The following is a 57,076-nucleotide window of genomic DNA, read 5'->3' on the forward strand; positions in this document are numbered from 1 at the left end:
TCGCTACTCAAAGGAAGTGAGGTATGTTCTTAAACTTGACGTCTAAGGTACTTCACTTCTAGTGAGCACTTGATTTCTTGTGCTTGCGATCCAGGCCGAAACCCAAACCGCTGCACTCGCATCAAGCGCCCACACTTATCGGTTGTTTAATTGTTAAAGAGCGGTACTGCTAAATTCTGTACTACTGGTTTCTGCCTTCAACTTCGGCCAACTTCGCTTTCGCGTCGTCGCTGTCGTTGCAGCAGAGAAACGAGATTATGAAGAAGTTTTTATCGCTTGTCAAGTCAGCTGCGCATTTTGCTTTGCTTTCTTGCGGCGACCTCTTCAGGTCTCGCCAGGACTTTCGCCCTGCCCTAGCAACTATCGAAACGTCAGGGTAAACCCTAATTTTTCAGCAACTGCCAAGCCCAAGACTATAGCACAATTTTTGCAGATCTTGCAACTGGCTTCTGCCTAATTTGCGTCGATCTTTGCAATAACCGCGGAGCGCTCATTTCTGGTTGCCGTTGCGGCAGGTGATGCCGGGATGCCCCCGCCTCGCCTGTTGCACTTGCTTGGCTTCGCGTCTCAAAAACTGTGTGAGCTGCGAAGGAGCGAGACTATAGCACAGAATTTTGAGCTGTCATGGCGGCGTCGCAAAATTGTTGTTGGCCTCTAAGGTTTCCAGCCGATCTGCCCTGTTCGGTCGACAGCGGCATGGCTTGCGAACGGTCTTCCCTATATATATAGAGGGCGGCAGCCGCTGATGGCGGGGCTAGCATGTACGTTTACTATTCGCCTGTACGCCGCATCTCATTGGAGACAGACCCGTTATGCCCCCTGCGATCGCCATGAGCGAAGACATCCTGATCAACGTCACCCCGTTCGAAACCCGCGTTGCGCTGGTGGAACAAGGTTCGGTTCAGGAACTGCACGTCGAACGAAGCATTCAACGGGGCCACGTCGGCAACATTTATCTGGGGCGGGTCGTCCGGGTGCTTCCAGGAATGCAGAGCGCCTTTATCGACATTGGGCTGGAGCGTGCGGCGTTCATCCATATTGCGGATCTTCGTGAGAATCGCGCCGAACGCAGCCAAGGGCTGACGCCCACGCCGATTGAAAAGCTGATTTTTGAGGGACAGACCCTGATGGTGCAGGTAGTCAAGGATCCGCTTGGCACCAAGGGCGCGCGGCTTTCCACGCAGATCAGCATGGCGGGGCGGATGCTGGTGTACCTGCCGCACGATCCGCATATCGGGATTTCGCAAAAGATCGATTCGGAGTCGGAACGCATCCAACTCCGGGAACGTTTGCAAGCGTTGATGCCGTCTGATGAAAAAGGCGGGTTCATCGTGCGCACGCAGGCCGAGGGCGCCAATGACGTTGAGCTGACGGCGGACGTGGAGTATCTCCGCAAGCTATGGACGAGTGTGCAGGCGTCGGCCCGCACACAGCCCGCCCCCGCGCTGTTGCACCAGGACCTGACGCTGGCGCAGCGCGTGCTGCGTGACATGGTCGGGCCCGATACCGGGTCGATTCTGGTCGATTCGCGGACGACGACTGCTGCGATGCTGGAATGGGCGCGTGTCTACACGCCGTCGGTGGTGGACCGCATCCAGCATTACAGCGGCGAGCGGCCCTTGTTCGATACGGCGAATGTGGACGATGAGATTGCGCGCGCGCTGTCGCGCCGGGTCGACTTGAAGTCGGGCGGCTATCTGATCATCGACCAGACGGAAGCGTTGACGACGGTGGACGTCAACACGGGTGGCTTTGTGGGCGGCCGCAATTTCGATGACACGATCTTCAAGACCAACCTCGAGGCGGCGCAGGCGATCGCGCGCCAACTGCGTTTGCGGAATCTGGGTGGCATCGTGATCCTGGACTTCATTGACATGGAGGAACAGGAACACCGTGACACGGTGCTGGCGGAACTGAAGAAGGCGCTGTCACGCGATCGAACCCGCATGACCGTCAATGGCTTTACGCAACTGGGCCTGGTTGAAATGACGCGCAAGCGCACGCGCGATTCGCTGGCGCATCAGCTTTGTGAGCCCTGCCCCATGTGCGAGTCGCGCGGCAATGTGCGCACGCCGCGCACGGTCTGCTACGAAATCCTGCGGGAGATTCTGCGAGAAGCGCGGCAGTTCAACCCGAAGGAGTTTCGCATTCTGGCTTCGCAGGAAGTGGTCGACCTTTTTCTGGAAGAGGAAAGCCAGCACCTGGCGATGCTGGGTGACTTCGTGGGCAAGCGGGTGTCGCTGGAAGTGGAAGCGACGTACTCGCAGGAGAAGTACGACATCATCCTGGTATGACGGCATCAGAAGAATGCCTAGTCATCGGACCGAATGAAGAGCCGCGCACGTTTGCGCGGCTTTTTTACTTCATGCATCACCAGATCCACGGGATCACGCGGCGGAAATGTGACGCAGCAGGAGACCACATTCTGGCCGGCGAGCCGGGCTGTGAACCGCACGGCGAGCCGTTCTTCACCGCGCTGCCCATGCAATGCGATGGCGATTGCGACGAGGCCTACCTGATTCGCCCATACGCTTCAACTCGACATGTATGGATTTTGTGACTTAAAGCTTCGTTTGCAATGAATTCTGAAACCCATGGCGGCGACTTAGGGTTATCGATAAGCTGCGGGCGCTTTGCCGGGTGGGTAACCGCCTCGGCGCTTTTCCCTAGTCAATCGGAGGTCATTGCAATGAAGTCCCTATTCCGTCCTTTCCTGGTGCTGATCGCGGCCCTGCCGCTGGTGCTGGCCGCCTGCGGCGACAAGGAGCCCGAACAGCGCGCCGCATTCACGCAGTTCCTGCAAACGCGCATCGTGGACAAGCCGGGCGTGCGCGTGCCGAAACTGACGGATGAAGAAAAGAAGTCGTTTGGCGATTACGCGGCCCAATACGCGGTGATCACCGACTTCAACGCGGGCATGGACGCCTCGGTCAAGCCGTTGTCGGGGATCCTGCAGAAGGGTCAGGTGCGCTCGGTGAACGATATCGTGTCGCGTCGCGAGGACCTGAAGACGGTTCGTGCCGGTCTGAACGACATGAATGCGGCGCTGAAAGAACACCGTGCCAAGGCCGACGCGGCGCGCGCCCAGCTCAAGCAACCTGAAGACCTGAAGGTCGTGTACGACAAGGCTTACGAGAAGACCATCACCCTGCCGGCTGATACGTTTGCCGATGTGCTGCCGCAGATCAACGCCACCTACGACGTTGCCCTGAAGGTTGCCGATTACGTGGAAGCGAACAAGTCGAAGATCGAGATCTCCGGCAACAGCGTGTCCGTGACGGACCCTGCCGTGCAGGCCGAGCTGAACAAGCTGCTGCAAGAGATGAATGCACAGGCCAAGAATGTGCAGCAGGCCCAGACCCGTTTGCAGGCCGTGGTGATGGGCCGCTAAGGGGCCGCTTCAATACCCGACACTGCGCATCGCCCCGCCGCCACCTGAAGGTGCGGCGGGGCTTTTTCATGCCGGCGCGGTTATCACGCCGGACGCCGCAGCCACGCAGTTGCGGCCGGATTCCTTCGCCTGGTACACCGCGGCGTCGGCGGCTTCCACAAGCGCCGCCGAACCATCGTCTCCCTGTGGCAAGGCCGTGGCCACGCCGATGCTGACGGTGACGATACCGCCTTCGTTGTCCTCATGCGCAACGGCCAGCTCCGCAACAGCGCGCCGGATGCCTTCGGCAATGTCCTGTGCTTGTTCGAGGCCGGTCTCGGGCAGCAGCACCACGAACTCCTCGCCCCCGTAACGGGCCGCCAGGTCGCGCGGGCGGCGGGCCTTTTTCTGAAATGTGAGGGCCAGCGTCCGGAGCAGCACGTCGCCTTCCTGGTGACCATACCGATCGTTGTAGCGCTTGAAGTGGTCGGCATCCAGAAACAGCAGCGACAACGGCGTGCGATCGCGCCGCGCGGCCGCCCATTCCACTTGCAGTATGTCGTCGAAGGTGCGCCGGTTGGCGATGCCGGTCAGCCCGTCTGTCTGCGCCTGCCGCGCCAACTGTGCTTCGAATGCCTGCCGCCAGCGCATCTCGCGCCTGAAGAGGACGATCTGCGCCATGACCGAGGCAAAGAGCGCCAACGTAATGGGCACGATCAGCGCGGCGCGCCGGACCCACGGTTCAAGCAGGTCATCGACGGCCAGCGCAACGTCGATCACGAGCGGCGTGCGCTCGATGGCGTCGAACGCATAGAGCCGATTGACGCCGTCGTGCGAAAGCACGCCGACAAATGCGCCCTCGCGGCCGATCAGGTATTGCTGGAAGTCGAGCGGCACGTCGATGCCGCTGCCGGCGTCGGCGCTGGAGTACGGATTGCGCAAGAGAACGGCGCCGTCGTTGCGAAAGACCGTGATGGCGTCGTGCGGACCGATGGACACTTCGGCAAAGCGGTCGCGGAAATATGCCGTACGCAGGGACCCGGCCACCACGCCGCCGAAACTGCCATCGGGGTTGGTGATGCGCCGGCTGATGGCGATGCTTTCATCGCCGCCGCGCAAGCGGCTGGTGTACGGCCGGCTGACGAAGAGTCCCATGTCGTCGGCGTCCCGGTGGACCTGGAAGTAATCGCGGTCAGCGAAATTGAGCTTGGGCGGCGTCAAGGCCAGCGAGTCGTAGCGTATGTTGCCTTGGGCGTCGAGCACGACGATGGCGCCCAGATACGCGGCCGTGGCTGAACGGTCGAAGAGGAACCGGTGCAGCGATTGCGGGTCGAGGTCGGCAATGCCGGGGTCTTGCAGGCGCTCGACCACGCCTTGCAGCGAAAGGTCGTAGACGTGCAACGTGCGGCCGATGTCCGCGGCGAGCACGCTGGCCAGGTTGCGGGCCGATACGTAGGCGGCTTCCCACGTGACGCGGCGATCCATCCATAACAGGGAAATGGCCGCTGCACAGATACCGATGGCGACGAGGCCGGCCAGCGCGTACAGCGTGCGGTGCACGATCCCGCGGGATTTCAATACGGCGCTCCTTCGCGATGGCGTTCGGGGTGGCGTAGTTCATCTGCAAGTTCTGCATGATGATGCCGGTGTCCGATGCCGGGCGCAAGGCATCGCCGCCCGGGGCACGGAACCGTGGGCGGCGATCAGCGCGGGTGGCGGTATTGATGGCGGGATGGGGCCGCAGGTGACGCGGCGCAAAGCTGGCGACGGGCGCGGCGCGAACCTGGAGACGGGCGCGGCGCGAAGCTGGTGACGGGCGCGGCGCGCCCGAGCCGGATTTCAGGAGACTGCGGCGGCGATGCGGAAGGGAAAGGCCTTGGCGCCGCGCGCCTTGTCGGTTTCGCGGTGGGCGTTGATGGCCCATGCGGGCCCCACCGCGCCGGCCTGCGCCATCAACTGGCGCGTCAGCACGCCCGAGAACCCGCAGCGAAGCGTCATGGCCTGACGCCGGGCAAGCTCGATTCCGATGACGTGCGACGTGGTCGAATTACGGTCCGTTTGCAGCATGGCAGCCCCCTGGCAAAAAGCGCTTCCTGAGTGAAGCGTCATGCGGATTAATCTACCCTAGCCGTTTGATTTTGCGCGTGAAATGATGCGTAAAGTAATGCAAAGAAGCCGAAATGCGCGCCGAAAAACAACCGTCAGGCGGATGGACTTGCGGCGGCGTCGCCAGTTTCGCGGTCCGGCCGGTCGTTTATGCCATCCGGTTGACCAGTCATATTTCCGTAGAGCAATGAGCGGCCGGCGAACAGCCCGCCCGCCACCTCGAGGTCGAAGCGTTCGGTGTCGCGTTGCCGGACGTCCTGGATGACCTCCTCGGCCTCGTCCGGGGGCACGCCGATGGCGCGCAACGCCGCTTCGCCGAACACCAGCGCCGATTCCAGCGTTTCGCGGACCTGGAAATCCACGCCCTCGCGGGCAAGCGCCAGCGAATGAATGCGGTCGTAGGCCCGCACCACCAGGCGCACGAGCGGAAATTCGGACTTGATGAGTTGCACCATATGCGTGGCGGCTCGCGGGTCGTTGATGCACACGAGGATGGCGCAGGCATTCTCGGCGCCCGCCGAACGCAGCATGTCGGCACGCGTACCGTCCCCGTAATACACCTTGACGCCCCATTTCGCGGCAGCGCGAATCGCGTCGGTATCGGTGTCGAGGATGGATACCTTGACCCCGCGGGCCAGCATCGCCTGGGTCACGATCTGGCCGAAACGGCCAAAACCCACGATCAGCGCGCAACCGTCCAAGTCCCGGGCCACGTCCACGCCGTCCATGGAGGGCACGGGCTTGGGCAACAGCCAGCGCAACGCCAGGACGCAGAGCGGCGTGAGCGCCATGGAAATGATGACGACCGCGGTCAGCACCGCGCCGGTATGCGCATCGAAGATGCCTTTTTCCGCCGCCGCGCTGTAGAGCACGAAGGCGAATTCGCCGCCTTGCGCAAGCAACGCGCAGCGGGTGATCGCTTCGGCATGCGTTGCGCGAAGCAGCCGCGCCACGACATACACGCCCACGGACTTGACGGCCATGAAGACGACGACGCCCGCCAGGATGAGCGGCCATTCGCGCGCCACGGCCAACAGGTCCAGCGACATGCCCACGCCCAGGAAGAAAAGGCCAAGGAGGATGCCGCGAAAGGGTTCGATCTCTGCCTCGAGCTGATGGCGGAACGTGGACTCGGACAGCAGGACGCCCGCCAGGAATGCGCCCATGGCCATGGAAAGTCCGCCCAGTTCCATCAGCAGCGCCGCGCCCAGCACGACAAGCAACGCCGCCGCGGTCATGACTTCGCGCGCGTGCGCCGCGGCCAGCAGGCGGAACAGCGGATTGAGCAGCCACCGGCCGGCGGCCAGCAGCGCCAGAATGCAGCCGACCGCGATGGCCGCCTGCAACCAGGGATCGCCATCGCTGCCGCTGCCCGCGGGCGCCAGCAAGGCAGCCAGCGCCAGTAGCGGGACGATCGCCAGATCTTCGAGCAGCAGGATGGAGACGATGCGCTGGCCCTGCGCGCTGGTGGTCTCGTCGCGCTCGGCCAGGATCTGCATCACGATGGCCGTGGACGACAGCACAAAGCCCATTGCCGCCATGAACGCGGCGGCGCCCGGCAGGCCGGCCAGCAAGCCCACGCCCGTGAGCAGCGCGCCGCAGACCAGCACCTGCGCGACGCCCAGCCCGAAGATCTCGCCGCGCAACTTCCATAGGCGCGACGGCTGCATTTCCAGGCCAATGATGAACAGAAACATCACCACGCCAAGTTCCGCGACGTGCAGGATGGATTTGGGATCGGAGAAAAATCCGATGCCGAAGGGGCCGATCGCCAGACCGGCGGCCAGATAGCCCAGGACCGAACCCAGCCCGAGGCGCTTGAACAAAGGGACGGCAATCACCGCTGCGCCGAGCAGAACGACGACGTTGAGGACTTGATTGCCTTCGGAAGGCAGGGCCATGGAGCGCTCCTGGTTGCATGGCGGGCCGAAGCGCCTGGGACGCCGCCCAGCCCGCTACGCACGGGCTGGGGCCATTTTCCGGCAAACCACGGGATTGGCAAACAGGAACTTCGGCAATGAAAAACCGCCCCGAAGGGCGGCGGCTGGGGAACGACGCGCGACGGCTCAGTCTTCCCGGAACTGCATCTTGTACAGCGAGGCGTACAGGCCGTCGGCTGCCAGGAGTTCGGCGTGCGGCCCCTGTTCGACGATCCGTCCGGCGTCCAGCACGATGATGCGGTCGGCGTTCTGCACGGTGGACAGGCGGTGCGCGATGACCAGCGTGGTGCGGCCCTTCATCAGGCGCTCCAGCGAGGCCTGCACCTGGCGTTCGGATTCGTTGTCTAGCGCGGACGTGGCTTCGTCCAGGATCAGGATGGGTGCGTTCTTGATGAGCGCGCGCGCAATCGCCAGGCGCTGGCGCTGGCCGCCGGACAGGCGCGCGGCGTTTTCGCCCACCGGCGTGTTGATGCCCTGCGGCAGGCCTTCAACGAACTCGAGCAGGTTGGCGGCGGCGAGCGCGTCGCGCACCTTTTGCTCGCTGGACTTGCCCAGCGCGCCGTAGCCGACGTTAGCCGCGATGGTGTCGTCGAACAGCACGACGTCCTGGCTGACCAGCGACAGGTGCGAGCGCAGGCTGCGCAGCGTCAGGTCGTCGACAGGCACGTCGTCCACGAGGATCTGGCCACTATCGGCCAGCACGAAGCGAGGCAGCATGTTGACCAGCGTGGTCTTGCCGCTGCCGGACCGGCCCACGAGGGCGACGGTCTGGCCGGGTTCGACCACGAAGGAAATGTCGTTGACCGTGTCGCGGTCGGCATCGGGGAAACGATGCGACACGTTGCGGAATTCGACCTTGCCGCGGACGGGTTCGGGCAGTTCCTTGGTGCCGGTGTCGTTTTCCGGCACCTGGTCGATCAGCGTGAACACGCTTTCGGCCGACACCAGCATCTTCTGCATGCGGGCGGCCACGTTGGTGAGGCGCTTGATGGGGTCGAAGATCTGGGCCAGCGCGGCCATGAACGAGGCGAAGCTGCCCACGGTGAGCGAGCCGCTGTTGGCCTGGCTGAGCGCCACGGCGATGACCGCGCCCACGGAGATCGAGATGCAGACCTGGGTCAGCGGAGTCAGCGCCGCATCGGCAGTGGCCGTGCGCATGGCAAAGCGGCGCAGGCGGCGGCTGACGAAATCAAAACGGCCGCGTTCGACTTCGTAGCCGTCGAACAGCTTGATGACGCGCTGGCCGTCGATGCCCTCGCCGACCACGCGGGTCAATTCGGCGTTCATGTTGACGGTTTCGCGGTTGATGCGGCGCAGGCGCTTGATGAAGAAGCGCGAGATCATGACCGAGACCGGCAACATCACCAGGATGATCAGGGTCAGCACCCACGACATGTACAGCAGCACGCAGATCAGGGCGATGACCACCAGGGTTTCGCGCACCAGCACCGTGATGACGTCGGTGGCGTAACCGGTAACGTTGCCGGCGTCGATGGTGAAGCGGTTCAGGAGGCGGCCGGTGTCGCCGCGCTTGAAGTCCGCGTCGGGCAGGCCCAGAAGGCGTTCGAACATGTCGCGCCGCATGCCCAGCAGCACGTTGTTGGCCACCCAGGCCAGCAGGTAGTCGCTGAAGAAGTTGCAGATGCCGCGCACCAGGATCAGTCCGACGACCGCCAGCGGCAGCGCCCAGACGTAATACGGTTTGGCGCCGGAGAAGCCGCCATCGAGCAGGGGCTTCATGATGACCGCCAGCACAGGCTGCGTGGCTGCGGCGCCCGCCATCAGCAGGACAGCCGCCAACAAACCCTTCCAATAGGAACCCACGCGGCTGTAGATCCGGGACCAGAGTTCGGATTTGACGGGTTGGGAGCCCGCTGGCGCATTCCGTGCGGCAGAATTCAAAGGGATCACTCGCTTTTATACAATTGTGCCCAGGATTGTACCGGCTGCGCGCGTGCGCGCCGTCCCCGCCCCCTTAGCCCTATCCGCGCCCGTGCGCCCTTCCATGTCCGATATCAGTTGCCTGTATGTCCGCCTGCCCAACTGGGTGGGCGATGTCTGCATGAGCCTGCCCAGCCTGCGTGCCCTGGCCGCAAGCGGTCTGCCCCTGGTCCTCTGCGCCCGTCCCTGGGCCCGCGATCTGCTCGATGGCGTGGACAAGCTGGATTTCATTCCCATGCGAGGCAAGGTGGGCCCGGACCGGGCGGCCGTCAGCGCGCACCGCCGGGGGCTGGGTGCGCAAGGCCGCCGCGCCCGCGGCCTGCTGCTGCCGGATTCCCTGTCCAGCGCGCTGGTTTTCCGCCTGGCCGGCGTGCCGTCGGCGGGCTATCGCGACGATGGCCGCAGCTTCCTGCTGCGCTGGCCGTTCGCCAAGCCCGGCCAGCCGATGCACGCCGTCGAGTCCTGGCATCACCTCACCTGCGAAGCGCTGACCCGGTGGAATCTGCCGAGCGGTCCGGCCAAGCCGGGGCCGACGCTGGACCTGCCGCTGACGCCGGCGCACGAACGCGCGGCGGGCGAGGCGTTGGTCCAGGCCGGGCTGGACGGCCGGCCCTACGTCCTGATCGCGCCCACCGCCACCGGCCTGCACAAGGGCCGGATCAAGGTCTGGCCCGGATTCGATACACTGACGCGCGCCCTGCAGGCCCGCGGCCATACCGTGGTAATGTGCCCCCCTCCGGCCGAAACCGACGAAGCCCGGCGCAATGCGCCCACGGCGCAGTTGCTGCCCCCGCTGGGACTGGGCGCCTTTGCGGCCTTGACCGCGCGGGCCACGCTGGTGATCTGTAACGATTCCGGCGTGTCGCACGTGGCGGCGGCGGCATCGGCCCGGCAGCTCACGCTGTTCGGCGTGACGCAACCGCAGCGCACCGGCCCCTGGTCCCCGCGCGCGGTGTGCGTCGGCTCCGACCAGGCGTGGCCGTCGCAGGAAGAAGTGACACGGCAGGCCGAGCGCCTGCTGGATGGTACGTAGTAATCAGGACAGTCTCGAAATGACCTTTTCCAGCTATCTCACGAATCTGATCATTCCCTTCAACTTGTGCATCACTCTGGTGGTCCTTGGCCTGGTGCTGGGACTGTTCCGGCTTCGCAAGATCGGCTTGACCCTCGTTGCCGCGGGTCTGCTCTGGGCCTTGGCCTGGTCCTTGCCCGCCACGTCACTGTGGGCTGGCGGCGCGCTGGAGAACCGGTATCCGCACAAACCGCCCACCGAAATGCCAACGGCAGACGCGATCGTGGTGCTGGGCGGCAACACCGCAAACGGCCGCGCCAACTGGTTCCTGCCCTATGACAAGGACACGGCCATCGTGCGCGTGGACGCGGCCGCCCAGCTGTATCTGGCGGGCCGCGCGCCCAAGGTGCTGCTGTCGGGCGGCGCCCTGGAAGGCGACGTCAGCGAAGCCCGCGGGATGGCGCACGCGATCCGCCAGCAAGGGGTGCCGGAGTCGGCGCTGATCCTGGAGAACGCCAGCCGCACCACGTACGAAAACGCCACGCTGACCGAGGACCAGCTCAAGTCCCGCGGCATCGGCAAGGTGCTCCTGGTCACGTCCGCGTTGCACATGCCCCGCGCGATGGCGGCCTTTTCCAAGCAGGGCGTGGAAGTGATTGCCGCCCCCGCGCCGCCGCAGATCGTGGCGCCGGCTGACGGCTCGCTGCCGTTGTGGCTGCCCGACGAACGTACGTTCGACGCCAGCCGCTCGATCGTGAAGGAATACGCCGGGCTTTTTGTCTATTGGTTGCGCGGATGGGTATGAGCCTGGCCGCCACCGCGCTGGAATGCCGCGCGGGATGCGGCGCCTGCTGCATCGCGCCGTCGATCACGCGCCCCATTCCGGGCATGCCGCACGGCAAGCCCGCGGGCGTGCCCTGTATTCAGTTGCTGCCGGACATGCGGTGCGCCATCTTTGGCGACCCTTCCCGCCCGGATTTCTGCGGCGGACTGCAGCCGGAGCACGAGATGTGCGGATCGGACCGCGCACACGCCATCCACTGGCTGGCCGACCTGGAACGGGCGACAGCGCCGCACCACTGAAAACGGGCTCGCAGCCCCGTTTTTTTAGTTGCGCTCGAGCAGCACCTGTTCGTACAGCGCCTCGAAGCGCGACGCTACGGTCTCCCAGCTTTGGTCCCGGGCGATTTCCAGGCCCCGCGTCGTGAGCGCTGCGCGCAGCTCGGGGTTCGCCCCCAGGCTTTCCAGCGCCTGCGCCAGCTGGGCGCCATCACGCGGGTCCGACAGGATGAGCGCGTCAGTGCCCGCCGACAGATACTGCGCGAATCCGCAATAGACCGGAGAGCTGACAATGACCGGCAGGCCATGCGACATGGCTTCCAGCGGCGCCATGCCGTAGCTGTCGTTCAGCGTCGGATGGGCGTAGATGTCGGCTGCGTTGAAATACTGGCCGACGTCCGACGTAGGATCGATCAAGGTGACACGGGAGGCGACCTCGCCCGCGGCGTGGACTCGATCGTGCGTGGGTCCGTCGGCGCCTACGACCAGCAGCCTGTATTGGGGTGGCAGCAGCGCCAGCGCATCCAGCAGCGCCGGCAGGCCTTTGCGCAGCGGATTGCGCGCCACCAGCAGACAGCCGATCGTGTCGGCATCCCAGCCCAGCCGCGCCCGCAGGGCGGCGCGGGCGCCGTTGCCATCCGGGGCCGGCAGTTTGACGCCCGGAGCGATGATATCCACAGGAAGCTGCTCGCCGTAGCTGCGGTGGAGCTGGTCCATGATGAGGCCGGACACCGCGACCACGCGGCGCCGGGGGGTCTTGCGCACGCGCAGCCATTCCAGCGTCAGATAGGTGGCAAGGCGCGGACTGAGCCAGGCGGTCAGGCGCTGCAGCGGCTTGACCCGGGTGACGTGGTTGTAGCGGACCGGCGTTACGTGCATGACCTGGATCTCGCCCGCCCAGCCGTTCATGTGCGAATGCACGATGTCGAAGCGGCCGCGAGTGAGACGGTCAGCGCGCCAGGCAAAATACAGCACCCGGGTCCAGCTTGGGAGCCAGCCGGGAAACCGCACGGGCAAGAAATCGAAAGGCAGATCGCTGTCGAAATCCCGGGCGACCACCGTGACGTCGTGCCGCTTGCCGAGCACACGCATCAGCTCGACGCCATACGCCTCTGCGCCTCCGAAACGCTTGCCGAAGCGGTCCACCAACAGCGCAATGCGAAGCCGCCGATTATGCGCGCCGGCGGCTGTCTTCATACCGGGTGAGGCACTTCTGGAGAAAACGGATGATGTTGGTGGAGCGCGCCACCGTCACCCGCGGCAGACCGAAGGGATCGTCGGACGCCGCCGCCAGGCCGCGCTTGGTGAGCGTGGCATTGTCGTATCCAGCCTCGCGCGCCATGGCCTGGTGCTCCGGGCCATGGTCGCCGTACGGATAACAGAACGCGGTGACCGGCGCTCCGAGCGCCTGTTCGAGCTCATCCTTGGACTCGACGATCTGGCGCCGCGCCTCTTCGGGCGCGAGCTCGGGAAGATGGACGTGGTCAAGCGTATGCGAACCGACTTCGTTGCCCGCCTGCGCCCACTCCCGCATTTCCTGCACGGTCATCAGCGGTGAAAACGGGATGCCCTTCTGGAGGTCCCACACGTTGCCGCCGTCGAACTGCCGAGCCACGAAATAGTTGGTGGCGGTGAATCCCAATTCGCTCAATACCGGCATCGCGTTGTGATGCACGTTGCGAAAGCCGTCGTCGAATGTGATGCCGAATACCTTGCCCTGGCGCTCGCCACGGACATACGGCATGACGTCGCGCATGGACAGCCCGCGGTAACCGAGCCGGCGCATCCAGCGCATCTGCCGAGCAAAGCTATCAGGATGTACCGTCAATCCGCGAAACGGCGTGCCCTTGGGGTTGGGCTCGCCGATCTGGTGATACATAAGGATTGGAATAGACATAGCTCGACATTATATGGGTCAGTGTCCGCCAAGCGTACGCTGATACACATCCACCGTAGCCTGCGCGAAACGCTCCAGGTTGAAGTCGCGCAAACTTGTTTCACGCGCCTTGCTGCCCATCTGTCGGACGACTTCCGGATTGTCCAGCATGAAGCGCAGCTTGGCGGTCATGGCGGGCACGTCGCGCGCCCGCACGATCCAGCCGTCCACGCCGTCCGTTACGTTCTCCGGCAGGCCGCCGGCATCGCTGACGAGCGCGGGCAGGCCCAGTCCCATGATCTCGCGGCAGGCAAACGACAGGGCCTCGCGGTAAGAAAGGACGAAGCCCGCATGGCACGACGCCAGCGCCGCGCGCACGTCGTCGAGCAGCCCGGGAAACTTGACCTGATCGATCATGCCGAGTTCGCGCACCCGCGCAAGCTTGGCCTCGGTGGGCGGATCGCCCGCCACCATCAGCAAGATGCGTGCCTTGTCCGCCGGCGGCAGCGCGGCCGCGGCGGCCACCAAGTCCAGCCAGCCTTTGTCGTAGTCGGTGCCCCCGGCACTGCCCAGCAGCAGCTTGCCTTGCCAATCCGGACCAAAGAAGAGTTCGCGCAGCTTGTCCAGGCTTTCGGGCGGCGGCGGCGCGAAGAAATTGGTATCGATGCCGTGCCGGATGGTGGTGATGGGGCGCTTGCGGTACGGCGAGTGCTCCATCATGCCGCGGATGTAATCGCTGACGGCGATGCCATGATCCGTCGCCAGCGCCACCCGCAGCTTGTGTCCAAAACTGGAAAGCGGGTGATCGTTGTGCTTGGTGAACACGATGCGCGGACGGCGCCGCATGCCCAGCGTGGCCAGCATCACCTGCTTGTGGTCGGCCGAGCCGTTGGCGTGGATGATGTCGAAGCGGCCCTCGGCGATCAGGCGCTGCAGCCGGGCGCGGTCCTTGAACCAGGACGACGGGCGGGTCGTGTAGCGCATGTCCACCGCCGTCACCCCGGGGATGGCCTTGGCGTAGCGGTACAGCCGGCTGGTGCCGGGCACCGCCACGGTGATGTCGTGATCGCGGGCCAGCGCCTTGGCCAGGTTGATGATGTAGGTGACGTGCCCCCCGCCGTTGCCGGCGTGGAAGTTCGTGTAGAGGATCTTCACTTTTTGTTTTCTGCCAGGAACATCAGCTTCGAGTAGCGGAAGAAGCTGCCCGCCGCCGCGGTGACGGCCAGCACGAGTCCGTGGCGGCCATCCAGGAAACCGCGCCGGATCAGGTAGATGCGCACGAAGGTCCAGAAGCCGTGGCCCAGCGCCCCGAAGACCGAGGTGCGCTTGCCCTTGGCATACATCATGGCCGCGGCGTCGGACGAGTAACGGTTGACCTTGTTGATCAGCGCGTCCAGGTTGTCGTACGGATAGTGGTTGAAGTAGCCGCGCATCTGCAGGGGCCGGCCGTTGGCCGGCACCACCCGCTCGTGGACGGCGGCGTCGGTGAAGCGCGCCGTGCCGCGCTTGAAGAGGCGCAGCACGTAGTCGGGCCACCAGCCGCTATGGCGGATGTCGCGGCCGCAGAAATTGGATAGGCGCGCGATCTCGTAGGCGTCGGCGCGGGGCGCGCGCAGCACGTCCTGGATTTCCTGCGCCAACTCGGGGGTGACGCGCTCGTCCGCGTCGATCGACAGCACCCAATCGCCCGTCGCCAGATCCAGCGCGCGGTTCTTTTGCGGACCGAAACCGGGCCAGTCGGCGGTGACTTCAACGCGGGCCCCGAGCGCTTGCGCCAGCTCCACGGTGCCGTCGGTGCTGCCCGAATCCACGACGATGAACTCGTCGGCGAACGACACGGACTTCAGGCAGGCGGCAATATTTGCCGCTTCGTTCTTGGTGATGATGATGACTGATAGCTTCATCCGCGATTCCTAAGACGCTTTTTCCAGGCCTTCCAGGCGTGATAGCGCGGTCCCCAGAACGGGTCGCGCGACAGCCAGATCCGGCGGTTCAGCCAGGACCCGCCCAGATTGCGCACCGCGAAGCGATAGATATGGCCGGGATCCGTGCCGGGCAGGTTCTGGCCGAAAGGGTCGGTAGTGTACAAGTGCCGGAAACCGGCCTGCCGCGCGGCGGCCACGTAGTCTGCGTCGAAATAACCCTGCGGCCAGCACAGGTGATCGCTCACGCCGCCAAGCCGGCGGATCAGGGTGTCGCGCGAATCGTGCAGATCCTGCGCGATGCGTTCGCGCTTGGCGGCCACATCCGCGCCACAGACCTTGTCCCAGCGGGTGTGCGTGTTGGTATGGGAATGGAACTCGAAGGTGCCGGCGGCCTGCATGGCTTCGATTTCGCTCCAGCGCAGCATCGCCTCGTCGGCGCGGCCCGACGCCACGAGTTCCTTGCAGGCGTGGTGATCGGGGGTCGGGGGCAGCGCGCCGCCCTGCCCCGCATGCGGCCGCACGGGGCCGTCGCCGATCCACCCGGTGATAGTGAACAGCACCGCGCGCATGCCGTGGCGGGCCAGGACTGGATGCGCGTGCACCCAATTGTTCAGGTAGCCATCGTCAAAAGTGATGAGCACGGAACGTTCGGGCACGCTGCCGCCGGCCAGGTAGGCCGCGAACTGCGCGGTGGTGAGCGACTGGTAGCCGGCGCGCGCCAGGCGCGCGATCTGCGTTTCGAAGACGTCGGGCGTCGCGGCGATCATGCCACCCGCCGGCGTGATGTGGTGGTACATCAGCACCGGAACGTTGGGCGCGTTCATTTGCGGCGCTCCGCCAGCCAGCGCGTATAGATCGCCTCCGTGGTTTCCGCAAGGCGCGCGGGAGAAAACACGCCCTCTTTCCAGACCATCTTGCGGCCGGCCTCGCCCATGGTGCGGCGTAGGGCCGGGTCGTCGATCAGGCGCTCGAGTGCGGTGGTCAAGGCGAGCGAGTTCTTGGGCGGGACCAGAAAGCCCGTCACGCCGTCCCGGAACATCTCGGATACGCCGCCGACGTTCGTGCCGACGACCGGCAGGCCGCTCGCCTGCGCCTCGACATAGACCGTACCGGAGGCTTCCTGTTGTGTGGCCAGGGCGAAGAGGTCGAATCCCGCCAGCAGATTGGGGACGTCGCGCCGTGTGCCCATCAGGTGGATCCGGTCTTGCAGGCCGCGCTGAGCAATGTACGCCTGCGTCTGCTCGAAGACCGGCGAACCGGCGCCCACGAACACCAGATGCAGCTTCGGACGCACGGCCATCAGCGGCGCCATGGCGTCGATCAGGTCCTTGTGGCCCTTGGTGGCGCGCATGACGGCCACACAGCCCACGACGATGTCGTCGTCGGCCAGGCCGAGTTCGTCACGCAAGGTGGAGTGCTCGACGGGCGCGGGCAGCACGATGGGCGAATACACGGTCGCGATCTTCTCGGCCGGGACGCCGCGGCTGATCAGGTATTCGCGCACATGGTCGCTGACGGCGGTGACGCGGTGCGGCAGGATGGTGTAAGACCACATCGAGCCGACCACGTTGGACAGGTGGCGGGTGCGCACGATGAGGGGCGTACCTGCCATGCGTCCGGCCAGGGCGGCGATGACCGTGTCGCGCCGGCTGTGGGTATTGAGCACGTCAAAGCGCCCCGCCTTCAGGATCTGGCGGACGGCGGGGACGCCCTTCAAATAGGCCACCGTCCCCTTCATATCGACGGCATGCACGGTGAAACCGGCATCCCGCAGACGCTCGGTCAGTTGCGCGCGCGGCTGGCAGATCGCTTCGACATGATGCCCGCGCGCCCGCATGGCATGCATTTCCTTGAAAATTCGTCCTTCCTGTCCACCAAAGGCGGTGGCGGCTTCCGAATGCACGATACGTAGACTGGAAGACATCAGTACGTAACCTCCACGCCGTCCGGTTTGGTCCAGGCGTTCAGGTTGGCGAGCAGCGTGTCGGCCATGCGCACGCGCCATTCCTCGCCTAGCCTGATCGTGCACAGGAAATTGTTCTTGGTGTAGACGATGTCGACCGGCACGCCTGGAATGCCGTTCTCGGGTTCGGCGCGGAACGGGTTGAGCATCTGGCGCAGACGGGCCGCATCGGCGCTGCCGTTGAGCTTGACGCGCAGCGACTTGGCGCGGGCTTCGCGCGCAAGCTGCAGGTCATAAAGCTGCTCGGCGACGATGCGCATGCCGCCGGAATAGTCGTCGTTGCTGACCTTGCCCTGCACGATGACGAGCTGGTCTTCGCGCAGCCGGTTGCGGTGCTTTTCAAAGAGTTCGTTGAAGACCGAGATTTCCACCTGCGCCGTGCCGTCGTCCAGCACGGCAAAGACCATCTTGCCGCGGCGGGTCATCATCACGCGCACGCTGGCCAGCACGCCGCACATCCATTGCAGGTCGCGCTGCGGCTCCACGCGGGCCAGCTGCATCGGCACGATGCGGCGCACTTCGTCGCGCCACGCATCGAACAGGTGGCCGCTGTAGTAATAGCCCAGCGCGGATTTTTCTTCGGTCAGTTTCTTGTGCAGATCCCACGGCGCGACCTTGGCCAGTTCGCCCGCGACCACGTCGCCGCTGTCGTCGCCAAAAAGCGAGGCCTGGTTGGCGCTGCGGGCGGCCTGCTCGGCCGCTTCCATGGCGGTGGGCACGGAGGCCAGCATCGCGGCGCGGTTCGGCTCGATGGTGTCGAACGCGCCGGCCTTGATCAGGGCCTCGATGGTGCGGCGGTTGACGGCCTGCTTGCTGACGCGGCGGCAGAAGTCGAACAGGTTCAGGAACGGGCCGCCTTCCTTGCGCGCACGCAGGATGTCCTCGACGGCGCCCTGCCCGGTGCCCTTGACGGCGCCCAGCCCGTAACGCATGGTGCGCGGCGGCTTGCCTTTTTCGGTGTGCTTGTCGGCGACGGGTTCGAACCGGTAGCCCGAATGGTTGACGTCGGGCGGCAACACCTCGACGCCGTTGTCCTGGGCGTCGCGGCAGAAGATCTGGACCTTGTCGGTGTCGTCCATGTCCGAAGACATGGTGGCGGCCAGGAACTCGGTCGGGTGGTAGGCCTTCAGCCAGGCGGTCTGGTACGAGATCAGCGCGTACGCGGCCGAGTGCGACTTGTTGAAGCCGTAGCCCGCGAACTTCTCCATCAGGTCGAAGAGCTTGACCGCCAGATCCGGATCGTGGCCCTTTTCCTTGGCGCCCTGTTCGAACAGTTCGCGGTGCTTGGCCATTTCCTCGGGCTTTTTCTTGCCCATGGCCCGGCGCAGCAGGTCGGCGCCGCCCAGCGAATAGCCCCCGATGATCTGGGAGATCAGCATCACCTGTTCCTGGTAGACGATGACCCCGTAGGTGCTCTTGAGGGTGGCTTCCAGGTCCGGGTGGAAATAATCGACCGCCGCGCGCCCGTGCTTGCGGTTCACGAAGTCGTCCACCATGCCCGATTCCAGCGGCCCCGGACGATACAGGGCCAGCATGGCGATGATGTCTTCGAACGTATTGGGCCGCAGCTTCTTGAGCAGCTCTTTCATGCCGCGCGATTCAAGCTGGAACACCGCGGTGGTGTTCGCGTCGCACAGGATCTTGTAGGCCGCCGGATCGTCCAGGGACAGCGCCATGACGTCGAAGTCGCGCTTTTCGGCGTTGAACTGGCGCACGTAGCGCACGGCCCAGTCCAGGATGGTCAGGTTGCGCAGGCCCAGGAAGTCGAACTTCACCAGGCCGGCCGCCTCGACGTCGTCCTTGTCGAACTGCGAGACCGCGCTGTTTTCCTGGCCCGGCTGGCAATACAGCGGGCAGAAGTCGGTGAGCTTGCCGGGCGCGATCAGCACCCCGCCCGCGTGCATGCCGATGTTGCGGGTCAGGCCTTCGAGCGGCTTGGCCAGGTCGACCAGCGCGCGGACTTCTTCTTCCTGCTCGTAGCGGTCCTTGAAGGCGGGCTCGTCCTTGAGCGTGCGTTCCAGCGTCCACGGATCCATCGGATTGAACGGGATCAGCTTGGACAGGCCGTCGCAGAACATGTAGGGCATGTCCAGCACACGGCCGGCGTCGCGCACCACGGCCTTGGCGCCCAGCGTACCGAACGTGGCGATCTGGCTGACGGCGGCGCGGCCGTATTTTTCCTTGACGTAGTCGATGACCCGTTCGCGGTTGTCCTGGCAGAAGTCGATATCGAAGTCGGGCATGGAGACCCGCTCGGGATTCAGGAAGCGCTCGAACAGCAGGTCATAGCGGATGGGGTCGAGGTCGGTGATGCCCAGCGCGTAGGCCACCAGCGAACCGGCGCCCGAGCCCCGGCCCGGGCCGACCGGCACGCCGTTGTTCTTGCCCCAGTTGATGAAGTCCTGAACGATCAGGAAGTAGCCGGGAAAGCCCATCTGGATGATGGTCTTGCACTCCCAGCGCAGCCGCTCGTAGTACTGCTCGCGCTTGGACTCGCGTTCGGCGACGTCCGGGAACAGGAACTCCATGCGCTTTTCGAGGCCCTCTTCGGAGAGCTGGACCAGATAATCGTCCAGCGTCACGCCGTCGGGGGTCGGGAAATTGGGCAGGCGCGGCTTGCCCAGCACCAGGCTCAGGTTGCAACGCTTGGCGATTTCGACCGTGTTGGCCAGCGCCGACGGCACGTCGGCGAAGCGGCGCGCCATTTCCTCGGAGCTGAGCAGATACTGCTCTTTCGAGAACCGGCGCACGCGGCGCGGGTTGGCCAGGATTTCACCTTCGGCGATGCAGACGCGCGCCTCGTGCGCCTGGAATTCGAATTCGTCGAGGAACTGCACGGGATGGGTGGCGACCACCGGCAGCCCGGCTTCCGAGGCCAGCCGCATGGCGGCCTGGCAGTAGCCTTCGTCGCCGTCCATGCCGGCGCGCTGCAATTCGACGTAGTAGCTGCCCGGGAACATCAGCGCCCACTGGCGCGCCAGGGCCAGCGCCGACACGGCGTTGCCGGCCTCGAGCGCCTGCCCGACGTCGCCGGCGCGCCCGCCGGACAGGGCGATGAGACCAGCCTGTCCTTGGAGCCATTCGCGGCGGATTTCGGCCCGGCCCTTGCCCTGGTTCGTCAGGAACGCCTTGGACAGCAGTTCGCACAGATTCAGGTAACCCTGGTGGTTGCGCACGAGCAACAGCAGGCGGAAGGGCTTCGCCGGATCTTCGTCGTTGGAAATCCAGACGTCGCAGCCTGCGATGGGCTTGACCCCCGCGCCGCGTGCACCCTTATAGAATTTGATCAGTCCGAACAGATTGGACAGATCGGTCAGGGCGACGGCGGGCTGGCCCAGCTTGGCCACGCGCTTGATGAGGTCGGGGATACGCACCGTACCGTCCACGACCGAGAACTCGGAGTGGACGCGCAGGTGAACAAATGGGGTCGGGGTCGTTACGGCTTCGGACATGGCGGAATTGTACCCAGCGGCCGACCGCCCTAGAACAATCCTTGCATCAGAATCCGCCAGTTGCATCCCGCCCTGACGGGATCCGCCCGGGAGGCTTGTGGGACAATACCGCCCATACCGCACTACCCTGTCGCACGACGAGACATACCTATGAAATGGTTAATACCTGGGATCTGGCTGGCCGCCATCCTGTTCGCGCACTTCCGAGGCCGCGTCAAACTGCCCTTGGGACGGCAATTCCTGGACCATTCGGTGCTGCTGGCGCCGATCAACGCGTTCATGGTGCTGACGTCCCGCGTGCCCACGACGCCGTACCTGACGACCAGCGAAATCGCCGAACTGAAAGTGCTGGACGACAACTGGGAGACGATCCGCGAAGAGGCCATGCAGATGGCCGAGCTTCGCCGGATCAAGGCGGCCGACACCCACAACGACATCGGTTTCAACTCGTTCTTCAAGTATGGCTGGAAGCGGTTCTACCTGAAGTGGTACGACGCCCGTCACCCGTCGGCCGAGGAACTCTGCCCCAAGACGGTCGCCATCCTGAAGGGCCTGCCCAAGGTCAAGGCCGCCATGTTTGCCGAGCTGCCGCCGGGCGGCCAGCTCAATCCGCACCGTGACCCGTTTGCCGGGTCGCTGCGCTATCACCTGGGACTGGTCACGCCCAACGACGACGGCTGCCACATCATCGTTGATGGCGAGCACTACAGCTGGCGCGATGGCGAAAGCGTGGTGTTCGACGAGACCTACGTCCACGAGGCCTACAACAAGACGGGCGAGAACCGGATCATTCTGTTCTGCGACGTCGAGCGTCCGCTGAAGTGGCGCTGGGCCGAGGCCTTCAACCGCTGGTTCGGCCGCAAAGTCATGTCGGCGGCCAGCTCGCCCAACGACGGCGGCGACCAGACGGGGGCCATCAACAAGCTGACGCACGCGCACTGGGTGATCGACCAGAAGCGCAAGGCGTTCAAGAAGTGGAACCGCACGGCGTACAAGGCCACGAAGTACGGGCTGATCGCGTTGGTGATCGTCGGGTTCCTGGCGCTGTAAAGACGCCGCAAAAAAAATCGGGCCGCAAAGCGATTTGCGGCCCGTTTTGCATGTGGCGCCAGCTAGCGCTTAGCGCTGCAAGGATTCCCAGCTTTTCATCAGCCGCTTGACCGACACCGGCATCGGCGTACGCAGCTCCTGGGCGAAGAGCGCGACCCGCAACTCCTCGAGCAGCCAGCGGAACTCGTCCAGGCGGGGATCGGCCGCGCCTTTCAGCGCCGCGCGGGCGCGCTGGTATTGCGTGACCAGCGGCGCCATTTCCGACACCAGCTTTGCGTCCCGCGCCGGGTCGGCGCGCAGCTTGTCGATGCGCGCGACCGCCGCCTTCAGGTAGCGCGGAAAGTGCGACAACTGCGCGTGCGGCGTGTCTCGGATGAACCATTTGGGCATCAGCGCACCCAGTTGCTGCTGCAGATCCGCGTACGCGGCCGCGTGGGGCTTGGCCTGCGGCAGCTTGCGTTGAAGCGCCGCATATTCCGTCAGCACCGCGCCCGCCAGCCGCGCGACCTCCTGGGCCAGCAGACCCAACCGGCCCTTGCCCTCGGCGCGGCGGGCTTCGAACTGCTGCTCGTTCACCGGCCAGGGCTCAGCAAGACACGCCTGCCCCAGCGCGCAGTCGATGATCTGGTCGCGCAGCTCTTCCTGCGTGCCCAGCGTCATGTACAGCATGCTGATCTTGGTGAGGTCGGTAAGGTTCTTTTCGAGGAACTTCACCTGCTCGCGCAGGCCCAGCCGGAAGAGCTTCAACAGGCCCGCGCGATGGTGCTTGCGTGCCTCGTCGGGATCGTCGAACACGTCCAGGTCGCAATGCGCCCCTCGGTCCACCAGGGCCGGATAGCCGATGACGGACTGGCCGCGCCGCTTGATCTCCATGATCTCGGGCAAGGGCCCGAACGACCAGGAGGTCAGGTTTTCGTGCGCCAGCGCCTGCGCGACCTGCGTGTCGCTGGCCGCCAGTTGCTGGAAGGTGGCCTGGGCCTGCTTGCCGAATTCGGCCCGCAGTTGCGCCAGATTGCGGCCGGCGGCCAGCATGCGGCCGTGCTCGTCCACGACGCGGAAGTTCATGAACAGATGCGCCGGCAGGGTTTCCAGCTTGAAGTCCCCCACCGCCGGGCGGACCTGCACCTGGTCCCACATGTCGGCGATGATGGCATCCACCAACCCCGTCTGCGGGTCTGCCAGGCGCTCGAACCAGCGGTCGTAGAAGCCCGCGGCGTAGTCGGGCAGCGGCACGCAGTGGCGGCGCAGCTTCTGCGGCAGCGACTTGAGCAGCAGATGCACCTTTTCCTTCAGCATGCCGGGCACCAGCCACTCGCAGCGCGCAGGATCGATCTGGTTCAGCGCGAACAGCGGCACCGACAGCGTGACGCCGTCGCGCGGCGAGCCGGGCTCGAAGTGGTAGTCCAGCGCCATCGACACGCCCTGCCATTCCACCTTCTTGGGAAAGACATCGGTCGTGACGCCGGCCGCCTCGTGCCGCATCAGCTCGTCGCGCGTCAGCATCAGCTTGGCGGCGGCCGCCTTGTCCAGGCCGCTCACCCACTTTTCCAGCGATGCGGTCTGCGAGATGTCGGCGGGAAGCTGCCGGTCGTAGAACGCGTAGATCAGCTCGTCATCGACCAGGATGTCCGGCCGCCGCGTCTGGTGTTCAAGCTTTTCGATGCCGGCGATGAGCTTGCGGTTGTGCGCGACGAACGGCAGGCGCGTGTCGATCTCGCCGGGCACCAGCGCCTGGCGGATGAAGAGTTCGCGCGCATGGGTGGGATTCACGCGGCCGTAGTGAATGCGACGGCCGGTGTAGATGGCCAGGCCGTAAAGCGTGGCCCGCTCGTTGGCCACGACCTGCCCGGCCTTCTTTTCCCAGCGCGGGTCCGACCAGTTCTTGCGGATCAGGTGCGCGCCGACCTTTTCCAGCCACACCGGGTCGATGCGCGCCACGCAGCGCGCGTACAGGCGCGTGGTCTCGACCAGTTCGGCCGCCATGATCCAGCGGCCGGCCTTCTTCACCAGGCGTGAGCCCGGATGGATGTGGAAGCGGATTTCACGCGCGCCCTGGTAGCTGCCGCCTTCGTCGCTCTTGAAACCGATGTTGCCCAAAAGGCCCGACAACAGCGCCATGTGCAGCTGTTCGTACGTGGCTTCGGACTGATTGACGCGCCAGCCCTGCTCGCCCACCAGCGCCGACAGCTGCGTGTGCACGTCGTGCCACTCGCGCAGGCGGATGGGCGACAGGAAGTTCTGCCGCAACAGGCCCACCAGCTTGCGCTGCGATGCCTTGTGCTGCACCTGTTCGCCATACCAGCGCCACAGTTTCAGGAAAGAAATGAACTCGGACTTGTCGTCGCCGAACTTGGCGTGCGCGGCCTCGGCGGCCTCGCGCTCCTGCATGGGACGATCTCGCGGATCCTGCACGGACAGCGCCGAGGCGATGATCAGCATTTCGGCCAGGCACTGGTGTTCTCGCGCGGCCAGGATCATCCGGCCGATGCGCGGGTCCACGGGCAGCTTGGCCAGTTCATCGCCGGTGCGGGTCAGGACAAAAGACGCGCCTGTTCGCCCGTCGTCCGTGTCGTCGTCGGACGCCGACGCCAGTTCAATGGCGCCCAGTTCCTGCAGCAGGTGGTAGCCGTCGGCCACCGCCCGTCCCGGCGGCGCCTCCACGAAGGGGAATTGTTCGATGTCGTCGAGCTTGAGCGACTTCATCCGCAGGATGACCGACGCCAGCGACGAGCGCAGCACTTCGGGATCGGTGAAGGCCGCGCGGTTGTTGAAATCCAGCTCGTCGTAGAGCCGGATGCAGACGCCCGGCCCCACCCGGCCGCAACGGCCGGCGCGCTGGTTGGCCGAGGCGCGGCTGATGGGCTCGATGCGCAGCTGCTCGACCTTGTTGCGCCACGAATAGCGCTTGATGCGGGCCAGGCCGCTGTCGACCACGAAGCGGATGCCGGGCACCGTCAGCGAGGTTTCCGCCACGTTGGTGGCCAGCACGATGCGGCGCGCGTTGCCGCGCGGGCGGAAGATCTGTTCCTGCTCGGCCTGCGACAGGCGCGCAAACAGCGGCAGGACTTCGGTGCCGGCCGGGTGCCGCTTGCGCAGCGCTTCGGCCGATTCGCGGATTTCGCGTTCGCCAGGCAGGAACACCAGCACGTCGCCCGGACCATGCCGTGCGCATTCGTCGACGGCGTCGACGATGGCGTCGATCAGGTCGCGCTCTTCGTCGCCCGACATGCGCTCGCGGTCGCGCCCGGCCTTGTTGGGCGCCGGCGCGTTGTCGTCGGCGGCCGGCTCTTCGCGCACGGGCCGGTAGCGCACTTCCACGGGATACAGGCGACCCGAGACTTCGATGACCGGCGCGGGCTTGTCTTCCGACGCGGCAAAGTGCCTGGCGAAGCGCTCGGCGTCGATGGTGGCCGACGTGATGATGAGCTTGAGGTCCGGACGCCGCGGCAAGAGCTGCTTGAGGTAGCCCAGCAGGAAGTCGATGTTTAGACTGCGTTCGTGCGCTTCGTCGATGATGATCGTGTCGTAGCGGCGCAGCAGCGGATCGCGCTGCGACTCGGCAAGCAGGATGCCGTCCGTCATCAGCTTGATGGACGCGTTGGGCCCGGTGCGGTCGTTGAACCGCACCTGATAGCCGACGACCTCGCCCATGGGCGTGTTCAGTTCCTCGGCGATGCGCTTGGCCACCGAGGTCGCCGCCAGGCGGCGCGGCTGCGTGTGGCCGATCATCTTCTGGCGGCCACGGCCCAGTTCCAGGCAGATCTTCGGAAGCTGCGTGGTCTTGCCCGAGCCGGTTTCGCCGCTGACGATCACGACCTGATGGCCGGCGATGGCGCGCGCGATCTCCTGCCGCCGTGCGCTGACGGGCAGGTCTTCGGGGTAGGTGACGGCCGGGATGGGCCGTTCGGGACGGGGCGCGGCGGAGCGGCCTTCGGGACGGGCCCGGGGGGCTTGCCGGGCGGCTTGCCGAGGGTCCGGCTGAGCACTTTGCCGGGCGTCTTCCGGGGTCTGCTCCCGGTCAGTGGCGCGCGGCGCCGGCTTCTTCGGCGCCCGCGGGCTGGAGGATTCAGGCATGTAGGATTTATCCGATTAGCCCGCCATTATAAATTTCTGGCGGACTTCGCGCGCGCGGCCCCTGGCTGCCCGCGCGCGGGGCTCCTACAGCAGCTTGCCGGGGTTCATGAGCTGATTGGGATCTAGCGCCCGCTTGATCATCAGCATCAGGTCCATTTCAACCGGCGACTTGTAGCGGCGCAGCTCGTCGCGCCGCAATTGGCCCACGCCGTGTTCGGCGCTGATGCTGCCGCCGCGCTGCGCCACCAGGTCGTGCACGCGGCGGTTCAGCGCCGCGGTCAGCCGGGCGTACTCGGCGGGCGCCACGTCCGGCGGCAGCAGCACGTTGTAGTGCAGGTTGCCGTCGCCGATGTGGCCAAAGTTGATGATGGGCAGTCCCGGAAAATCCGACACCAGCGCCAGATCCGCTTCCTCGACGAATGCGGCCAGGCGCGAGATGGGCAGCGCGATGTCGTGCTTGACCGCCTTGCCCGCGCGCACCTGCGCCTGCGAGATGCCTTCTCGCAGCCGCCACAGCGTCTGGACCTGCGTGTCGTTCATTGCGACGACGCAGTCCTGGATGACGCCGTCCTCCAGCGCCGCGCCGAGCGCCGCTTCCAGCAAGGCGGGCAGGCCGGCGGGCTCGGTGTCCGACAGTTCCAGAAGCGCGTGATAGGCATGGCGGGCGGCCAGCGGACTGGCCGCGCCGCTGACGTGCGCCACCACCAGATCCAGGCAATGCGCCGACATCATTTCGAACGCGGTCAGCCGTTCGCCGCAGACGCCCTGCATGCGGCTCAATAGCGCCACGATTTGCGCGGGCGTGTCCGCCCCCACCCACGCCGCCACGCGGCCCGCCGGCGCGGGGTACAGCTTGAGCACCGCGCCGGTGATGATGCCCAGCGTGCCCTCCGAGCCGATGAAGAGACTCTTGAGGTCGTAGCCGGCGTTGTCCTTGCGCAGGCCGCGCAGGCCGTTCCATACGCGGCCATCGGGCAGCACCACCTCCAACCCCAGCGCCAGGTCGCGCGTGTTGCCATAGCGCAGCACCGCGGTGCCGCCGGCATTGGTGGCCAGATTGCCGCCGATGGTGCAGCTGCCCTCCGCGCCCAGACTCAGCGGGAAAAACCGCCCGACCTCGCGCGCGGCGGCCTGCACGTCGGCCAGCAGCACGCCGGCGTCCGCACACAGCGTGTTGTTGACCGGATCGACCTCGCGGATGCGTTTCATGCGGTTCAGGCTCAGGATCACCTGCGCGCCGCTGCCGTCGGGCGTGGCGCCCCCGCTCATACCGGTATTGCCGCCCTGCGGCACCACCGGCGTGCGCGTCTGATGGCACAGACGCATGACGGCCGACACCTCGGTGGCGTTGCGTGGCCGCACCACCACTGGCGTGCTGCCCTGCCACTTGCCCAGCCAGTCGCGCACGTAGGGCCCCTGCCCCTCGGCGTCCAGCACCAGCCCGTTGTCGCCGACCAGATGCGACAGCCGTTCGATCAGTTCGTGGTTGCGCATGGTGGCCTCAGGCGCCGTGCCAGTTCAGCCGGATGCGGCCGATCGCCATCGCCGCGGCAGCCTGTGTCGGCTCGACGACGGGCAGGCCCAGCTCGGCCTGCAGCCAGCCGCGATACGCCGCCATGCCGGCGCAGCCCAGCACCAGCACGTCGGCCTGATGCTCGTCGCGCAACCGCGCGCCCACGTGCAAAAGGCGCTCGCGGGTACGCGCCTCGTCCGACAGTTCGACCACGCCCAGATCCAGCGGCAGCTCGGCCGCCACGCGGCCCGACAGGCCGATCGCGCCGAACATGCGTCCGTGGCGCGGCAACGATTGGCGCAGGATCGCAATCACACCGACGCGCTGGCCCAGCGTCAGCGCGGTCAGCATGCCGCATTCGCTGATGCCCAGCACGGGCTTGCGCGTGGCTTCGCGCACCGCGTGCAGGCCAGGATCGCTGAAGCAGGCGATGACGTAGCCTGCGGCGGCCGCGCCGTGCTCCGCATCGAGCTTGCGCACCAGCGCGGCGAGCGGCAACGTCACGCTTTCGACGTCGAGCTGCGTCTGGACGCCCGCCGGTCCTTCGGCCAGCGTCACGCATTGGATGCGCGGACCGCCGGCCATGCGCAGCGGCTCCAGCGCCGCGTCGAATGCGTCCGTCACGGCTTGCGTGGAATTGGGATTGATCACAAACAGGGTCTGTTCCATTCGTCCGTCCTGGTCGTCCGTCCTGGTGGTGGCGGGGCCCGGGCCACGCTGACGCGGGCGGGGGGCAAGGTACGGCGCCAGTCTATCTGCGGGCGGACTGAGCATGTATTGTCAATTTGTGCGCTGCCCTTAACCCTTTGTTATGCTCGTCGCGTCAATTCGGAGCGGGCGTGCCATGCAACTGAATCTGCGGCAAATCGAAGTTTTCCGGGCGGTGATGACCACGGGTTCGATCAGCGGGGCGGCCAAGCTGCTGTTCGTGTCGCAGCCTGCGGTCAGCCGGTTGCTGTCGCACACGGAACAGCGGCTTGGCTTCGCGCTGTTCGAGCGCATCAAGGGCCGGCTGTATCCCACGCCCGAATCCCGGCAGCTCTTTCGCGAAGTGGAAACGGTCTATGCCGGCGTGCGGCGCGTGGAAGAACTGGCTTCGGAATTGTCCGAGCGCCGCAGCGGCATCCTGCATCTGGTGTCCAGCCCCAGCATCGGCCACATGCTCGTGCCCCTGACCATCTCCCGCTTTCGCGAAACGCACCCCGACGTCAAGGTCACCTTTCAGCCGCTGACGCAGCAGCCCCTGACGCAGATGCTGCTCGACAATCGCGCCGAACTGGGCGTGGTGATCCTGCCCGTGCAGCACCCGAATCTGCTGACCCAGCCGATCGGCCAGGCACGGCTGGTCTGCATCTGCCCGTACAACCATCCGCTTGCCCATCGCTCGCTGCTATCCATCGGCGACCTGTTGCCCTACCCGCTGATTTCGTACGGCGGCGACACGCCGTTCGGCATGCTGGTCGAGCAGATGTACCACGAGGCCGGACAGGCCCGCCGGCTGGCGGTGGAAGTGAGTTCGCCGCAGAACGCGTGCTCGCTGGTGCAGGCCGGTGCGGGCATCGCCATCGTCGATGAATTCTCCGTCAAGAGCCGCACGCAAGGCGACTTTGTGGTGCGCCCGATCGACCAGGCAAAAATCCTGACGGCAAGCCTGGTGCAGTCGCGCTTCGAACCGCTGTCGCAGCTTGCGCAGGCCTTTGTCGACGTGCTGCGCCACACGCTTTGCGAACAGGGTTTCGAGCTGTCCGCAAACGTCCAGGCAAACCCTGCCAAGGGTAAACCTTGACTTAACTGGCTGTTATACCAAGGCAATAAAAAAGCAAGTGGAGTTCTAAAACTTCCGCTTTAGGATGACATCGAAACGTCGCTTCCGATTTCGGTTTTCACGCATCCTGACGGAGAAAAGATGGCAGCCTCCATCGACGCCAAAGGCGTCTTCACCATTTGCCCCACGCCCTTTGACGACGCCCTGCGGGTCGATGCCGACAGCATCCGCACGCTGGTCGACTTCCTGCTTGAAACCGGCGTGACCGGGCTGGCCATCCTGGGCTTTCTGGGCGAGTTGCACAAGCTGTCCAACGACGAGCGCCGGCTGGTGCTGGACACCTTCGTCAAGCACACGAACGGCCGCGTGCCGGTGTGGGTGGGCGTGCGTGCCCACGGCATTGCCGGCGCCATCGAGCAGGCCCGCGAAGCGCAGGAGCTGGGCGCATCGGCCGTGTTCGCGGCGCCCCTGGACAACGCCAGCGATGCCCTGCTGTTTGATTACTACAAGGCCGTGGCCGACGCCGTGAAGATTCCGGTCGTGATCCACGACTTTCCGGACTCCTTCGGCACCGAGATCCGCCCCGAAGTGGTGGCGCGCCTGGGCCGCGAAGGCGGCGTGCACATGATCAAGATGGAAGAGCCGCCGGTGGGGCAGAAGATCAGCCGCATCCGCGAACTGGTGCCGGACGCCGACATGGCCATCTTCGGCGGCCTGGGGGGCGTGTACTTCCTGGAAGAGCTGCAGCGCGGCGCGGTCGGCACGATGACCGGCTTTGCGTTCCCGGAGATCCTGGTCGCCATCTACGAACGCTACGCCAGTGGCGACCACGCCGGGGCTGCCGCGATCTTCGATCGCTACTGCCCGCTGATCCGCTACGAGTTCCAGCCCAAGATCGGGCTGGCGTTGCGCAAGTACGTCTATCAGCGCCGCGGCGCCATTAAGAGCCACGCGCTGCGCGCGCCCGGGATGCGGATCGATCCGGTGACCGCCGCCGAACTGGAGGCGACCGTCGCGCGCGTCGGGCTGTCGCTGGGCGCCACCGGCCGCCAACCCGTGCAGGGTTGAAAGGAGCGAACGCATGGACCTCGGAATCAAGGGCAAGCACGCGCTGGTGTGCGCATCCAGCAAAGGCCTGGGCTACGCCTGCGCACTATCTCTGGCGCGCGAAGGCGTGAATCTGGTGATGGCCGCGCGAACCACGACCACGCTGGACGCCGCGGCGGACGCGATCCGCCGCGAGACCGGCGCGTCGGTTGTCACGGTGGCGGCCGACGTCACCACCGAGGCCGGCAGGCAGGCGCTGCTGGCGGCCTGCCCCGAACCCGACATCCTGGTCACCAACGCGGGCGGGCCAAAGCCTGGGGACTTTCGCGAGTGGTCGCGCGAAGACTGGATTGCCGCGCTGGACGCCAACATGCTGACGCCGATCGCGCTGATCCGCGCCACGGTGGACGGCATGATCGCGCGCCGCTTTGGCCGCATCGTCAACATCACGTCCGCCGCCGTGAAGATGCCGATCGACATCCTGGGCCTGTCCAACGGCGCGCGGGCCGGGCTGACCGGCTTTGTGGCGGGACTGGCGCGTCAGACGGTACGACATGGCGTCACGATCAACAACCTGCTGCCCGGCCCGTTCCTGACGGATCGCCTGCGCCAGACCGCCGAACGCGGTGCGCGCGACACGGGCAAGACGGTGGACGACGTGCTGGCCGCCCGGCTGGCGGGCATTCCTGCCGGACGCTATGGCGACCCCGCCGAATTCGGCGACGCCTGCGCCTTCCTGTGCGGCGCGCGCGCCGGCTACATGACAGGCCAGAACCTGGTGCTGGACGGCGGCATCTATCCCGGAACGCTCTGACCCATTAATTGCGCGGAACCCCTTACCCATGACCGATACCGCAGCATTTGACCTGACGATCCGCAACGGCCGCGTCAGCACCGCCAACGACACTTTCCACGCCGACATCGGCGTGCGCGACGGCGTGATCGTCGCACTGGGACAGGGCCTGCCGCCGGGCGCCCGGGACATCGACGCCGCTGGGCGCTGGGTGCTGCCGGGCGGCATCGACAGCCACTGCCACGTCGAGCAGCTGTCGGGCATGGGCATCATGTGCGCCGATGACTTCTACAGCGCGACCGTCTCGGCCGCATTCGGCGGCACCACCACCATCATTCCGTTCGCCGCCCAGCACCGCGGCAACGCGTTGCCGGAAGTGGTGGCCGACTACGCCCGCCGCGCCGAAGAGAAGGCGGTCATCGACTACGGCTTTCATCTGATCCTGTCCGACCCCACGGAACAGGCGCTCAAGCACGACCTGCCCGAACTCATCAAGAACGGCATCACGTCCTTCAAGGTGTTCATGACGTACGACCGCCTGAAATTGGACGATTACCAGTTGCTGGACGTGCTGGAGGTCGCCGACCGTGAAGGCGCGCTGGTGATGGTGCATGCCGAAAACAACGACATGATCCGCTGGGTGGCCCGCCGCCTGGCCGAACGCGGCATGACGGCGCCGAAGTACCACGCCGTGGCGCACACGCCGCTGGCCGAAAGCGAGGCAACGAATCGTGCCGTGACGCTGGCCCGCATGATGGACGTGCCCATCCTGATCGTTCACGTCGCGGGGCTGGAAGCAGTGCGCGTGGTGCATTCGTCGCAAGCGCTGGGGCTGCCGATTCACGCTGAAAGCTGTCCGCAGTACCTATTCCTGACGGCCGATGACATCGACGCGCCCGGCCTGGAAGGCGCCAAGTTCTGCTGCAGCCCGCCCCCGCGCGATGCGGCCTCGCAGGAAGCCGTCTGGCAGGGCCTGATCGACGGCACCCTGCAAATCTATTCCTCCGACCACGCGCCCTACCGCTTCGACGCCAGCGGCAAGCTGCCCAAGGGCGACGCCACCACGTTTAAGGACGTGGCCAACGGCGTGCCGGGACTGGAAGTGCGCATGCCGCTGCTCTTCTCCGAAGGCGTGCTGGGCGGACGCATCTCGATTGAACGCTTCGTCGCGCTGACCGCCGCCAATCATGCCCGCACGTATGGCCTGTACCCGCAGAAGGGAACTATCGCGGTGGGCGCGGACGCCGACATCGCGATCTGGAATCCGGAACGGGAGGTCACGATCTCCACGTCCATGCTGCACGACAACGTCGGCTACACGCCCTACGAGGGCCGAACGGTGCGCGGCTGGCCCGAGGTGGTCATCAGCCGCGGCCGCATCGCTATTGAGAACGGCCAGCTGCATGTCGAGCGCGGCAGCGGCCGCTTCGTCAAGCGCGGCACGCCCGAGCCCGTATTGCGCCAGCGCCTGACCGGCAATCCCAACGCGCTGGTGCGCAAGTATTTTTCGGCCGATAGCGCCGCCTGAGTCATTGCGAAAGGAACCCGGCATGAGCAAACGTCCCTTCGGCCTGGCGGTCGCGCAGATGGGTCCGGTGCAACCGCAGGAGACGCGCCGGCAGGCGGTGGCGCGCCTGCTCGCGATGATGCGCGAGGCGCATGGACGCGGCGCGCGCCTGGTGGTGTTTCCGGAATTGGCGCTGACCACCTTCTTTCCCCGTTACTGGATGACGGAAGAAGAAGCGATGGCGCGCTACTTCGAAAAGGAAATGCCCGGCCCCGAGACCCGCGTGCTGTTCGACACCGCGCGGGAGCTGGGCATCGGCTTTTACCTGGGCTACGCCGAGATCGCCTCGGACGGCCGGCGCTTCAACACCAGCATCCTGGTCGACGCCAACGCGCGCATCGTCGGGCGCTACCGCAAGATCCATCTTCCGGGCCACAGCGACCACAAGCCCGAGGCGCCGTTCCAGCACCTGGAAAAGAAGTTCTTTGAAGTCGGCAACGACGGCTTCAACGTCTGGGAAACGCTGGGCACGCGCATCGGCATGTGCCTGTGCAACGACCGCCGCTGGACGGAGACCTGGCGCGTGCTGGCGCTGCAGGGCGCCGAGATCGTGGCGCTGGGATACAACACGCCGTCATTGAACATCCACTGGAACGAACCGGTCCATTTGCGCATGTTCCACCACCTGCTCAGCCTGCAGGCGGCCGCGTACCAGAACGCGGTCTGGGTGGCCGCCGCAGGCAAGGCCGGCAACGAGGACGGCAGCCACCTGATCGCCGGATCGGCCATCGTCGCGCCCACGGGCGAGATCGTGGCGCAGGCGCAGGGGGAGGAGGACGAGGTGATTTTCTGCCAGGCCGATCTGGCGCTGGGAGACACCTTCAAGCAGCACATCTTCAACTTCGCCGCCCACCGGCGTCCGGAACACTACGGCTTGATTCTCGAGCGCGTGGGGGCCGGTCCCGCCCTGGGCAAGACGCCTCTTCCCTAAAGGACCTGTCATGACCCGCTTTCTCCGCACCCTGACTTTTGCCGGCCGCTGCGGCCTCACGCTGTGCCTGGCCGGCGCCAGCCTGGCCGCGGCCGCCCAGCCGCTGACGACCGGCGTGGACGCCACGTTTGCCCCCCACGCCATGCCCAAGCTAGGCGGCGGGTTGGACGGCTTCAACATCGAACTGGGCCAAGCCATCGCCAAGCAGCTGGGCACCACCATCAAGATCGAAGGCACCGAGTACGCCGCGCTGATCCCGGGCCTGAACGCCAAGAAATACGACTTCGTGCTGGCGCCCACCACGGCCACCGAGGAACGCGCCCGCGCCCTGCTGTTTTCCGAGGGGTACCTCAACACCGACTACACCTTCGTGATCGGCAAGAACGGCAAGGACATCAAGGGCCTGGATGATCTTAAGGGCAGGAAGCTGGCGGTCAACAAGGGGTCGGCCTACGAGAACTGGGCGCGCGACAACGCAGCCAAGTACGGCTTCACCTATGACGTGTACGCCTCCAACGCCGACGCGGTGCAGGCAGTGCAGGCCGGCCGCGCGGACGCCAACCTGGCGGGCAACACCGTGGCGGCCTGGGCCGCCAAGCAGAATCCGGCCGTGCGCACCAGCTACACGATCAAGACGGGCCTGGTCTGGGCGCTGGCGTTCCGGCTGGACGACAAGGCGGGCCGCGACCGCGTGTCCATGGCGCTCAAGTGCCTGAAGCAGGACGGCACGGTCTCCAAGCTGGCGCAGAAGTGGTTCGGCTTCACGCCCGCAGCCGGTTCGGCGGCGGCCACCGTGACGCCGGGTCAGGGCGTCCCGGATCTGCCGGGCTACGACGCCCAGCCGGTCGAGCTGCGCTGCAGCTGATTTTCCGACGCACCGCCAACGACTGGGTAAGGAGCCGCCACGCGGCCCCTGCCCGCGCATTGAGGAGCTTTCGATGGAAACGCCGATCCTGAAAATCGCCGGGCTGCACAAGTCCTATGGCGACAACGCGGTCCTCAAGGGAATCGACCTGGACGTGAGCCGCGGCGAGCTGGTCTTCATGATCGGCCCTTCCGGCTCGGGCAAGAGCAGCCTCCTGCGCTGCTGCAACCGGCTGGAGGAGCCGACCGCCGGCAGCATCCACGTCGACGGCGAGGAGATCACCGCCCCGTCGGCCGAGTTGAACCGCATCCGCCAGAACATCGGCATGGTGTTCCAGCACTTCAACCTGTACCGCCACATGTCCGTGCTGTCGAACATCACGCTGGCGCTGCGCAAGGTGCAGAAACTGGCGCGCGCCGAAGCCGACCGCCGCGGCTTGGAGGCGCTGGATCGTGTGGGACTGGCCGACAAGGCGAGCGCCTATCCCGACCAGTTGTCCGGCGGCCAGCAGCAGCGAGTGGGGATCGCGCGGTCGCTGGCGCTGCGGCCCAAAGTGGTGCTGTTCGACGAGCCGACCAGCGCGCTGGATCCGGAGCTGGTGGGCAGCGTGCTGAACGTGATGCGAGAACTGAAGCGCGACGGCATGACGATGATGGTGGTCAGCCACGAAATGGGCTTTGCCCGCGCGGCGGCCGACCGGGTGGTGTTCATGGACGGCGGGGTGATCGTCGAGCAAGGCCCGCCACAGGACGTCTTTGGCGCCCCCCGACAACCCCGCACCCAGGCCTTTCTGGCCAGCATGGCGGAACATGCCGCGTAAGGCGGTTTGAAGAGCGCTCCATGGATCTGAATGCCCTGCTGTTCTCGTTTTTCAACGCTGAGGTCGCCTGGCGCTACCTGCCCGACATCCTGGCCGGCATGTGGGTCACGCTGCAATTGGGCGTGGCGGTTGCCGCGACCGGCGTGGCGCTTGGCCTGGTGCTAGCCGTGGTGCGTGCGCTGCGTATCCGGCCGGTGAACTTCCTGATCATCTGCTTTGCCGACATCCTGCGCGCGCTGCCGCCGCTGGTGGTGATCATGGTGTTGTTCTTCGCATTCCCGTACATCAACCTGTCGATGTCGGCGTTCATGGCGTGTTGGCTGTCGCTGTCGCTGGTATTGGCCGCGTTCGCCGAGGAAATCTTCTGGGCAGGCATTCTGTCCGTGCCGCGCGGCCAAGCCGAGGCGGCGCGCTCCACCGGGCTGAACTGGCTGCAGAGCATGGTGTATGTCGTGATGCCGCAGGCGATGCGGCTGACGGTCGCGCCGCTGACCAACCGGGTCATCGCCATTACGAAGAGCACCGCGCTGGGTTCGGTCGTGGGTTTGAGCGAAGTGCTCAACAACGCCCAATCGGCCAGCAGCAACGCGGGCAACGCCACGCCGCTGACCTTGGCCGCGGTGGCGTGCCTGCTGATCTTTTTGCCCGTGGTCGTGCTGGGACGCTGGACCGAAACCCGCTTCAAGTGGAAGCACTGACCCCGGACGCATCTTTACGAATACATATCGGACGGGAAGCAAGGCCGATCACACCCGCCCGGCACAACAAGGGAGCCCCGAACGGGCCCCAGGGGAACCGCATGGACGAAATCCTGCAGAATTTCTTCAATCTGAACATCTATGTCAGCGTCGCGCCGTACCTCTTGCAGGGGCTGGGGCGCACGCTGATGCTGTCGGCCATGGTGATCCCGGTGGGACTGGCCTCGGGACTGCTCATCGGCGTGCTGTCCGTCACGCTGAAAGCCCGCTGGTCGCGCGTGCTGCTGGCCATCTACATCGACTTCTTCCGCGCATTGCCGCCGCTGGTGCTGCTGATCTTCATTTACTTCGGGGCGCCGTTCCTGGGCCTGGACCTGCCCAAGCTGCTGGCGGTGGCCGTGGGCTTCATGCTGAACAATTCGTCCTATTACGGCGAGGTCTTCCGTGCCGGGCTGGAAAGCGTGCCGCGCGGGCAGATCGAGGCGGCGCGCTCAACCGGCCTGTCCGCCTGGCAGACGATGTGGCACGTGCAGATTCCGCAGGCCACGCGCAACGTCATGCCCGATCTCATCAGCAACACGCTCGAAGTGGTCAAGCTGACCACACTGGCCAGCGCCGTGGCGCTGCCGGAACTGCTGCGGGTGGCGCGCGACGCCCAGTCGCTGGTGTACAACCCGTCGCCCATCGTGCTGGCGGCGCTGTTCTACCTGGCGCTGCTGTGGCCGGTGGTGCGGCTGCTCAGCCGGCTGGAACACCGGCAGCTTTCCCGGCATTGACCCTTTTAGCGCGGCGGCCAGTGCGGCGGCCAGCGCGGCGGTCAGCGCGGCGGCCCGGCTCGCCCCTGGAACTTCCTGTGGGGCGCCCGCAACAATGCGTGCTGCGCACCGCGCGGACCGGACCAGCGCGCGCCCTATAATTCCGCGTAGCGCCGCCCTCTGAGGCGGCGCTCTCCGCACGGCCTGCCGGCCTGCGCCGTCCCGCGACCCATAGGATTGTTAAGCAACTCACACCATGCCCGACCTGGAACCAGACACCGTCTCCGCCCTTGAAGCCCCTGAATTCGCCGCCGCACAGTTTGTGCGATGGTTCCGAGACGTGGCCCCCTACGTGCACGCGTTCCGAGGCAAGACCTTCGTGGTGGCATTTGGCGGCGAACTCGTGCAGGCGGGCGCGTTGAACGCCCTGGTCCAGGATCTGTCCCTGCTGTCGTCGCTGGGCATCCGGCTGGTGCTGGTGCACGGCTCGCGGCCCCAGGTCAACGAGCAACTGCGCCTGAAGGGCTACACGCAGCAGTTCGACCGGGGCCTGTCCCCCACCGACGCCGCCGCGCTGGAATGCGCCAAGGAAGCCGCCGGCGAGATCCGCCTGGACATCGAAGCCGCCTTCAGCCAGGGGCTGCCCAACACGCCCATGTCGCACGCGCACATCCGCGTGATCTCCGGCAATTTCGTTACCGCGCGTCCCACGGGCGTGCTGGACGGTGTGGATTACAAGCACACCGGCCAGGTGCGCAAGATCGACATCGAGGCGCTGAAGTTCGCCATCGAGAAAGGCTCGTCGGTCGTGCTGCTGTCGCCGCTGGGGTTCTCGCCCACCGGCGACGCCTTCAATCTGGCGATGGAAGACCTGGCCACCAGCGTGGCCGTAGGCCTGCGCGCCGAAAAGCTGATTTTCCTGTCCAGCTCGCAGGGCGTGCTGAACGACGATGGCACGCTGGACACCGAACTGGCGCGCGTGGATGCTGACGCGCTGCTGGCGGGCGGCGAGCTGGACGAAGAGACCCATTCCTTCCTGCAGTACGCCTCGCTCGCGGTCAAGCGCGGCGTGGCCCGCGCCCACCTGCTGCCGTTCGAGCTGGACGGCAGCGTGCTGCTCGAGATCTTCACCCACGACGGCGTGGGCACCATGGTGGTCGAGGACACGCTGGATGACCTGCGCCCTGCCACCATCGACGACGTGGGCGCCATCCTCAGTCTCATCGAGCCGCTGGAAGCCGACGGCACGCTGGTGCCGCGTCCGCGCAGCGTGGTCGAGCGCGACGTCGAAAACTTCACTGTGCTGGAGCACGACGGCGTCATCTACGGCTGCGCGGCGCTGCATGACTTCCACGACGAGCAGATGGCCGAAATGGCCTGCCTGATCGTGCATCCCGAGTGGCAAGGCTCCGGCGAAGGCGAGATCCTGCTGCGCCACATGGAATCGCGCGCCCGCGCGCTGGGCGCCAAACGGCTGTTCGTGCTGACCACGCGTACCTCGCACTGGTTCATGAAGCGCGGTTTCGTGCAGGGCGGCATCACCGACCTGCCCCGCGAAAAGCAGAACAACTACAACCGCTCCCGCAACAGCCTGGTGTTCATCAAGAAGCTCTGACCCCGGCCTGCGGCGCGATTCCGCGGTAAGCAAGAGGGGCTTGGCGCCCGACGCACGCCAAGCCCGCTAAAATGTGGCGTTATTCATTTTTCCGGCAGCGAACCATGGCCCGTATCGTCAACTGTGTGAAACTGAAACGTGAAGCCGAAGGGCTGGACTACCCGCCCTACCCCGGCGAAGTCGGCACCCGCATCTGGCAGAGCATTTCCAAGGAAGCGTGGGAAGACTGGAAAGGCGTGCAGACCCGCCTGGTGAACGAAAACCGCCTGAACCTGGCCGACGCCCGCGCACGCAAATACCTGCAGCAGCAAATGGAGCGTTTCCTGTTCGAAGACGGCAGCGTCGAAGCCGACGGCTACGTTCCTCCCTCGGCCTGATCCGCCCCCGCCGCGCCTTCGGGCATGCGGCACGGCAAAGCCCCTCGCACGCGAGGGGCTTTGTTTTTGCGGCGCGCCGATACGCACCGCCAGCGTGCAGGCGAAGGCCTTAAGATTCAAGGTTGCAGACCGTATTAAAGCTGTCATGAAAGAAGAATCGCGCCCGCCCCTCCACCCGGACCCGTCCCCTGTCATTGCGCGCGCGTTGGCGATCGAACCCGACCGCAAGACCGGCACGCTGCAGGATGTGCGGCATGTCGTGATCCTGATGCAGGAGAACCGGTCCTTCGACCATTACTTCGGCACGCTGCCCGGCGTGCGCGGATTCGCCGATCCGCATCCCGTGCCCACGCGCGCGGGCACGGTGCTGACGCAGACCGATGGCAACGCGCATTGCCGCCCCTACGACTTGCAGACAGAGGTCGCCAGCGACAAGCCGGTCGGCTACATCACGCCGCACACCTGGAACGATTCGCAGCGCGCCTGGAACGACGGCCGCATGGATCAGTGGCTGTCCGCCAAGACCCGGCTGGGCATGGGAGCCTACCGCAGCGCCGACGTGCCGTTTCAGACCGCGCTGGCCAATGCCTTCACGTTGTGCGATGCCTATCACTGCTCGGTCCAGGCCGGCACCAATCCCAACCGGCTGTTTCTGTGGACCGGCACCAACGACCCGCAGGGCGCGGCCGGCGGCCCCGCGCTGGTCAACACCTACGACCGGCTGGGTCCGGCGGGTGAAGGCTATTCCTGGACCACATACCCCGAGCGTCTGCAGGACGCCGACGTGACCTGGTGCATCTACCAGGACATGGCGGACAACTACAACGACAATCCGCTCGCGGGCTTTCAGCATTACCGACGGCAGCATGCGGGCAACATGGGCAACGCCCCGCTGCGCGACCGCGCGCTGGCCACGCGCACGCTGGACGATCTGGCGCGCGATGTCGCGGACGGCACGCTGCCGGCCGTGTCGTGGATCATCGCGCCCACGGCGGATTCGGAACATCCCGAGGTCTCGTCACCTCGCCAGGGCGGCGCCTACACCGAGCGCGTGCTGGACATTCTGACGGCGAATCCCGACACGTGGAGCCGTTGCGTCCTGTTCGTCACCTACGACGAAAACGATTGCTTCTTCGACCACGTGCCCCCGCCTGCCCCGCCGGCGCGCCACCCGGACGGCGAGTCGGGCGGCCTGTCCACCGTGGAACTGGACGGCGAATACCACGACGCGCGCCGTGGTCCCAGCGCGTCCACGGCCGACGATCCGGCCGGGTTGTACGGACGCGCCTTCGGCCTGGGCCCCCGCGTGCCGATGCTGGTGGTCTCGCCCTGGAGCCGCGGCGGCTGGGTCAATTCGCAGGTGTTCGACCACACGTCGGTCATCCGATTCCTGGAAGCGCGCTTTGGCGTGGCCGAACCCAACATCAGCCCCTGGCGCCGCGCAGTGGCGGGCGATCTGACGACGGCCTTCGATTTTGCCGGCGACAGATGTTCGCATCACCCCGACAGCCACCGCCACGCGTGTCCTCTGCCCTACGTGCTGGAAGCCGTAGGCAAGATCACGGCCGACGGCCAGCATTACCGCCTGACGCTGCGCAACCCGGGCGGCGCGGGCGCCGTGCTGCATGTCTACGACCGCCTTGCGCTGGCGCATCCGCCCCGGCGCTACACGGTGGGCGCGGGCGCGCGTCTGGATGACGGATGGAGGCTGGCCGCGGGTGGCGCGTACGATCTCTGGCTGTTGGGACCGGATGGCTTTCACCGGGCGTTCCGCGGCGATGCGCAGGATGCGGGCACGCTTGAAGCGCAGTTGGTGCCCGTGACCTCGGGCCTGCGCCTGCGGCTCGTGAACCACGGCGACATGCCGCAGCCGGTCAGGGTGGAGTCGCGCATGAACGATGGCTGGCGCGCGATGGCCCACGTGCCCGCGGGCGGCGCGGTCGAGCTCAAATACGCCGGCTGCGAGGGCTGGTACGACCTGGAAGTGGGTGCGCCGGCGATGCCGGCCTTTGGACGCCGGCTGGCGGGCCGCATCGACGCGGGCAAGCCGGGGGTGCCGGATCCCCGGCTGTGCCAGGGAGCGGCGCTGCCGCTGTGAAGCGGCAGCCGGTCTTTCTGTTTACTGCTCCGAGTTGTCCTCGGTTTCTTCTTCGCCGCGCGCCAGGCGCTCGGTGTTCTTCACGCCGGTGTGACGCACGTCGGCGCCCTTGACCATGTAGATCACGCGTTCGGACATGTTCTTGGCATGATCGCCGATGCGCTCAAGCGCGCGGGCGATGAAGATCATGTCGATGGCGCGTGAGATCGTGCGCGGATCTTCGATCATGTACGTGATCAGGTGACGCAGCGCGCCCTTCCATTCCTTGTCGACTTCCTTGTCGCTGCGCACGACGGCGGCGGCCTGGATGGGGTCGAGGCGGGCAAACGCGTCCAGCGCCTGGTGCAGCATGTTGCGCACGTTGGCGGCCATGTGGCGCAGTTCGATCACCGGAATGTGGCGCAGTTCGCCTTCGTGGACGCGACGGGCGACGGTGGCGACCTTCTCGGCTTCGTCGCCGGAACGTTCCATGTCGGTCAGCATCTTGGACACGGCCATCAGCATGCGCAGGTCGATGGCGGTGGGCTGATGCCGGGCCAGGATGCGGCTGATGCTTTCGTCGATCTCGACTTCGTGGCGGTTGACTTCCTTTTCCCGCTCGCGAACCTTTTCAACCAGCGACATGTCGCCGCTGGCCAGCGCATCGATCGCTTCCTGGATCATGGCTTCCACCACGCCGCCCATTTGCAAGAACTGCGAACGGACGCTTTCCAGATCGGCGTCGAACTGTTTGTTTGTATGCTCCGTCATCCGGGCTCCCTGCGTGGTTGATCTCATTGCATTGCCCCGAAAGTAGAGAGGTTACGAGATGGGCCTGCACAACCGGCAAGGTTATGACCCAAGTGTGACAGGATTATGAATGCGGGCCCCGCACCCCGCAAGACGGAGCGGCGGGACCCGCATCACAACCGGACTCAGGTGCGGCGGTCCAGGCGGCGGATGCCGTTCTGGGTGGCCAACAGCGCCACGTCGGCGCCGGACAGCGCGAACAGGCCGCAGGTCACGACGCCCGGCAGGTTGTTGACGATGGCCTCGAACGCGGGCGCGTCAGTAATGGAAAGACCCGACACGTCCAGGATGATGTTGCCGTTGTCGGTGACGAAGCCCTCGCGCAGGCGGGGCTGGCCGCCCAGCGCGGTCAGTGCGCGGGCCACGGATTCACGCGCCATCGGGATGACCTCGAGCGGCAGCGGGAACTTGCCCATCGTCTGGACCAGCTTGGATTCGTCGGCGATGCAGATGAAGCGCTCGGCTACCGAGGCCACGATCTTCTCGCGCGTGAGCGCGCCGCCGCCGCCCTTGATCATGTGCAGATCGGCGTTGATCTCGTCGGCGCCGTCCACGTAGATGGGCATCGTGGACACGTCGTTCAGATCCAGCACCTTCAGGCCGTGGCCGGCCAGGCGCGCCGCGCTGCGCTCGGAGCTGGCGACCGTTCCGCCGATGCGGCCCTTGAATCGCGCCAGGCCATCGATGAACAGGTCGGCGGTGGAACCGGTGCCCACGCCGATGATGACGTCAGGGCCGGCGACCTGTTCGACGAATTCCAGGGCCGCGTCGGCGGCTTGCTGCTTGAGTTCTTGCTGGGAGAGCATGGCGGTAGAAGTGCGGAAAAGTTGCTTGAGCCGGGAAATTTAGCACGCGGCGATGGCGGGCCAGGCGCGCGACAGGATGGCCTGCGTGTCGACGCCGGGGGCCAATTCGCCAAAGATGCCCGACGCTTCCTGCAGGCGGCTGCCGACGAAGGCCTGCGCCACCGCGCCGGGCGCGTGCTCGATGAGCAAGGCGGCCTGCCACAGGCGCGCCAGACCGGCGGCGATGCGACGCGCCTGGAATGGCGCCTGCTCGCCATCGGCCAGCAGCGCGCGCCAACGCGCCAGCGCCGCGTCGAACTCCCGGTGCTGGCCGGCGGCGCGGGCGAATTCCGCGTCCAGCGCCGGCAGCGCGTCAGGCTCGCGCTGGAGCGCCCGCAGCACGTCCAGCGCCATGACGTTGCCCGAACCTTCCCAGATGGAATTGACGGGCGTTTCCCGGTACAGGCGCGGCATCGGCCCTTCTTCGACGTAGCCGTTGCCGCCCCAGACCTCCATGCACTCGGCCACGGCGGCGACCGCGCGCTTGCAGACCCACAGCTTGGCGGCCGGCGTGCCGACACGGACCAGCGCGCGCGCGGCCGCGTCGCTGCGTTCGTCGACGGCCCGCGCCAGACGCAGCGCCAGCACCATGGCCGCTTCGCTTTCGAGCGCCAGGTCGGCCAGCACGTTGCGCATCAGCGGCTGTTCGATCAGCGGTTTGCCAAAGGCCTGACGATGCCGCGCATGATGCGCCGATTGCGCCAGCGCCTGGCGCAGCAGCGCCGCGCTGCCCAGCACGCAATCGAGCCGCGTGGTGCCCGCCATTTCCAGCAGCACGGTCAGGCCGCGGCCGGGATCGCCCACCATCACGCCCCAGGCGTCTTCGAATTCGACTTCCGAACTGGCGTTGCTCCAGTTGCCCAGTTTGTCCTTCAAACGCCGCACGCGCACGGCATTGCGCGGGCCATCCGGTATCCAGCGGGGGACGAAAAAGCAGCTCAGCCCCTCATCGGTCTGCGCCAGCACCAGATGGGCGTCGGCCTGCGGCACCGAAAAGAACCATTTGTGTCCGACCAGCTGATAGGCGCTACCGCGCCCCGGCGCGCCCAGCGGCGAGGCACGGGTGGTAACGGCGCGCAGGTCGGAGCCGCCCTGCTTTTCGGTCATGCCCATGCCGATCAGCGCGCTGCGTTTGGCGGTGAGCGGCGCATCGCTGCCATCGAAATCCCGCGCGTAGAGCGCAGGCAGCCACTGGCCCGCAAAGTCCACGACGCCGGCAGGCTCGCGTTGCAAGAGCGGAACGGCGGCAAAGGTCATGGTGGTCGGACAGAGCGTGCCGGCCTCGACCTGGCCTTGCATCAAGTAGGCGGCGGCGCGCGCCACCTGCGCGCCCGGCGCGGGCTGCATCCACGCGCGGCTATGCAGGCCGCGCGCCATGATGCCGCTCATCAGCACGTTCCAGGCGGGGTGAAAGTCGATGCGGTCCACCCGATGGCCGGCGCGGTCGTAACTGACCAGTCGTGGCGGACAGCGGTTGGCCTCGGCGCCCGCGGCCAGCGTCTGCGCGCGGCCCAGCCAGGCGCCATGCGCGGCGAGGTCGCCCGCCCACGCTTCGGCGCCCTCGCGGCGCACAGCCTCCCGCAGCGCCGGATCGGTGTCGTACAGGGAATAGTCTTCCAGGGGCGGCACCTGGTTGAACACGGTATGCGTCGCGAACGATGACATGGAGTCTCCCTGGTTCGAACGGCCGCGGCGGCGCGGGTTGCCCGCAGCCGCTACCCGGCCATGGGCGCGGTCAAGGGCCAGGGCCGCAGCGCTTCGACCTGCGCCGCCAGTTCCAGCAGCTGCGCCTCGGCACCCAGCGGTCCCATCACCTGGATGCCGATGGGCAGCCCGTCCGCGGACATGCCAAACGGAATCGAGATGGCGGGCATGCCGGTCAGGTTCGCCAACGGCGCGAACGGCGAATAGCCGATGACGCCCTTCTTGCCCAGACGGTAGGCCAGATAATCGGCGTTGTCCATGGCGTAGCGGCCGATGGGCGCGGGCGGCAACGCCAGCACCGGACTCAGGAACAGGTCATAGCCCTGGGCGCCATCCCGATGCAGGAAACGCCCGATGCGGCGGGTGATCTCGTGGCAGGTGTCGACGCAGGCCACATACTGCGCACCGGAGATCGCGCGGGCATACTCACGCGCGCCGAGCGTGGTGGGCTGCAGTTCGTCAGCGGCCAGGCGCCTGCCGCGCGCGGCCACGAAGCTGTCGATGGCGTTGGCGGCCGCGCTGGCGATCAGCGGCAGCATCGGCGACAGGACTTCCTCGGAGCCGACGGGCGGCGCCTTCTGCACCAATTCATGCCCCAGCGAGGCAAAGAACCGCGCCGCCTCGTCCAGCGTCGCGGCAACATCCGGATGAATGGCCTCGCCTTCGTAGGTGGTGTTGATGAAGGCAATGCGCCGGCGCGGCGCCGCGCTCGGATCGGCGGCAACCCGGGCCACCACCCCGCGATAGGACGCCGCGGGCGGGACGGGCGCGGCATAGGGCGCACCCACGTCGGCGCCCGCGCTGATGTCCAGCGCCGCCGCGCAGTCGCGCACGGACAGAGTCATCATGTGTTCGGTGGCCAGGCCGCCCCAGCCTTCACCTTTTAGCGGACCGAGCGGCATGAGGCCGCGCGACGGCTTCAGGCCCAGCACGCCGCAGCACGACGCCGGGATGCGGATCGAGCCGCCGCCATCGCTGCCATGCGCGATGCGCACCATGCCGCTGGCCAGCGCCGCCCCGGCGCCGCCGCTGGAGCCGCCCGCGCTGTGGCCCTTTTTCCAGGGATTCTGCGTGGCGGGGCCATAGACGGGCGACTCCGTCGTGGGGCTCAGGCCCAGCTCGGCGCTGGTGGTGCGGCCGAACGGAATCAGCCCGGCGCGCCGGTAACGTTTGACGATGTCCGCATCGAGGTTCCACGTGACCTGGCCATACAGCACGGACCCCATTGCGCTGGGCAGGCCGATGGCCGCCGTGGCGAGGTCCTTGAGCAGCGTCGGCACGCCGAGGAACGGCCGGTCGCGCAGCAGCGCGAGGCGCTGTTCGGACGTTAGCGACGCCAGTTCTTCGTCCAGGGACTGGGCCAGCCGCAGCCCGGCTTCGGCCTGCACGCCGCAGGCGGCATTGATGGACGGATTGCGCGCTGCGACGCGCTCGACCGCCTGCTGCATGGCGGTCAGCGCGGTGGTGGCGCCTTGGGCGATGTCGGCGCCCAGCGCCGTCGCGTCGAGAGAAGAGGAATCATGGCGTTCGGCGATGCTCATGCTGACGATGCTCCAGGTATCGACGGCGAAGTGCCGCATGCATGAGGATATCGGCAGTCAAGGCGGGCAACAAGCGCGCCCGGCGACGGGCGTGCCCCAGCTTGCCTGTTCAGACGGCGCCGGCTGATGGCGCGCGGGGTTCCTCGGCGTCGTCGTCCTCGGGATCGGCGGCGTCCGCCGACGCCCCGCCCAGCAGGCGCAGCGCATCGGCTTCCGGCAGCGCTTCAACGCCCTTCAGGTTGCGCAGCATGGCGCGGGTGCGCACCTCGGTCTGGCCGATCTTGTTGCTGGCGGTGTCCAGGGTCTTCTTGACGCTGGCCAGCGATTCGCCGAACTTGCCGAACTCGGTCTTGACGGCCCGCAGCACCTGCCACACCTCGGAGGAACGCTGTTCGATCGCCAGCGTCCGGAATCCCATCTGCAGGCTGTTCAGCAGCGCGGCCAGATTGCTCGGGCCCGCCACGTTGACGCGCAGGTCGTGCAGCTTGTCCAGCAGGCCGGGGCGGCGCAGCACCTCGGCATACAGGCTTTCCGTGGGCAGGAACATGATGGCGAAGTCGGTCGTGTGGGGCGGCGCGATGTACTTGCCGGCAATCAGCCGCGCCTGGACCTCGACCGCGCGGCCCAGTGCGGCCCCGGCCACCTTGACGCCCTCGGCGTCGGCCGCTTCCTGCGCGTCCATCAGGCGCTCGTATTCTTCCTTGGGGAACTTGGCGTCGATCGGCAGCCAGACCGGATCGCCCCCGTCGCCACGCCCCGGCAGCCGGATGGCAAATTCCACGGCCGCGTCGCTGCCCGGCACCGGCTTGACGTTGCTGGCGTACTGATCGGGCGTCATGTTGTCTTCGATCAGGCGCGCCAGTTGCACTTCGCCCCACGTGCCGCGGGACTTCACGTTGGTCAGCACGCGCTTCAGGTCGCCCACTCCGGCGGCCAGCGCCTGCATTTCACCCAGCCCCTTGTGCACGGCTTCCAGGCGGTCGGACACCAGCTTGAAGGACTCGCCCAGCCGCTGCTCCAGCGTGGCATGCAGCTTCTCGTCCACGGTGCGTCGCATTTCGTCGAGCTTGGCGCTGTTGTCCGACTGCAGCGATTGCAGGCGCTGATCCACCGTGGCGCGCACTTCCATCAGGCGCCGCTCGTTGATCTGGATGAGGCCCTGCAACTGTTCCGAGAAGCCGGCGGCAAAGCGCGACAGCGATTCGGCGGATTCGGCCCGGGCGGCCTGCGCATCGCGCGACAGGCCGGCACGCAGATCCCCGTGCGACTGCGCCAGTTCCTGCCGCAGCGCGCGTGTGGATTCGGAAAACTCGCTGCGCAGGCCGCGCTGGCCTTCGGCGATGTCGGCGCGCAGCGCGCGCTCGGTGCGCTCCAGTCCTTCCAGCAGGGCGTCCAGTCGGGGATCGGTGGCGGACGGGCGCAGCCAGGCCAGCACGGCGGCCACGAAGGCCAGCACGGCGCCGCCGGCGGCGACCCAAAGCAGAATATCGTTCAAGAAAGGCGTCTCCAAAGCGCGAATTGTAGGTCCCATTCCGCCCCCCTTTCCAGCCTGCTCCGCCAGCGTGAAGGCGCGGCGGGAGCAAGAGGATTAAACTGGCGGCCATCTGCATGGATACCCCTCGCTTCTTTGAACTCCGCCGACCGCTCCGCCTGCACGCCTGCCGTCTCATTCCAGTCCGTGTTCGGACCGCTGAACCTGGATTCGGCAACGCCGCTTGCCACGGGCGGAGACCGGCACATTTTCCAGCACCCGCACTCGCCCGCCCTGCTTGTCAAGGTCATGGACATGCGCGCGCGGGCAATCTACCTGGAAGCGCGGCCGTTCAAGCGCTGGTACAAGCAATATCAGCGCGAAAGCGCCTACCGCGTGTACCTGAACGAGATCTCGGAATACGTCACCACCACGACGCGCCCGTCCGGCGTGTGGCAGGTGCCCATGGCGCGCATCGTCGGGGTGGCGCAGACCTCGCTGGGCCTGGGGCTGGTGGTCGAAAAGATCACCGACGAAGCCGGCAACATGGCGCCGACCGTGACCGATCTGGCCATGAAAGGCCTGCTCGACGATGCGCTGAAAGCGCAGCTCGATGCGTTCTTCGATGACCTGGCCGATGCGCACGTCGTGGTGCACGACATGTCGACCAGCAACATCGCCGTGGGCCTGAACGCCGACGGCAAGAAGGGTCTGTACCTGATCGACGGCTTCGGCGTGCTGCCGCTGATCCCGCTGTATGCGTGGAGCAAGCGCCTGAACCGCCGCCGCCTGCAGCGCAAGTACGCCGAACTGCGCGAATCGCTGGCCCGGCGCATGCGCGAAGCCGGCGTCTAGCCGCCGGCCGGCGCCTCGGGCAGCACGATGCCCTGCCGGTCCACCCACACGTAATCCTGTCCCGCGCGCTGCCCGCGCCGCAGCGGGTTACGCGTGCAGAACGCGGCGTAGGCCGGGTCCACGAAACGGTAGCTCAGGTGTTCGTCGCGCCCCGCCGGAATGCCCAGCCGCGTGGTGCAGATGAGATACGGCGGCGACTCGCCCACGTCTTCCACGTACAGGGCGCCGGGATCGAAACGGCGGGCATCCCATTCAGGCACTTTCAGGCCCAGCGACCGGCACAGCAGCGTCTGGCCCGCGCAAAGCGCGCCCAGCGCCCGGGGCCGGCCTTGCGCATCGGGGTTCAGTTCGCGCATCCGTTCAAGCGACTCGGGGCCGGACAGCGCATCGGTCCACGGATAAGCCGATTTGATCAGCACCGCATTGCCGGGGCCGCCCGCGCTGAAGTTCAGCGAATCGCCCCCGCGGGCGTAGTACATGTAGATGGTGCCGCCGTCCATGAACAGGGCACGGCGCTTGTGGGTGTACCCCAGCGAGGCATGGCTGCCCCGCTCTTCCAGGTAGTAGGCCTCGGTTTCGATGATGCGGGCCGACAGCCACAGGCCGCCGACCCGGTGGCGGATCACCTTGCCGGGCAACTCGCGCGCCAGCTGAGCCGCGTCGCGGTCAAAGAAGGCGTCCGGCAAGGCCTGTCCGGCCCCGCCGCGGGCCTCAGGCGAAACGTTCGCCGTAGCGCTTTTCACTGAAACCAACACTCACCTCGCCATCCGGCGTGACGGTGACCGGACGGCGCACCAGGGCCGGGTACTCGGCGATCAGCTTGGTCCACTGGGCGTCGGTATGGGCGGTCTTGCGGTCCTCGGGCAGGTTGCGCCACGTCATGGAGGCGCGGTTGACCAGCTTTTCCCAACCGCCGACCTGCTCGGACCAGGATTTGAGCGTCGCGGCCGGCACCGGCTCGTCGCGGTAATCGACGAAGGCGTGGTCAACGCCATGCTCGGTCAGCCAGTCACGCGCCTTTACGCAGGTGCTGCACTTGGTCAGGCCATACAGGGTGGTTTGCGTCATTTGGATTCGGACTCCTTGCGCCATTGCATGCGGTTGGCGAGGATCACGCACGTGCCCACCGCCAGGATGAACAGGGTCGCCAGCGCGTTGATCTCGGGCTTGAGGCCCAGCCGCACCCGGGAGAAGACCTCCATGGGCAGCGTGCTGGAGCCGGGGCCGGACAGGAACGACGCGATGACGACGTCGTCCAGCGACAGCGTGAAGGACAGCAGCCAGGCCGAGGCCAGCGCGGGCGCAATCAGCGGCAGCGTGATCTTGAAGAACACGGTGATCGGGGTGGCGCCCAGGTCCAGCGCGGCTTCTTCCAGCGAGCGGTCCAGGTCGCGGATGCGGGTCTGGATGACGACGGCCACGAACGCCATGCACAGCGTCACGTGCCCCACCCAGATCGTGAACATGCCGTTCTGCTCGGGCCAGCCCAGCGCGCCGCGCACCTCGACGAACATCAGCAGCAGCGAGATGCCCAGCACAACTTCGGGAATCACCAGCGGCGCGCTCAGCATGCCGACGTACAGCGCAAAGCCGCGGAACCGGCCCATGCGTCCCAGCACATAGCCCGCCCAGGTGCCGATGACGACGGCCGCGGTGGCCGTCAGCACGGCAATGCGGAACGACAGCCAGGCGGCGCGCAACAGCGCGTCGTCATTGACCAGCGAGTGATACCAGCGGAACGAAAACCCGGTCCACGACGTGACCGAGGGCGACTCGTTGAACGAAAACACCATCAGGCTGAGGATGGGCACGTACAGAAAGAAGTAGCCCAGCCCCAGCACCACGGCGCGCAGCGTCTTGTTCGGACCGTTCATTTGCGGTCTCCGCCCTGCTGCTTGACCTGGCTGTACTGGAAGTACACCAGCGGCACGAGCAGCAGCAACACCATCACGCACGTCACGGCCGACGCCATCGGCCAGTCGGCGTTGTTGAAGAATTCATTCCACATCACGCGGCCTATCATCAGCGTGTTCGCGCCGCCCAGCATTTCGGGGATCACGTATTCACCGACTGCCGGAATGAACACGAGCATCGCGCCCGCGATCACGCCCTGACGCGACATCGGCACCGTGATCTGCCAGAACGCCTGCCACGGCCGGGCGCCCAGGTCATAGGCGGCTTCGAGCAGGCGCAGGTCCATCTTCACCAGCGTCGCGTACAGCGGCAGGATGAAGAACGGCAGGTAGGCATAGACCATGCCGATGTACACGGCCAGGTCGGTGCGGTAGATCTCGAGCGGACTGGAGATCAGGCCCAGGCCCTGCAGCAGGTTGTTCAGCAGGCCGTCGTTGCGCAGGATGCCCACCCAGGCATAGACGCGCAGCAGCAGCGACGTCCAGAACGGCAGGATCACCGCCAGCAGCAGCAGGTTGCGCACGCGCGCCGACGACCGGGCGATGTAGTACGCAATGGGGTAACCCATCAGCACGCAGACGAGCGTGGTGATGCCGGCGATCTTCACCGAGCTGAGGTACGTGCGAAAATACTGGTTTTCCGTGAACAGCAGGATGTAGCCGCGCAGGTGCAGGCTGAACTGGATCGCCTCGTCCTGAAACTGCGCCAGCGACGTGTACGGCGGAATGCCGAACTTCATCTCGGCAAAGCTGATCTTCAGCACCAGGAGGAACGGCAGCAGCAGAAACAGCACCAGCCAGGCGAACGGCGGCACCACCGCCAGGGCCCTGCCCGACGGGAGCCACTCGCGGGGCGAAAAGCGGATCATGACGCAAGCACCGTCGCGCTGTCGGCGTCCCAGCTCACGAAGATTTCTTCGTCGATGCCCGGCGCGTCCATCTGGGCCAACAGGCGGCTGGGCACGCTGGCCTCGACCGTCTTGCCGGAGTCCAGGCGGATCTGATAGAGGGCGTAGCTGCCCATCCAGGCCATGTGGCTGACCATGCCGTGGGCCCAGTTGTATTCGCCGTCCGGTTGTTCACGCGAGACCAGCAGGCGCTCGGGCCGGATGGAGACGTGCACTTCCATGCCCAGGGGTTCGCTGACCCCGTGGTTCACGAAGAGCGGACGGGTCAGTTCGTCGCATTCAATGGCCACATGATCGGGCTCGTCGACGACGATGGTGCCCGTGAACATGTTGGTCGACCCGATGAAGCTGGCGACAAAGCGCGAGTTCGGGAAGGCATACACGTCCTGCGGCGTGCCGCACTGGACGATCTGGCCTTCGGTCATGACGGCCAGGCGGTGCGCCATGGTCATGGCTTCTTCCTGGTCGTGGGTGACCATGATGCAGGTCACGCCGACCTGTTCCAGGATCTTCACGAGTTCGATCTGCGTCTTCTGGCGGATCTGCTTGTCCAGCGCCGACATGGGCTCATCAAGCAAAAGCAGCTTGGGACGCTTGACCAGGCTGCGCGCCAGCGCCACGCGCTGCTGCTGCCCGCCCGAAAGCTGGTTGGGCTTGCGGCGCGAATAGCCCGCCATCTGCACCAGGTCCAGGGCCTCGAACACGCGGTCATGGATTTCGGCGCGGTCCACGCCTTCCTGCTTCAGGCCGAAGGCCACGTTGGCCTCGACCGTCATGTGCGGGAACAGCGCGTACGACTGGAACATCATGTTCACGGGCCGGCGGTACGGCGGCACGCTGGTGATGTCCTCGCCGTCCAGCAGGATCTGGCCCGAGGTCACTTCCTCGAAGCCCGCCAGCATGCGCAGCAAGGTGGACTTGCCGCTGCCCGAGCTGCCCAGCAGCGCGAAGATTTCGTTTCGCTTGACGGACAGGTTGACCGAACGCACGGCCACCACATCGCCAAAGATCTTTACCACATCGGAGACCCGGACGAACTCGTCCGGGTCCGCCTGCTGCGCCGAGTAACGGCTATCGTTCATGATGACTAATTTCCCAACTTCAGCTCGGACCACAACTTGTTCTGCAGCCGTGAAATGTTCAAGGGCAAGGCCTTGATCACGTACAGGGTCTTGGAGACCTCGGCGGGCGGGTAGATCATGGGATTTTCAGCCACATCCTTGTTCACGAACTGCCGCGCTTCCTTGTTGGCGTTCGGGTAGAACATGGTGTTGGTGATGGCTGCGTGGACCTTCGGCGTTTCGATGTAGTTGATGAACGCGTGGGCCTCTTCGGGATGCGGCGCATCCTTGGGGATGACCATCAGGTCGAACCACGCCGGCGCGCCGCCCTTCGGAATGAAGTAGTTCACTTCATAAGGCTTCTTGGCGTCCTGCGCGCGCTTGCGGGCAATCATGACGTCGCCGGAGAAACCGTAGACCATGCACAGGTCGCCCACGGCCAGTTCGTCGATGTAGCCCGACGAGCTGAACTGGCGGATGTACGGACGGATCTTCTTCAGCACTTCCATCGCGGCCTGGTAGTCGGCGCTGTTGGTGCTGTTGGGGTCCTTGCCCAGGTACTTGAGCACGGCCGGGAACACCTGCGCGGCTTCGTCCAGCATGGAGATGCCGCATTCCTTCAGCTTGGCGGCGTTCTCGGGCTTGAAGATCATGTCCCAACTGGCCAGGTCCACGTCGTCGCCCATGATCTGCTTGACCTTGGTGACGTTGTAGCCCAGGCCATTGGTGCCGTAGCCCCACGGAATGGCGTGTTCGTTGCCGGGATCGACCGTGGCGACCAGCGCCATGACTTCAGGATCCAGGTGCTTCCAGTTGGGGATCTTGGACTTGTCCAGCTTCTGGAACAGGCCGGCTTCGATCTGGCGCGAGGCGTAATGGGTGGACGGGACAACGACGTCGTAACCCGACTTGCCGGCCAGCAGCTTGGCCTGCAATGCGTCGTTGCTGTCGTAGACGTCATAGCGGACCTTGATGCCGGTTTCCTTTTCAAAACCCGGGATCGTGTCCGGGGCCGTGTATTCGGCCCAGTTGTAGACGTTGACGACCTTGTTCTGCGCCATCGCAGCCGACGTGGCCGTCGCGACCAGCACCGCGCCGAGCGCCCAACGCATTCCCGCCTTCAGTTCCATTATGTCCAGCCCCCTTGCTCTATGCCGTTTATGACAGGAGTACCAAAAGGCGAAATGATAAAGCCATTTTGCGATGACCTGCCCAACTTTGGGGGGTAATTGGCGCAATTGCTGCCTTGGCGGGCCGCGGCGGGCGGGCCAGCGGTCAGGGCTGGATTCCGATGCCCCAGGCCGTCCAGTAGCTGTCGCGCAGGCGCATCCAGAACCGGTCGCCGGCCTCGCCGGCCAGCTTGCGCAGCGACCGGCGCAGGCGGTCGAGATTGGCCTGGCGCTGCCGCTCCGACAGCCCGCCCTGCGTGCCGCGGTCAAAGTCGATGAGCCAGACCCGGCCATCGTTGCCGATAAGGATGTTGAACGCGTTCAGATCGGCATGCCAGACGCCCGCCCGGTGCATGCGCACGATGGCATCGGCCACCGGCTGCCACAGGGGCTCGGAAAGCGCCTGCGCCAAGGGCCGCACGCCGGGAATGCGCTCGACCACGATGGCGGCGCGGTAGATTGGGCCCTGGCGCCAGTAGGCGGCCGCCAGCGGCGCCGGCACCGGCAGCCCTTGCGCGCGCAGGGCGGCCAGCAGCCGGTATTCGCGAAAGCTGCGCGTGCGCGACTCGCCGTTCCACAGATACGCGTCGCGGCTGATGCGGGCGATCATGCCGCCGCGGCGGTAGCGCCGCAGCACACCCTGCCAGCCCTGCCCCTCCACGAACCACGCGGCCTGGCGTCCGCCGGCGTCCACCGGCCGCGCCCGGTCGCCATAGTGACCGGGGTTGAAGACTTCGGGGCCCGCGTCGGCAAGGCGCCGGGCATCGCTGAGCATGGCGCCGGCCAGCGGGCCATCCCAGGTGGTGCGCCGCGCGCCGGATTGATCGTCAGCCTTCACGGTTGCGCATCCAGTCGGCCACGCCGTAGAACGATTCGAGCAGACGCTCGACCAGGACGGGCTCGATGCCCTCGTCTTCCATTGCGCGGCCGATACAGGTCACCCATTGGTCGCGCTCGACCTCGCCGATGGAGAACGGCAGATGACGCGCCCGCAGGCGGGGATGGCCGAAGCGTTCGATGTAGTGGTCCGGACCGCCGAAATAGCCGCAGAGGAACCAGAAGAGCTTGTCGCGCGCCTCGTCCAGGCTGGGGCCGTGGGCGGCGCGCAGTTCCTTGAGGTCGGGCTCCATGTCCATCAGGTCATAGAAGCGGTCGACGAGGGCGCGCACGCCGGCTTCGCCGCCAAGAAGGTCAAACATGGTGCGGGAGTTTTCCACGGGTTCTGTAATGGTGTGGACGCGGGACGTCATCAGGTTTCTCGAAGGGTGACGAGCGGCGGCGTGCGCAGGACGCCGCGCAGGGCAAGCGCGCCGCCCGCCCAGGCGCCCAGCATGCCGGTGCCGATGCCGGCCAGCCACGGCCAGAGGCTGAGGGTAATGGTGAAGTCGAACACCTGGGTTGATAAAGCCCAAGCGATCGCGGTCGCGCCGGCCGCCGCAAGAAGGCCTGCCAACCCGCCCACGGCCCACAGCTCGATGCGCTGCGAACGGGCAAGCTGACGGCGCGTGGCGCCCAGCGCGCGCAGCACCGCCGCCTCGCGCATGCGCTCGTCGCGCGTGGCGGTCAGCGCCGCGGACAGCACCAGCACGCCGGCGGCCAGGGTGAACAGGAACAGCAGCTGCACGGCGCGGCCCACTTCATTCAGCACGGACTGCAACTGCTGCAGGATGGCGCCCACGTCGAACACCGTCAGGTTCGGAAACTCCCGCACCAGGGCGGGCAACACCGCCGCCTTTTCGGGCGGCAGGTAGAAGGACGTGATCCAGCTCTGGGGCATGTCGGCCAGTGCGGCGGGGGTCAGGATGGCGAAAAAATTGACGCGCATCGTATCCCAATCCACCCGGCGGATGCTCGACACCGCCACCTCGACCTGCTGGCCGGCCACGTCGAACGTCATCTTGTCGCCCAGCCCGATGCGCAGCGACTGCGCCAGCCCGGCCTCCAGCGAGACCTCCGCGGAACCCGGCGTCAGCCAGCGGCCCTGCTCGATCCGGTTGGACGACGGCATCTCGTCGCCATAGGACAGGTTGAATTCGCGGTCCACCAGGCGCTTGGCGCGCGGCTCTTCATAATCGTCCGGTCCCACCGGCTTGCCGTTGACGGCAATCAGCCGCCCGCGGACCATCGGCGACAGCGTGATGCGGCCCAGGCCTTCGCGCGTCAGCGCGTCGGTCACGGCCTGGCGCTGGTCCGGCTGCACGTTGATCAGGAAGCGGTTGGGCGCGTCCGGCGGCATGGTGCGTTGCCAGCCCTGGATCAGATCGGTGCGCGTCATGGTCAATAGCAGCAGCGCCATCAAGCCGACCGCCAGTGCGCAGACCTGGGTGATCGTGGCCGCCCGGCGGCGCACCACGCCCGCCAGCGCAAAGCGCAGCGCGGGCAGGCCGGCGGCCAGCCGGCGCACGCGCGCCAGGCCCAGGATGCACAGCCAGGCAACCAGCGCGAACACGCCAAAGGCGCCCAGAAAGCCGCCCGCCACCACGCCGCCCAGCTTGGCATCGCCCGCGAACCACCAGATCAGCAGCGCAAAACCCGCCGCGCCCAGCACGTAGCCGAACGCGCTGCGCGCGCTGATCTTGTCCGCGTCGCGCCGCAGGACGCGGGCGGGCGGCACGTGGCGCAATTGCGCCAGCGCGGGCAGCGCGAACCCCAGAAGCAGCAGCAATCCGGTCAGGACGCCCTGCAACGCCGGAATGGCAGACGGGGCCGGCAAGGTCGTGTCGATCAGCGACCCCAGCAGCATGACCAGCACCTGATGCACACCAAACCCCAGCAGGCAGCCGGCGGCGGACGAAAACAGCCCGACCAGCGTGAATTCCAGCGTCAGCATGCGCGCGACCTGCGATTGCACGGCGCCCAGGCAGCGCATGACCGCGATGCCATCACGATGCCGCGTCATGTAACGTCCCGCCGCCAGCGCCACGGCCACGGCCGAGATCAGCACGGCCAACAGCGCGACCAGCGACAGAAAACGCTGCGCGCGGTCCAGCGTGCGGCGCACTTCCGGGCGGCCCGATTCCAGGGTGGCGATCTTCTGGCCGCGCTTCAGGTTCTGGTTCAGCCAGGCGGAATATCCGGCCACGGCGTCGGGCTGGCCGGCGACCAGCATGGCATAGCCGATGCGGCTGCCCGGCGCGATGAGGCCGGTGGCCGGCAAGTCGCTGGCGCGCAGCAGCACGCGCGGGGCGACGTTGACGAACTGCATGCCCTTGTCCGGCTCATAGGTGATGACGCGGTCGATGCGCATGTGGGCGTCGCCCACGTTCAGCGTATCGCCCACCTTCAGGTTCAAGAGCGCCAGTAACTGCGCGTCAACCCACACCGCGCCTTCGGGCGGGATGTCGCGCGTGGGCGCATCGGGCGCGAACGGCGCCTCTGCCACCCGCAAGGCCCCGCGCAGCGGATAGCCGGGCTCCACCGCTTTCAATGCCGCGAGCTGCGCGCCGTCCCCAGCGCCCACCATGGAGGGAAACTGCCACGTGCCGGAAACGGTCAGGCCGCGCTCGCGCGCCTGATCCTTGAAGGCGGCGGGTACGGGTTCGTCGGCATCCAGCACCAGATCGGCGCCCAGCATCTGGCCGGCGTCGCGTTCCAGCGCGCGGCCGACGCGGTCGGCCAGAAAGCCCACGCTGGTGACGGCGGCCACCGCCACGACCAGCGCCAGGACCAGCAAACGGAGCTCGCCGGCGCGCGCATCGCGCATCATCATCCGGGCGCCCAGGCGCAAGGTTGACCAGAAACCAGGGCGCCTGGCCTGTGACATATCAGGGAAATCCATCATTCGTCCATGTTAACTAAGCGCCTGTAGGGCGTCCGAATCCCGATATCATCCCGGGGCGGGAGGCAAAGCCGCCCATAAAGATAACCAATCCGGAGAAGACAATGCGTAAAACCTGGCTTGCGGCCACGATTCTGGCCGCCTGCGCGGCCGCCACCTCGCTGCCCGCGGCAGCGCAGACCACCCTGAAGATGGCCTACGCCCTGTCGACGTCGTCGCACTACGGCGCCGGCGCCGACGCGATGGCCAAATCCATCGAAGGCTCGACCAACGGCAAGTTCAAGGTCCAGCAGTTTGCCAACAGCGCGCTGGGCGGCGAACGTGAAGTGATCGAAGGCCTGCAGATCGGCACCATCGATCTCGCGATCGTTTCGACCGGTGCAACCCTGAATTTTGTTCCCGAGACCGGCGTTTTCGACATCCCGTTCCT

At 66.3% G+C, this 57,076-nt stretch carries 49 protein-coding genes (1 of these 49 cut by a window edge); 21 read left to right on the forward strand and 28 right to left on the reverse strand.

The window, feature by feature from the left end:
- Positions 1-830 precede the first annotated feature (830 nt).
- The 3 genes from rng to HV681_RS24555 all read left to right on the forward strand — a co-directional run bounded on the left by rng (position 831) and on the right by HV681_RS24555 (position 3,391).
- Positions 831-2,294, forward strand: a complete 1,464-nt coding sequence (gene rng / locus HV681_RS24545; RefSeq protein ID WP_175125773.1) for a ribonuclease G — start codon at positions 831-833, stop codon at positions 2,292-2,294.
- A complete protein-coding gene (locus HV681_RS24550; RefSeq protein ID WP_175125688.1) occupies positions 2,291-2,560 on the forward strand; it encodes a hypothetical protein in 270 nt (89 codons plus the stop codon). The genes rng and HV681_RS24550 overlap by 4 nt, the downstream gene beginning before the upstream one ends.
- A gap of 129 nt (positions 2,561-2,689) precedes the next feature.
- A complete protein-coding gene (locus HV681_RS24555) occupies positions 2,690-3,391 on the forward strand; it encodes a DUF3053 domain-containing protein (protein WP_175125690.1) in 702 nt (233 codons plus the stop codon).
- A gap of 66 nt (positions 3,392-3,457) precedes the next feature.
- Here HV681_RS24555 and HV681_RS24560 read toward each other — a convergent pair whose 3' ends face one another.
- From HV681_RS24560 to msbA, 4 genes are all read right to left on the reverse strand, one after another.
- Positions 3,458-4,948 carry a sensor domain-containing diguanylate cyclase gene (locus tag HV681_RS24560; protein ID WP_175125692.1) on the reverse strand — a complete coding sequence of 497 codons (1,491 nt, stop codon included), beginning with the start codon at positions 4,946-4,948 and terminating at the stop codon, positions 3,458-3,460.
- A 261-nt stretch (positions 4,949-5,209) separates the two neighbouring features.
- The gene (locus HV681_RS24565; protein WP_175125694.1) at positions 5,210-5,437 is read right to left on the reverse strand and encodes a hypothetical protein; all 228 of its coding nucleotides are present in this window, start codon (positions 5,435-5,437) and stop codon (positions 5,210-5,212) included.
- Between the two features lie 134 nt (positions 5,438-5,571).
- Positions 5,572-7,377, reverse strand: a complete 1,806-nt coding sequence (locus HV681_RS24570) for a monovalent cation:proton antiporter-2 (CPA2) family protein (RefSeq protein WP_175125696.1) — start codon at positions 7,375-7,377, stop codon at positions 5,572-5,574.
- A gap of 165 nt (positions 7,378-7,542) precedes the next feature.
- Positions 7,543-9,318 carry a lipid A export permease/ATP-binding protein MsbA gene (gene msbA, locus HV681_RS24575; RefSeq protein ID WP_105238104.1) on the reverse strand — a complete coding sequence of 592 codons (1,776 nt, stop codon included), beginning with the start codon at positions 9,316-9,318 and terminating at the stop codon, positions 7,543-7,545.
- A 103-nt stretch (positions 9,319-9,421) separates the two neighbouring features.
- Between msbA and HV681_RS24580 the strand changes: the two genes are divergently transcribed.
- Genes HV681_RS24580 through HV681_RS24590 form a run of 3 tightly spaced genes read left to right on the forward strand, consistent with a single transcriptional unit; the run spans position 9,422 to position 11,452 of the window.
- On the forward strand, positions 9,422-10,390 hold the full coding sequence (locus HV681_RS24580) for a glycosyltransferase family 9 protein (protein WP_175125698.1): 969 nt from the start codon (positions 9,422-9,424) through the stop codon (positions 10,388-10,390).
- A gap of 19 nt (positions 10,391-10,409) precedes the next feature.
- Positions 10,410-11,174 carry a YdcF family protein gene (locus tag HV681_RS24585; protein WP_175125700.1) on the forward strand — a complete coding sequence of 255 codons (765 nt, stop codon included), beginning with the start codon at positions 10,410-10,412 and terminating at the stop codon, positions 11,172-11,174.
- Entirely contained in the window at positions 11,171-11,452 is a 282-nt protein-coding gene (locus tag HV681_RS24590; protein WP_224776749.1) for a YkgJ family cysteine cluster protein, read from the forward strand. Before HV681_RS24585 ends, HV681_RS24590 begins: the two co-directional genes overlap by 4 nt.
- 24 nt (positions 11,453-11,476) lie before the next feature.
- On the opposite strand, the gene HV681_RS24595 is transcribed toward HV681_RS24590, so the two are convergent.
- Genes HV681_RS24595 through dnaE form a run of 7 tightly spaced genes read right to left on the reverse strand, consistent with a single transcriptional unit; the run spans position 11,477 to position 20,644 of the window.
- Complete coding sequence (locus HV681_RS24595) at positions 11,477-12,625, reverse strand: glycosyltransferase family 4 protein (protein WP_175125704.1); 1,149 nt, start codon at positions 12,623-12,625, stop codon at positions 11,477-11,479.
- Positions 12,600-13,325, reverse strand: a complete 726-nt coding sequence (locus HV681_RS24600; RefSeq protein ID WP_175125707.1) for a polysaccharide deacetylase family protein — start codon at positions 13,323-13,325, stop codon at positions 12,600-12,602. The genes HV681_RS24595 and HV681_RS24600 overlap by 26 nt, the downstream gene beginning before the upstream one ends.
- Before the next feature lie 18 nt (positions 13,326-13,343).
- Complete coding sequence (locus HV681_RS24605) at positions 13,344-14,459, reverse strand: glycosyltransferase (RefSeq protein WP_175125709.1); 1,116 nt, start codon at positions 14,457-14,459, stop codon at positions 13,344-13,346.
- On the reverse strand, positions 14,456-15,208 hold the full coding sequence (locus tag HV681_RS24610) for a glycosyltransferase family 2 protein (RefSeq protein ID WP_105238097.1): 753 nt from the start codon (positions 15,206-15,208) through the stop codon (positions 14,456-14,458). Before HV681_RS24610 ends, HV681_RS24605 begins: the two co-directional genes overlap by 4 nt.
- The gene (locus HV681_RS24615) at positions 15,205-16,053 is read right to left on the reverse strand and encodes a polysaccharide deacetylase family protein (RefSeq protein ID WP_175125711.1); all 849 of its coding nucleotides are present in this window, start codon (positions 16,051-16,053) and stop codon (positions 15,205-15,207) included. The genes HV681_RS24610 and HV681_RS24615 overlap by 4 nt, the downstream gene beginning before the upstream one ends.
- Positions 16,050-17,153, reverse strand: coding sequence for a glycosyltransferase family 4 protein (locus HV681_RS24620; protein WP_175125713.1), 1,104 nt, complete (start codon positions 17,151-17,153; stop codon positions 16,050-16,052). The genes HV681_RS24615 and HV681_RS24620 overlap by 4 nt, the downstream gene beginning before the upstream one ends.
- Entirely contained in the window at positions 17,153-20,644 is a 3,492-nt protein-coding gene (dnaE, locus tag HV681_RS24625; RefSeq protein WP_175125715.1) for a DNA polymerase III subunit alpha, read from the reverse strand. The genes HV681_RS24620 and dnaE overlap by 1 nt, the downstream gene beginning before the upstream one ends.
- 150 nt (positions 20,645-20,794) lie before the next feature.
- On the opposite strand from dnaE, the gene lpxO reads away from it, so the two are divergent.
- On the forward strand, positions 20,795-21,694 hold the full coding sequence (gene lpxO / locus HV681_RS24630) for a lipid A hydroxylase LpxO (protein ID WP_175125717.1): 900 nt from the start codon (positions 20,795-20,797) through the stop codon (positions 21,692-21,694).
- A gap of 69 nt (positions 21,695-21,763) precedes the next feature.
- Here lpxO and hrpA read toward each other — a convergent pair whose 3' ends face one another.
- The 3 genes from hrpA to HV681_RS24645 form a co-directional block, all read right to left on the reverse strand.
- Positions 21,764-25,768, reverse strand: a complete 4,005-nt coding sequence (gene hrpA, locus HV681_RS24635; RefSeq protein ID WP_254595064.1) for an ATP-dependent RNA helicase HrpA — start codon at positions 25,766-25,768, stop codon at positions 21,764-21,766.
- Positions 25,769-25,852: 84 nt separating this feature from the next.
- Positions 25,853-27,262: an FAD-binding oxidoreductase gene (locus tag HV681_RS24640; RefSeq protein ID WP_175125719.1), complete on the reverse strand. Its 1,410-nt coding sequence runs from the start codon at positions 27,260-27,262 to the stop codon at positions 25,853-25,855.
- Between the two features lie 7 nt (positions 27,263-27,269).
- Positions 27,270-27,950, reverse strand: coding sequence for an aspartate/glutamate racemase family protein (locus HV681_RS24645; protein ID WP_175125721.1), 681 nt, complete (start codon positions 27,948-27,950; stop codon positions 27,270-27,272).
- Between the two features lie 175 nt (positions 27,951-28,125).
- On the opposite strand from HV681_RS24645, the gene HV681_RS24650 reads away from it, so the two are divergent.
- The 12 genes from HV681_RS24650 to HV681_RS24705 all read left to right on the forward strand — a co-directional run bounded on the left by HV681_RS24650 (position 28,126) and on the right by HV681_RS24705 (position 40,612).
- On the forward strand, positions 28,126-29,067 hold the full coding sequence (locus HV681_RS24650) for a LysR substrate-binding domain-containing protein (protein WP_175125722.1): 942 nt from the start codon (positions 28,126-28,128) through the stop codon (positions 29,065-29,067).
- A gap of 120 nt (positions 29,068-29,187) precedes the next feature.
- Entirely contained in the window at positions 29,188-30,114 is a 927-nt protein-coding gene (locus HV681_RS24655) for a dihydrodipicolinate synthase family protein (protein ID WP_175125723.1), read from the forward strand.
- Between the two features lie 13 nt (positions 30,115-30,127).
- Complete coding sequence (locus HV681_RS24660) at positions 30,128-30,907, forward strand: SDR family oxidoreductase (protein ID WP_175125724.1); 780 nt, start codon at positions 30,128-30,130, stop codon at positions 30,905-30,907.
- A gap of 28 nt (positions 30,908-30,935) precedes the next feature.
- Positions 30,936-32,414: a dihydropyrimidinase gene (gene hydA / locus HV681_RS24665; RefSeq protein ID WP_175125725.1), complete on the forward strand. Its 1,479-nt coding sequence runs from the start codon at positions 30,936-30,938 to the stop codon at positions 32,412-32,414.
- Positions 32,415-32,436: 22 nt separating this feature from the next.
- Complete coding sequence (locus tag HV681_RS24670) at positions 32,437-33,384, forward strand: N-carbamoyl-D-amino-acid hydrolase (RefSeq protein ID WP_175125726.1); 948 nt, start codon at positions 32,437-32,439, stop codon at positions 33,382-33,384.
- A 10-nt stretch (positions 33,385-33,394) separates the two neighbouring features.
- Positions 33,395-34,249 carry a transporter substrate-binding domain-containing protein gene (locus tag HV681_RS24675; protein WP_175125727.1) on the forward strand — a complete coding sequence of 285 codons (855 nt, stop codon included), beginning with the start codon at positions 33,395-33,397 and terminating at the stop codon, positions 34,247-34,249.
- A 73-nt stretch (positions 34,250-34,322) separates the two neighbouring features.
- Positions 34,323-35,069: an amino acid ABC transporter ATP-binding protein gene (locus HV681_RS24680; protein ID WP_255596245.1), complete on the forward strand. Its 747-nt coding sequence runs from the start codon at positions 34,323-34,325 to the stop codon at positions 35,067-35,069.
- A 20-nt stretch (positions 35,070-35,089) separates the two neighbouring features.
- Positions 35,090-35,767, forward strand: coding sequence for an amino acid ABC transporter permease (locus tag HV681_RS24685; protein WP_062838417.1), 678 nt, complete (start codon positions 35,090-35,092; stop codon positions 35,765-35,767).
- 101 nt (positions 35,768-35,868) lie between these two features.
- Complete coding sequence (locus tag HV681_RS24690) at positions 35,869-36,543, forward strand: amino acid ABC transporter permease (RefSeq protein WP_062838418.1); 675 nt, start codon at positions 35,869-35,871, stop codon at positions 36,541-36,543.
- A 235-nt stretch (positions 36,544-36,778) separates the two neighbouring features.
- A complete protein-coding gene (argA, locus tag HV681_RS24695) occupies positions 36,779-38,137 on the forward strand; it encodes an amino-acid N-acetyltransferase (protein ID WP_175125729.1) in 1,359 nt (452 codons plus the stop codon).
- Positions 38,138-38,241: 104 nt separating this feature from the next.
- Positions 38,242-38,514: an oxidative damage protection protein gene (locus HV681_RS24700; protein WP_105238082.1), complete on the forward strand. Its 273-nt coding sequence runs from the start codon at positions 38,242-38,244 to the stop codon at positions 38,512-38,514.
- A gap of 145 nt (positions 38,515-38,659) precedes the next feature.
- Entirely contained in the window at positions 38,660-40,612 is a 1,953-nt protein-coding gene (locus tag HV681_RS24705) for a phosphocholine-specific phospholipase C (RefSeq protein ID WP_175125731.1), read from the forward strand.
- Positions 40,613-40,633: 21 nt separating this feature from the next.
- On the opposite strand, the gene phoU is transcribed toward HV681_RS24705, so the two are convergent.
- The 5 genes from phoU to HV681_RS24730 all read right to left on the reverse strand — a co-directional run bounded on the left by phoU (position 40,634) and on the right by HV681_RS24730 (position 46,986).
- Positions 40,634-41,362, reverse strand: a complete 729-nt coding sequence (gene phoU / locus HV681_RS24710; protein WP_175125733.1) for a phosphate signaling complex protein PhoU — start codon at positions 41,360-41,362, stop codon at positions 40,634-40,636.
- Positions 41,363-41,526: 164 nt separating this feature from the next.
- On the reverse strand, positions 41,527-42,207 hold the full coding sequence (rpiA, locus tag HV681_RS24715) for a ribose-5-phosphate isomerase RpiA (RefSeq protein ID WP_175125735.1): 681 nt from the start codon (positions 42,205-42,207) through the stop codon (positions 41,527-41,529).
- A 39-nt stretch (positions 42,208-42,246) separates the two neighbouring features.
- Entirely contained in the window at positions 42,247-43,911 is a 1,665-nt protein-coding gene (locus HV681_RS24720) for an isovaleryl-CoA dehydrogenase (RefSeq protein ID WP_175125737.1), read from the reverse strand.
- Between the two features lie 50 nt (positions 43,912-43,961).
- Positions 43,962-45,530, reverse strand: a complete 1,569-nt coding sequence (locus HV681_RS24725) for an amidase (protein ID WP_254595065.1) — start codon at positions 45,528-45,530, stop codon at positions 43,962-43,964.
- Positions 45,531-45,600: 70 nt separating this feature from the next.
- Entirely contained in the window at positions 45,601-46,986 is a 1,386-nt protein-coding gene (locus HV681_RS24730) for a DNA recombination protein RmuC (RefSeq protein ID WP_175125740.1), read from the reverse strand.
- Positions 46,987-47,118: 132 nt separating this feature from the next.
- On the opposite strand from HV681_RS24730, the gene HV681_RS24735 reads away from it, so the two are divergent.
- Positions 47,119-47,817: a PhoP regulatory network YrbL family protein gene (locus tag HV681_RS24735; RefSeq protein WP_246282971.1), complete on the forward strand. Its 699-nt coding sequence runs from the start codon at positions 47,119-47,121 to the stop codon at positions 47,815-47,817.
- Here the strand turns inward: HV681_RS24735 and HV681_RS24740 are convergent.
- From HV681_RS24740 to HV681_RS24780, 9 genes are all read right to left on the reverse strand, one after another.
- Positions 47,814-48,503 carry a DNA-3-methyladenine glycosylase gene (locus tag HV681_RS24740; RefSeq protein WP_175125742.1) on the reverse strand — a complete coding sequence of 230 codons (690 nt, stop codon included), beginning with the start codon at positions 48,501-48,503 and terminating at the stop codon, positions 47,814-47,816. The genes HV681_RS24735 and HV681_RS24740 overlap by 4 nt on opposite strands.
- A gap of 25 nt (positions 48,504-48,528) precedes the next feature.
- Positions 48,529-48,885, reverse strand: coding sequence for an arsenate reductase (locus tag HV681_RS24745; protein WP_175125744.1), 357 nt, complete (start codon positions 48,883-48,885; stop codon positions 48,529-48,531).
- On the reverse strand, positions 48,882-49,691 hold the full coding sequence (locus tag HV681_RS24750; protein WP_056567137.1) for an ABC transporter permease subunit: 810 nt from the start codon (positions 49,689-49,691) through the stop codon (positions 48,882-48,884). The genes HV681_RS24745 and HV681_RS24750 overlap by 4 nt, the downstream gene beginning before the upstream one ends.
- The gene (locus HV681_RS24755; RefSeq protein WP_175125746.1) at positions 49,688-50,599 is read right to left on the reverse strand and encodes an ABC transporter permease subunit; all 912 of its coding nucleotides are present in this window, start codon (positions 50,597-50,599) and stop codon (positions 49,688-49,690) included. Before HV681_RS24755 ends, HV681_RS24750 begins: the two co-directional genes overlap by 4 nt.
- Positions 50,596-51,720, reverse strand: a complete 1,125-nt coding sequence (locus HV681_RS24760) for an ABC transporter ATP-binding protein (protein WP_175125748.1) — start codon at positions 51,718-51,720, stop codon at positions 50,596-50,598. Before HV681_RS24760 ends, HV681_RS24755 begins: the two co-directional genes overlap by 4 nt.
- Positions 51,721-51,725: 5 nt before the next feature.
- On the reverse strand, positions 51,726-52,829 hold the full coding sequence (locus HV681_RS24765; protein ID WP_175125750.1) for a polyamine ABC transporter substrate-binding protein: 1,104 nt from the start codon (positions 52,827-52,829) through the stop codon (positions 51,726-51,728).
- A gap of 145 nt (positions 52,830-52,974) precedes the next feature.
- Positions 52,975-53,706 carry a 3-deoxy-D-manno-octulosonic acid kinase gene (locus tag HV681_RS24770; protein ID WP_175125752.1) on the reverse strand — a complete coding sequence of 244 codons (732 nt, stop codon included), beginning with the start codon at positions 53,704-53,706 and terminating at the stop codon, positions 52,975-52,977.
- A complete protein-coding gene (locus tag HV681_RS24775) occupies positions 53,696-54,118 on the reverse strand; it encodes a group II truncated hemoglobin (RefSeq protein ID WP_082578979.1) in 423 nt (140 codons plus the stop codon). The genes HV681_RS24770 and HV681_RS24775 overlap by 11 nt, the downstream gene beginning before the upstream one ends.
- Positions 54,118-56,649, reverse strand: a complete 2,532-nt coding sequence (locus tag HV681_RS24780) for an ABC transporter permease (protein ID WP_175125754.1) — start codon at positions 56,647-56,649, stop codon at positions 54,118-54,120. Before HV681_RS24780 ends, HV681_RS24775 begins: the two co-directional genes overlap by 1 nt.
- A gap of 101 nt (positions 56,650-56,750) precedes the next feature.
- On the opposite strand from HV681_RS24780, the gene HV681_RS24785 reads away from it, so the two are divergent.
- Positions 56,751-57,076, forward strand: the 5' end (the start) of a protein-coding gene (locus HV681_RS24785) for a TRAP transporter substrate-binding protein (RefSeq protein WP_175125756.1). 649 nt of this gene lie beyond the right edge of the window; 326 of the gene's 975 nt are visible here — the first part of the coding sequence; it begins with the start codon at positions 56,751-56,753; the stop codon falls past the right edge of the window.

This window comes from Achromobacter animicus (assembly GCF_902859585.1).
Lineage (GTDB): Bacteria > Pseudomonadota > Gammaproteobacteria > Burkholderiales > Burkholderiaceae_B > Achromobacter > Achromobacter animicus.

What these genes read in the sequence shown, in the direction of transcription:
- rng (WP_175125773.1), top strand. Translation starts at nt 831, where the DNA reads ATGAGCGAAGACATCCTGATCAACGTCACCCCGTTCGAAACCCGCGTT.
- HV681_RS24550 (WP_175125688.1), top strand. Translation starts at nt 2,291, where the DNA reads ATGACGGCATCAGAAGAATGCCTAGTCATCGGACCGAATGAAGAGCCG.
- HV681_RS24555 (WP_175125690.1), top strand. Translation starts at nt 2,690, where the DNA reads ATGAAGTCCCTATTCCGTCCTTTCCTGGTGCTGATCGCGGCCCTGCCG.
- HV681_RS24565 (WP_175125694.1), bottom strand. Translation starts at nt 5,437, where the DNA reads ATGCTGCAAACGGACCGTAATTCGACCACGTCGCACGTCATCGGAATC.
- HV681_RS24570 (WP_175125696.1), bottom strand. Translation starts at nt 7,377, where the DNA reads ATGGCCCTGCCTTCCGAAGGCAATCAAGTCCTCAACGTCGTCGTTCTG.
- HV681_RS24580 (WP_175125698.1), top strand. Translation starts at nt 9,422, where the DNA reads ATGTCCGATATCAGTTGCCTGTATGTCCGCCTGCCCAACTGGGTGGGC.
- HV681_RS24585 (WP_175125700.1), top strand. Translation starts at nt 10,410, where the DNA reads ATGACCTTTTCCAGCTATCTCACGAATCTGATCATTCCCTTCAACTTG.
- HV681_RS24590 (WP_224776749.1), top strand. Translation starts at nt 11,171, where the DNA reads ATGAGCCTGGCCGCCACCGCGCTGGAATGCCGCGCGGGATGCGGCGCC.
- HV681_RS24595 (WP_175125704.1), bottom strand. Translation starts at nt 12,625, where the DNA reads ATGAAGACAGCCGCCGGCGCGCATAATCGGCGGCTTCGCATTGCGCTG.
- HV681_RS24600 (WP_175125707.1), bottom strand. Translation starts at nt 13,325, where the DNA reads ATGTCTATTCCAATCCTTATGTATCACCAGATCGGCGAGCCCAACCCC.
- HV681_RS24610 (WP_105238097.1), bottom strand. Translation starts at nt 15,208, where the DNA reads ATGAAGCTATCAGTCATCATCATCACCAAGAACGAAGCGGCAAATATT.
- HV681_RS24615 (WP_175125711.1), bottom strand. Translation starts at nt 16,053, where the DNA reads ATGAACGCGCCCAACGTTCCGGTGCTGATGTACCACCACATCACGCCG.
- HV681_RS24620 (WP_175125713.1), bottom strand. Translation starts at nt 17,153, where the DNA reads ATGTCTTCCAGTCTACGTATCGTGCATTCGGAAGCCGCCACCGCCTTT.
- dnaE (WP_175125715.1), bottom strand. Translation starts at nt 20,644, where the DNA reads ATGTCCGAAGCCGTAACGACCCCGACCCCATTTGTTCACCTGCGCGTC.
- lpxO (WP_175125717.1), top strand. Translation starts at nt 20,795, where the DNA reads ATGAAATGGTTAATACCTGGGATCTGGCTGGCCGCCATCCTGTTCGCG.
- hrpA (WP_254595064.1), bottom strand. Translation starts at nt 25,768, where the DNA reads ATGCCTGAATCCTCCAGCCCGCGGGCGCCGAAGAAGCCGGCGCCGCGC.
- HV681_RS24640 (WP_175125719.1), bottom strand. Translation starts at nt 27,262, where the DNA reads ATGCGCAACCACGAACTGATCGAACGGCTGTCGCATCTGGTCGGCGAC.
- HV681_RS24645 (WP_175125721.1), bottom strand. Translation starts at nt 27,950, where the DNA reads ATGGAACAGACCCTGTTTGTGATCAATCCCAATTCCACGCAAGCCGTG.
- HV681_RS24650 (WP_175125722.1), top strand. Translation starts at nt 28,126, where the DNA reads ATGCAACTGAATCTGCGGCAAATCGAAGTTTTCCGGGCGGTGATGACC.
- HV681_RS24655 (WP_175125723.1), top strand. Translation starts at nt 29,188, where the DNA reads ATGGCAGCCTCCATCGACGCCAAAGGCGTCTTCACCATTTGCCCCACG.
- HV681_RS24660 (WP_175125724.1), top strand. Translation starts at nt 30,128, where the DNA reads ATGGACCTCGGAATCAAGGGCAAGCACGCGCTGGTGTGCGCATCCAGC.
- hydA (WP_175125725.1), top strand. Translation starts at nt 30,936, where the DNA reads ATGACCGATACCGCAGCATTTGACCTGACGATCCGCAACGGCCGCGTC.
- HV681_RS24670 (WP_175125726.1), top strand. Translation starts at nt 32,437, where the DNA reads ATGAGCAAACGTCCCTTCGGCCTGGCGGTCGCGCAGATGGGTCCGGTG.
- HV681_RS24675 (WP_175125727.1), top strand. Translation starts at nt 33,395, where the DNA reads ATGACCCGCTTTCTCCGCACCCTGACTTTTGCCGGCCGCTGCGGCCTC.
- HV681_RS24680 (WP_255596245.1), top strand. Translation starts at nt 34,323, where the DNA reads ATGGAAACGCCGATCCTGAAAATCGCCGGGCTGCACAAGTCCTATGGC.
- HV681_RS24685 (WP_062838417.1), top strand. Translation starts at nt 35,090, where the DNA reads ATGGATCTGAATGCCCTGCTGTTCTCGTTTTTCAACGCTGAGGTCGCC.
- HV681_RS24690 (WP_062838418.1), top strand. Translation starts at nt 35,869, where the DNA reads ATGGACGAAATCCTGCAGAATTTCTTCAATCTGAACATCTATGTCAGC.
- argA (WP_175125729.1), top strand. Translation starts at nt 36,779, where the DNA reads ATGCCCGACCTGGAACCAGACACCGTCTCCGCCCTTGAAGCCCCTGAA.
- HV681_RS24700 (WP_105238082.1), top strand. Translation starts at nt 38,242, where the DNA reads ATGGCCCGTATCGTCAACTGTGTGAAACTGAAACGTGAAGCCGAAGGG.
- HV681_RS24705 (WP_175125731.1), top strand. Translation starts at nt 38,660, where the DNA reads ATGAAAGAAGAATCGCGCCCGCCCCTCCACCCGGACCCGTCCCCTGTC.
- phoU (WP_175125733.1), bottom strand. Translation starts at nt 41,362, where the DNA reads ATGACGGAGCATACAAACAAACAGTTCGACGCCGATCTGGAAAGCGTC.
- rpiA (WP_175125735.1), bottom strand. Translation starts at nt 42,207, where the DNA reads ATGCTCTCCCAGCAAGAACTCAAGCAGCAAGCCGCCGACGCGGCCCTG.
- HV681_RS24720 (WP_175125737.1), bottom strand. Translation starts at nt 43,911, where the DNA reads ATGTCATCGTTCGCGACGCATACCGTGTTCAACCAGGTGCCGCCCCTG.
- HV681_RS24725 (WP_254595065.1), bottom strand. Translation starts at nt 45,530, where the DNA reads ATGCGGCACTTCGCCGTCGATACCTGGAGCATCGTCAGCATGAGCATC.
- HV681_RS24745 (WP_175125744.1), bottom strand. Translation starts at nt 48,885, where the DNA reads ATGACGCAAACCACCCTGTATGGCCTGACCAAGTGCAGCACCTGCGTA.
- HV681_RS24750 (WP_056567137.1), bottom strand. Translation starts at nt 49,691, where the DNA reads ATGAACGGTCCGAACAAGACGCTGCGCGCCGTGGTGCTGGGGCTGGGC.
- HV681_RS24755 (WP_175125746.1), bottom strand. Translation starts at nt 50,599, where the DNA reads ATGATCCGCTTTTCGCCCCGCGAGTGGCTCCCGTCGGGCAGGGCCCTG.
- HV681_RS24760 (WP_175125748.1), bottom strand. Translation starts at nt 51,720, where the DNA reads ATGAACGATAGCCGTTACTCGGCGCAGCAGGCGGACCCGGACGAGTTC.
- HV681_RS24765 (WP_175125750.1), bottom strand. Translation starts at nt 52,829, where the DNA reads ATGGAACTGAAGGCGGGAATGCGTTGGGCGCTCGGCGCGGTGCTGGTC.
- HV681_RS24775 (WP_082578979.1), bottom strand. Translation starts at nt 54,118, where the DNA reads ATGACGTCCCGCGTCCACACCATTACAGAACCCGTGGAAAACTCCCGC.
- HV681_RS24780 (WP_175125754.1), bottom strand. Translation starts at nt 56,649, where the DNA reads ATGATGGATTTCCCTGATATGTCACAGGCCAGGCGCCCTGGTTTCTGG.